This is a genomic window from Oscillibacter acetigenes, from assembly GCF_025567605.1.
Lineage (GTDB): Bacteria > Bacillota > Clostridia > Oscillospirales > Oscillospiraceae > Oscillibacter > Oscillibacter welbionis.
In genome coordinates, this window is sequence record NZ_JAOQKG010000007.1 from 196,490 (window position 1) to 251,903 (window position 55,414).

At 57.0% G+C, this 55,414-nt stretch carries 54 protein-coding genes and 3 tRNA genes (1 of these 57 only partly in view); 39 read left to right on the forward strand and 18 right to left on the reverse strand.

The window, feature by feature from the left end; all coding sequences use genetic code 11:
- The 3 genes in view from OCV80_RS14805 to OCV80_RS14815 are tightly spaced (at most 56 nt apart) and all read right to left on the reverse strand, a layout consistent with a single transcriptional unit that may run on beyond the window.
- Positions 1 to 869 carry the 5' portion of a TRAP transporter substrate-binding protein gene (locus OCV80_RS14805; protein ID WP_136891151.1) on the reverse strand. It extends 172 nt beyond the left edge of the window, so 869 of the gene's 1,041 nt are visible here — the first part of the coding sequence; its start codon is at positions 867 to 869; its stop codon lies off the left edge, out of view.
- Positions 870 to 925: 56 nt separating this feature from the next.
- Complete coding sequence (locus tag OCV80_RS14810; protein ID WP_025543650.1) at positions 926 to 2,218, reverse strand: TRAP transporter large permease; 1,293 nt, start codon at positions 2,216 to 2,218, stop codon at positions 926 to 928.
- Positions 2,219 to 2,701, reverse strand: a complete 483-nt coding sequence (locus OCV80_RS14815) for a TRAP transporter small permease (protein WP_025543651.1) — start codon at positions 2,699 to 2,701, stop codon at positions 2,219 to 2,221.
- 312 nt (positions 2,702 to 3,013) lie between these two features.
- Here OCV80_RS14815 and OCV80_RS14820 point away from each other — a divergent pair, with 312 nt between their 5' ends.
- The 3 genes from OCV80_RS14820 (at position 3,014) to OCV80_RS14830 (ending at position 4,610) form a co-directional block, all read left to right on the forward strand.
- Entirely contained in the window at positions 3,014 to 3,280 is a 267-nt protein-coding gene (locus tag OCV80_RS14820) for a hypothetical protein (protein ID WP_119311685.1), read from the forward strand.
- A gap of 192 nt (positions 3,281 to 3,472) precedes the next feature.
- Positions 3,473 to 3,985: a hypothetical protein gene (locus tag OCV80_RS14825; RefSeq protein WP_197714232.1), complete on the forward strand. Its 513-nt coding sequence runs from the start codon at positions 3,473 to 3,475 to the stop codon at positions 3,983 to 3,985.
- Complete coding sequence (locus OCV80_RS14830) at positions 3,912 to 4,610, forward strand: hypothetical protein (protein ID WP_036626848.1); 699 nt, start codon at positions 3,912 to 3,914, stop codon at positions 4,608 to 4,610. The genes OCV80_RS14825 and OCV80_RS14830 overlap by 74 nt, the downstream gene beginning before the upstream one ends.
- A 2,598-nt stretch (positions 4,611 to 7,208) precedes the next feature.
- Here the strand turns inward: OCV80_RS14830 and OCV80_RS14835 are convergent.
- Positions 7,209 to 9,002: a PrpR N-terminal domain-containing protein gene (locus tag OCV80_RS14835; RefSeq protein ID WP_158629735.1), complete on the reverse strand. Its 1,794-nt coding sequence runs from the start codon at positions 9,000 to 9,002 to the stop codon at positions 7,209 to 7,211.
- Between the two features lie 239 nt (positions 9,003 to 9,241).
- On the opposite strand from OCV80_RS14835, the gene OCV80_RS14840 reads away from it, so the two are divergent.
- The 18 genes from OCV80_RS14840 (at position 9,242) to OCV80_RS14925 (ending at position 23,947) form a co-directional block, all read left to right on the forward strand.
- Complete coding sequence (locus OCV80_RS14840) at positions 9,242 to 11,329, forward strand: transketolase C-terminal domain-containing protein (RefSeq protein WP_267288532.1); 2,088 nt, start codon at positions 9,242 to 9,244, stop codon at positions 11,327 to 11,329.
- A gap of 12 nt (positions 11,330 to 11,341) precedes the next feature.
- Positions 11,342 to 12,115 carry an SDR family oxidoreductase gene (locus OCV80_RS14845; RefSeq protein ID WP_021750610.1) on the forward strand — a complete coding sequence of 258 codons (774 nt, stop codon included), beginning with the start codon at positions 11,342 to 11,344 and terminating at the stop codon, positions 12,113 to 12,115.
- 12 nt (positions 12,116 to 12,127) lie between these two features.
- Positions 12,128 to 12,625 (forward strand): tripartite tricarboxylate transporter TctB family protein, encoded by a 498-nt coding sequence (locus OCV80_RS14850; protein ID WP_021750609.1) that lies wholly within the window; start codon positions 12,128 to 12,130, stop codon positions 12,623 to 12,625.
- A 47-nt stretch (positions 12,626 to 12,672) separates the two neighbouring features.
- Entirely contained in the window at positions 12,673 to 13,626 is a 954-nt protein-coding gene (locus OCV80_RS14855; protein WP_021750608.1) for a Bug family tripartite tricarboxylate transporter substrate binding protein, read from the forward strand.
- Between the two features lie 68 nt (positions 13,627 to 13,694).
- Complete coding sequence (locus OCV80_RS14860) at positions 13,695 to 15,188, forward strand: tripartite tricarboxylate transporter permease (RefSeq protein ID WP_021750607.1); 1,494 nt, start codon at positions 13,695 to 13,697, stop codon at positions 15,186 to 15,188.
- A gap of 105 nt (positions 15,189 to 15,293) precedes the next feature.
- Complete coding sequence (locus tag OCV80_RS14865) at positions 15,294 to 16,319, forward strand: zinc-dependent alcohol dehydrogenase (RefSeq protein WP_021750606.1); 1,026 nt, start codon at positions 15,294 to 15,296, stop codon at positions 16,317 to 16,319.
- A 520-nt stretch (positions 16,320 to 16,839) separates the two neighbouring features.
- Entirely contained in the window at positions 16,840 to 17,229 is a 390-nt protein-coding gene (locus tag OCV80_RS14870; RefSeq protein WP_081692033.1) for a sigma-70 family RNA polymerase sigma factor, read from the forward strand.
- Positions 17,230 to 17,552: 323 nt separating this feature from the next.
- Positions 17,553 to 17,897: a hypothetical protein gene (locus tag OCV80_RS14875; protein WP_021750604.1), complete on the forward strand. Its 345-nt coding sequence runs from the start codon at positions 17,553 to 17,555 to the stop codon at positions 17,895 to 17,897.
- A gap of 15 nt (positions 17,898 to 17,912) precedes the next feature.
- The gene (locus OCV80_RS14880; protein ID WP_021750603.1) at positions 17,913 to 18,122 is read left to right on the forward strand and encodes a helix-turn-helix domain-containing protein; all 210 of its coding nucleotides are present in this window, start codon (positions 17,913 to 17,915) and stop codon (positions 18,120 to 18,122) included.
- Positions 18,119 to 18,526 carry a helix-turn-helix domain-containing protein gene (locus tag OCV80_RS14885; protein ID WP_021750602.1) on the forward strand — a complete coding sequence of 136 codons (408 nt, stop codon included), beginning with the start codon at positions 18,119 to 18,121 and terminating at the stop codon, positions 18,524 to 18,526. The genes OCV80_RS14880 and OCV80_RS14885 overlap by 4 nt, the downstream gene beginning before the upstream one ends.
- A 425-nt stretch (positions 18,527 to 18,951) precedes the next feature.
- Positions 18,952 to 19,257, forward strand: coding sequence for a hypothetical protein (locus tag OCV80_RS14890; RefSeq protein ID WP_249390852.1), 306 nt, complete (start codon positions 18,952 to 18,954; stop codon positions 19,255 to 19,257).
- Positions 19,245 to 20,060: a MobP3 family relaxase gene (gene mobP3, locus OCV80_RS14895; RefSeq protein WP_025543661.1), complete on the forward strand. Its 816-nt coding sequence runs from the start codon at positions 19,245 to 19,247 to the stop codon at positions 20,058 to 20,060. Before OCV80_RS14890 ends, mobP3 begins: the two co-directional genes overlap by 13 nt.
- Entirely contained in the window at positions 19,945 to 20,502 is a 558-nt protein-coding gene (gene mobL / locus OCV80_RS14900; RefSeq protein WP_256264647.1) for a relaxase MobL, read from the forward strand. The genes mobP3 and mobL overlap by 116 nt, the downstream gene beginning before the upstream one ends.
- Positions 20,503 to 20,859: 357 nt before the next feature.
- Complete coding sequence (locus OCV80_RS14905) at positions 20,860 to 21,066, forward strand: helix-turn-helix domain-containing protein (protein WP_025543663.1); 207 nt, start codon at positions 20,860 to 20,862, stop codon at positions 21,064 to 21,066.
- A gap of 1 nt (position 21,067) precedes the next feature.
- The gene (locus OCV80_RS14910) at positions 21,068 to 21,418 is read left to right on the forward strand and encodes a hypothetical protein (protein ID WP_267288533.1); all 351 of its coding nucleotides are present in this window, start codon (positions 21,068 to 21,070) and stop codon (positions 21,416 to 21,418) included.
- Complete coding sequence (locus tag OCV80_RS14915) at positions 21,378 to 22,337, forward strand: HipA domain-containing protein (RefSeq protein ID WP_051365464.1); 960 nt, start codon at positions 21,378 to 21,380, stop codon at positions 22,335 to 22,337. The genes OCV80_RS14910 and OCV80_RS14915 overlap by 41 nt, the downstream gene beginning before the upstream one ends.
- 133 nt (positions 22,338 to 22,470) lie before the next feature.
- Entirely contained in the window at positions 22,471 to 22,737 is a 267-nt protein-coding gene (locus OCV80_RS14920) for a DUF6809 family protein (protein WP_119311680.1), read from the forward strand.
- A 52-nt stretch (positions 22,738 to 22,789) separates the two neighbouring features.
- Positions 22,790 to 23,947, forward strand: a complete 1,158-nt coding sequence (locus OCV80_RS14925; RefSeq protein ID WP_025543668.1) for a tyrosine-type recombinase/integrase — start codon at positions 22,790 to 22,792, stop codon at positions 23,945 to 23,947.
- 49 nt (positions 23,948 to 23,996) lie between these two features.
- On the opposite strand, the gene OCV80_RS14930 is transcribed toward OCV80_RS14925, so the two are convergent.
- From OCV80_RS14930 to OCV80_RS14960, 7 genes are all read right to left on the reverse strand, one after another.
- Positions 23,997 to 24,962 carry a DUF4062 domain-containing protein gene (locus OCV80_RS14930; RefSeq protein ID WP_119311679.1) on the reverse strand — a complete coding sequence of 322 codons (966 nt, stop codon included), beginning with the start codon at positions 24,960 to 24,962 and terminating at the stop codon, positions 23,997 to 23,999.
- A 278-nt stretch (positions 24,963 to 25,240) separates the two neighbouring features.
- Positions 25,241 to 25,317, reverse strand: a tRNA-Val gene (locus OCV80_RS14935).
- 60 nt (positions 25,318 to 25,377) lie between these two features.
- A tRNA-Glu gene (locus OCV80_RS14940) sits at positions 25,378 to 25,452 on the reverse strand.
- A gap of 39 nt (positions 25,453 to 25,491) precedes the next feature.
- Positions 25,492 to 25,568, reverse strand: a tRNA-Met gene (locus tag OCV80_RS14945).
- 218 nt (positions 25,569 to 25,786) lie between these two features.
- Positions 25,787 to 26,929, reverse strand: a complete 1,143-nt coding sequence (locus OCV80_RS14950) for a glycerate kinase family protein (RefSeq protein WP_119311662.1) — start codon at positions 26,927 to 26,929, stop codon at positions 25,787 to 25,789.
- Between the two features lie 54 nt (positions 26,930 to 26,983).
- On the reverse strand, positions 26,984 to 27,952 hold the full coding sequence (locus OCV80_RS14955) for a D-2-hydroxyacid dehydrogenase (RefSeq protein ID WP_021750299.1): 969 nt from the start codon (positions 27,950 to 27,952) through the stop codon (positions 26,984 to 26,986).
- A 67-nt stretch (positions 27,953 to 28,019) separates the two neighbouring features.
- Positions 28,020 to 28,613 (reverse strand): tripartite tricarboxylate transporter substrate-binding protein, encoded by a 594-nt coding sequence (locus OCV80_RS14960; RefSeq protein ID WP_158629723.1) that lies wholly within the window; start codon positions 28,611 to 28,613, stop codon positions 28,020 to 28,022.
- Positions 28,614 to 28,761: 148 nt separating this feature from the next.
- Here OCV80_RS14960 and OCV80_RS14965 point away from each other — a divergent pair, with 148 nt between their 5' ends.
- Positions 28,762 to 29,544, forward strand: a complete 783-nt coding sequence (locus tag OCV80_RS14965) for a sigma 54-interacting transcriptional regulator (RefSeq protein ID WP_136891086.1) — start codon at positions 28,762 to 28,764, stop codon at positions 29,542 to 29,544.
- Between the two features lie 45 nt (positions 29,545 to 29,589).
- Positions 29,590 to 29,994, forward strand: coding sequence for a helix-turn-helix domain-containing protein (locus tag OCV80_RS16700; protein WP_444000729.1), 405 nt, complete (start codon positions 29,590 to 29,592; stop codon positions 29,992 to 29,994).
- Between the two features lie 396 nt (positions 29,995 to 30,390).
- On the opposite strand, the gene groL is transcribed toward OCV80_RS16700, so the two are convergent.
- Complete coding sequence (groL, locus tag OCV80_RS14975; protein WP_119311659.1) at positions 30,391 to 32,019, reverse strand: chaperonin GroEL; 1,629 nt, start codon at positions 32,017 to 32,019, stop codon at positions 30,391 to 30,393.
- A gap of 162 nt (positions 32,020 to 32,181) precedes the next feature.
- A complete protein-coding gene (locus OCV80_RS14980) occupies positions 32,182 to 32,466 on the reverse strand; it encodes a co-chaperone GroES (protein WP_025544992.1) in 285 nt (94 codons plus the stop codon).
- 686 nt (positions 32,467 to 33,152) lie between these two features.
- Here OCV80_RS14980 and OCV80_RS14985 point away from each other — a divergent pair.
- From OCV80_RS14985 to OCV80_RS14995, 3 genes are read left to right on the forward strand one after another with little or no spacing between them, the layout of a single operon-like run.
- Complete coding sequence (locus tag OCV80_RS14985; protein ID WP_021750286.1) at positions 33,153 to 33,386, forward strand: helix-turn-helix transcriptional regulator; 234 nt, start codon at positions 33,153 to 33,155, stop codon at positions 33,384 to 33,386.
- Positions 33,370 to 33,585: a hypothetical protein gene (locus OCV80_RS14990; protein ID WP_025544993.1), complete on the forward strand. Its 216-nt coding sequence runs from the start codon at positions 33,370 to 33,372 to the stop codon at positions 33,583 to 33,585. The genes OCV80_RS14985 and OCV80_RS14990 overlap by 17 nt, the downstream gene beginning before the upstream one ends.
- Before the next feature lie 2 nt (positions 33,586 to 33,587).
- Positions 33,588 to 34,004, forward strand: coding sequence for a hypothetical protein (locus OCV80_RS14995; RefSeq protein WP_025544994.1), 417 nt, complete (start codon positions 33,588 to 33,590; stop codon positions 34,002 to 34,004).
- A 139-nt stretch (positions 34,005 to 34,143) separates the two neighbouring features.
- Here OCV80_RS14995 and OCV80_RS15000 read toward each other — a convergent pair whose 3' ends face one another.
- The 3 genes from OCV80_RS15000 to OCV80_RS15010 form a co-directional block, all read right to left on the reverse strand.
- Positions 34,144 to 35,127: a diacylglycerol/lipid kinase family protein gene (locus tag OCV80_RS15000; protein WP_119311658.1), complete on the reverse strand. Its 984-nt coding sequence runs from the start codon at positions 35,125 to 35,127 to the stop codon at positions 34,144 to 34,146.
- An 81-nt stretch (positions 35,128 to 35,208) separates the two neighbouring features.
- A complete protein-coding gene (locus tag OCV80_RS15005) occupies positions 35,209 to 36,345 on the reverse strand; it encodes a THUMP domain-containing class I SAM-dependent RNA methyltransferase (protein WP_021750282.1) in 1,137 nt (378 codons plus the stop codon).
- A gap of 69 nt (positions 36,346 to 36,414) precedes the next feature.
- Positions 36,415 to 36,927, reverse strand: coding sequence for a hypothetical protein (locus OCV80_RS15010; protein WP_021750281.1), 513 nt, complete (start codon positions 36,925 to 36,927; stop codon positions 36,415 to 36,417).
- A gap of 302 nt (positions 36,928 to 37,229) precedes the next feature.
- Here OCV80_RS15010 and OCV80_RS15015 point away from each other — a divergent pair, with 302 nt between their 5' ends.
- From OCV80_RS15015 to OCV80_RS15025, 3 genes are all read left to right on the forward strand, one after another.
- The gene (locus OCV80_RS15015) at positions 37,230 to 38,072 is read left to right on the forward strand and encodes an NfeD family protein (protein WP_160117445.1); all 843 of its coding nucleotides are present in this window, start codon (positions 37,230 to 37,232) and stop codon (positions 38,070 to 38,072) included.
- A gap of 2 nt (positions 38,073 to 38,074) precedes the next feature.
- Entirely contained in the window at positions 38,075 to 39,025 is a 951-nt protein-coding gene (locus OCV80_RS15020) for an SPFH domain-containing protein (RefSeq protein ID WP_021750278.1), read from the forward strand.
- 427 nt (positions 39,026 to 39,452) lie between these two features.
- Entirely contained in the window at positions 39,453 to 40,520 is a 1,068-nt protein-coding gene (locus OCV80_RS15025; RefSeq protein WP_267288534.1) for a helix-turn-helix domain-containing protein, read from the forward strand.
- A 144-nt stretch (positions 40,521 to 40,664) separates the two neighbouring features.
- On the opposite strand, the gene OCV80_RS15030 is transcribed toward OCV80_RS15025, so the two are convergent.
- Both OCV80_RS15030 and OCV80_RS15035 read right to left on the reverse strand, forming a co-directional pair.
- Positions 40,665 to 40,967 carry a DUF6506 family protein gene (locus tag OCV80_RS15030; RefSeq protein ID WP_025545589.1) on the reverse strand — a complete coding sequence of 101 codons (303 nt, stop codon included), beginning with the start codon at positions 40,965 to 40,967 and terminating at the stop codon, positions 40,665 to 40,667.
- A 100-nt stretch (positions 40,968 to 41,067) separates the two neighbouring features.
- Positions 41,068 to 42,726, reverse strand: coding sequence for a ribonuclease J (locus OCV80_RS15035; RefSeq protein ID WP_021750274.1), 1,659 nt, complete (start codon positions 42,724 to 42,726; stop codon positions 41,068 to 41,070).
- 454 nt (positions 42,727 to 43,180) lie between these two features.
- Here OCV80_RS15035 and OCV80_RS15045 point away from each other — a divergent pair, with 454 nt between their 5' ends.
- The 10 genes from OCV80_RS15045 to OCV80_RS15090 all read left to right on the forward strand — a co-directional run.
- A complete protein-coding gene (locus OCV80_RS15045) occupies positions 43,181 to 44,203 on the forward strand; it encodes a LacI family DNA-binding transcriptional regulator (RefSeq protein WP_119311656.1) in 1,023 nt (340 codons plus the stop codon).
- Positions 44,204 to 44,299: 96 nt separating this feature from the next.
- Complete coding sequence (locus OCV80_RS15050; protein ID WP_021750271.1) at positions 44,300 to 45,493, forward strand: MFS transporter; 1,194 nt, start codon at positions 44,300 to 44,302, stop codon at positions 45,491 to 45,493.
- A 131-nt stretch (positions 45,494 to 45,624) separates the two neighbouring features.
- Entirely contained in the window at positions 45,625 to 47,616 is a 1,992-nt protein-coding gene (locus OCV80_RS15055; RefSeq protein ID WP_119311655.1) for a DHH family phosphoesterase, read from the forward strand.
- 14 nt (positions 47,617 to 47,630) lie between these two features.
- Positions 47,631 to 47,864 (forward strand): hypothetical protein, encoded by a 234-nt coding sequence (locus OCV80_RS15060; RefSeq protein ID WP_021750269.1) that lies wholly within the window; start codon positions 47,631 to 47,633, stop codon positions 47,862 to 47,864.
- Between the two features lie 14 nt (positions 47,865 to 47,878).
- Complete coding sequence (gene rplI, locus OCV80_RS15065; RefSeq protein WP_021750268.1) at positions 47,879 to 48,328, forward strand: 50S ribosomal protein L9; 450 nt, start codon at positions 47,879 to 47,881, stop codon at positions 48,326 to 48,328.
- A gap of 241 nt (positions 48,329 to 48,569) precedes the next feature.
- Entirely contained in the window at positions 48,570 to 49,919 is a 1,350-nt protein-coding gene (dnaB, locus tag OCV80_RS15070) for a replicative DNA helicase (protein ID WP_021750267.1), read from the forward strand.
- Positions 49,920 to 50,156: 237 nt separating this feature from the next.
- Positions 50,157 to 51,527 (forward strand): tRNA lysidine(34) synthetase TilS, encoded by a 1,371-nt coding sequence (tilS, locus tag OCV80_RS15075; RefSeq protein ID WP_136891079.1) that lies wholly within the window; start codon positions 50,157 to 50,159, stop codon positions 51,525 to 51,527.
- Positions 51,524 to 52,078, forward strand: a complete 555-nt coding sequence (gene hpt, locus OCV80_RS15080) for a hypoxanthine phosphoribosyltransferase (protein ID WP_021750265.1) — start codon at positions 51,524 to 51,526, stop codon at positions 52,076 to 52,078. The genes tilS and hpt overlap by 4 nt, the downstream gene beginning before the upstream one ends.
- Positions 52,079 to 52,173: 95 nt before the next feature.
- Entirely contained in the window at positions 52,174 to 54,042 is a 1,869-nt protein-coding gene (gene ftsH, locus OCV80_RS15085) for an ATP-dependent zinc metalloprotease FtsH (protein ID WP_136891078.1), read from the forward strand.
- A gap of 374 nt (positions 54,043 to 54,416) precedes the next feature.
- Positions 54,417 to 55,414, forward strand: a 998-nt coding sequence (locus tag OCV80_RS15090) for an ABC transporter substrate-binding protein (RefSeq protein WP_267288535.1), incomplete at its 3' end; no start/stop codon positions are given.

Sequence of the window (55,414 nt, forward strand, 5' to 3'; positions counted from 1 at the left end):
TGTCCTTCGATGCGCTCGTCGGCCATTTGACGGGCATACTGATGGGCCTCAGCAGCGCACTCACTGACCAACTGCTGGATATCAGCGGGCAGGGCGTCATAGGTGGCCTTGCTGCCCACCATGTTCAGAGTGTGCAGCAGATGATTGGTCTCAATGACATAGGCCTGGGGCTCATACAGCTTGTTGGCCACGATCAGGTCATAGGGGTTCTCCTGAGCGTCCAGAGTACCTTGCTCCAGGGACATATACAACTCGCTGAAGTCAGCGGGAGTGGGGTTGGCGCCCAGAGCCTGCCAGTAGGCGATGTGGTTGGGATTCTCCATGGTACGGATCTTGATGCCGGAGAAATCAGACATCTGGCGGACCGCCTTGCTGCTGGTCATGACGCGGAAACCGGAATCGGCATAGCCGAACAGCTTCAGTCCGCCGGCTTCATAGGCGGCCTGCAGCTCCGCCAGAATGGGGCCGTCCAGCACTTCCCGGGCGGTTTCCAGGTCGGGGAACACGTTGGGCAGGTCGAACAGGGCGGCCTCAGGGATATAGTTCACCAGAGAGCCGGTCATGCCCACGATGAAGTCCACGGAACCGGCAATGCAGGACTCCGTCAGCTCCGCGTCGCCGCCCAGGGCGCCGTTTTCATACAGTGTCACGGTGACAGCACCATCAGAGCGATCTTCGATCAACTCCTTAAACTTGGCTGCCAGCAAATGGTTGACGGAATCCTCCGCAGTGTTGGTGCCTACAGAGAAGCTGTAAGTTTCCCCGGCGGCATCCCCGCCAGGCTCCTGCTGTGCAGTCTCTCCGCCGCCGCAGGCGGCCAGAGACAATGCCATTGCCAGGGATAAAAGCAGAGCCAATAACTTTTTCATGGGAATATCCTCCTTAAAAATAATTAGAACTATGAACGGGCAGCTGCCCGGAGCTCTTACTGCAGCAAGAACATGCTGATCTGGGGCACGAAAGTGATCAGCAGCAAGGCGATCAGGAACGCCAGGATAAAGGGAACTGCCTTTCTGGCGATATCGAACACAGATACTTTTGAGAGGTTGCTGGCCACAAACAGGTTGGCGCCCATGGGCGGGGTCACAAAGCCGATGGCCAAGTTCACGCACATGATGATGCCGAAGTGGATGGGATCGACCCCGATGGCCTCCGCCACCGGCAGCAGCACGGGGGTAAACACCAGGATTGCCGGACCGGTATCCATGATCATGCCCACAAACAGCAACAGTACGTTGATCAGCAGCAGGATAACCACCTTGGAGGAGATGGCACTGAGCACCGCCTCGCTGACGATGGTGGCTACATTCATCAGCGTGATTACACGGGCAAAGGCCACGGCCGCGGATAGAATGATGAGGATAGGGGCATAGGAATGAATGCCTTCCAGCATGATTTTCGGAAGATCCCGGATCTTGATGGTGCGATAGATAAACAAGCTGACGATCAGAGAGTAGAAGATGGAGATGGTAGCCGCCTCTGTGGGGGAGCAGATGCCGCCGTAGATGCCGCCCAGAATGATGACGGGGGACATCAGCGCCCAGAAGCCCTCTTTGAGCACTGTGCCCAGGCCTTTTGCCCGCAGTTCCATGCATTTGGCGTTGAGCTTGTCCTTATCCTCTCCATGGATCTTACAGTAGATGTAAGAATAGACCATCAGGCACAGGGCGATCAGCACACCAGGCAGGAAACCGGCCAGGAACAGCTCGGAAATGGAGGCGCCGGAGGCGTTGCAGTACATGATGTAGGGGATACTGGGGGGAATGATGATGCCCAGACTGCCGGACACGGCCACCAGTGCGGTGGCAAAGGTCAGGTCATAGCCCACACTGGTCAGCAGGGGGATGCACATAGAACCCACGGCCGCGGTAGTAGCGGGGCCGGAACCGGAGATGGCACCGTAGAACAGGCATGTAATGGTCACCGCGCAGGGGAGACCCGCTGTTCTGTTGCCGACAAAATACGAGAACACATTGAACAGCCGCTCAGAAATCTGCCCCTTCGCCATGATCACGCCAGCGATGATAAACAGGGGAATCGCAAGCAGGGGGAAGTTGTTTAAACCACTCACCATGGAGCGGACCGCAGCGTCCGCCGTATAGGGGAAACTGGCGTCCACAATGGAGGGAAGCAACGTCACAAACGCGAAAGATACACAGATGGGTACCGTCAGTACCAGCAGAAGGACCAATACTCCGAAAAACAACGCCAGAGACATTTAGGGCGCCTCCTTTCCGATTACGATTTTGGTTTCCGCCACGATCCGGCCCAAAGACCGGAAAATGGAGAGAGTCAGACCCAACAGGGGACCCGCATAGACGATCGCCAGGGGTAATCCCAGAGCAGGGCTGGTCTGTCCGGCGGAGGACGTCACCATGTGCCAGGCGTTGACCGACAGCATAGCAAACACCACGGAGCAGAACAGGTACACCACCATATTCAATCCCGCCCGAACGCGCCGCGGCATCCACAATACGAAAGCGTCAATGGAGATGATGGAGCGGCACTTGATGGAAAGACTCAGTGTGAGAAAGCCCGTCCACACAAATAAATATCTGCTCACTTCTTCGCTCCAGGTCAGGGAGTTGTTGAACAAATAACGGCAAACTACCTGCAATCCTGATACTAGCGTGATGACCGTAATGATGATGCACAGCAGAACTTCCTCAAAATTGTCCCAAGTCCATCGAAGTTTTTTCATATTGCCCTCCTTAAAAAGTTCTCCCTAATAACTAATCGATAGGACGTCATCTGTCTGACAGCTGATAGTTAAATAATAAATTTCATTTTATCTTTTGTCAATAATTTTACCTTTTGTTTCTCTGATTTGGCTGACTAACCAAAAAACGGAGAGATCTTTTGTCTCTTATACCAGTCGACCTGGATATAGACCCTATTCGATCTGGGGCGGCAGTTGGTTGCAGGGCTCTTTGATCTCAAAGAGGTTAGAATAAACATGCAGTTTTCTTCATACGTAAGCCTGTATTTGAGAAAACTCTCAGGAAGGAAACCTATGAGCAAGGAGGCAACTGGTGAAAACGGCGCTGTTCTGGGGAGCGGTGAATATTGGAACCGCGTAAACCGCGCCGCTTTTTTTGGCACGCTGATGCAAAGACCGTCAGAAACGAATTACCACGAAACATTACGGGAGATGGGGAACCGTGCCGGCGCCGCAGTGGAAGAGATCTACGACGACTTGCAGGAACACATAAACGTCATTCGCAATATATCCTCTGATCGAAGGAGCGCACTTGCCAAGCAGGTACAATCACTAATATGATGTATGCAGGATGTCCCGCAGTTTTTGCAGCCATAGCAGTGACTGCATAGAAATCCTGAATCTATCCTCTTTTTATCTCCCAGGCAGTTCTTTTCGTGATGATCGGGCTATCCAAACAGCAATTCAAAAAATTAAGAGCGGTTCGGACTTCTTTACCAGTGAGTGTCTTGATTTACTTCAAAAGGCTGTGGATTGGAGTATTTCCTTTGCGGCGGGAGGGATGCAAGAAAGACTGCATTTCCGCAGGATATTTCACAGGGAAAGGATAAAGAATTCTTACGGGATGTACTGAACACATACCGCAGCAACAATAAATCGGCAGATCTGCGGGGGCGTTGTGGGTATTCCATTGGCAGCAGAGAATATCTGAACTATGCGGAACGGAAAGTCCCTTTGCAGGATCTTCCTGCCATATGCAGCGATGACTACGATGGAGGCATAAAGGGCTCCTTGGAAGATATCGTGCGCCAATTACAGCGGGATTTATCGCAAAACGAACGAGAGAACAACTATATCACAGACGATACAGCCCGCAACCTGCATGCCGCTGTTAGCGAACTGGAACACTGCGGGATCAGCACAGGCATTTCTGACAGCATGATCGAGCGGCTGGCATGGTTTGTGGGTGGCAATGCAGCAAGAACTCGACGAATTGAATTTAGGCGAGCGGCTGCTGGAGGACGGAGTTTGCGGAAAAAAGACTGACGGTGCTCGTGAGAGCTTTCTGGCTGAATTAGCGCGAGGCACCTTTCCAACTCTGGCATGGCTTGACCCGCTCCAAAGCAGTTGGACGAGGATTCTGGCTGCAACAAAAATCGCACGGAATGGACGGGATTTTCCATATTTTGTATTCTTTGGAAGTAATATGCCGCTTTTCGGTGCCGATTTGCACTCCCATAGAGGGAATACAAGCTATTACCTTATCAATGTGGATCCTCTCACAAATGCTTCGGCGTGGCAGAAAAGGCTTCCATCCGGACTGGATCATACCGAGATTTCCAAAGTAGTCAGGATCGCAGGGAGAGTGCTGTTGGTCGCGGGTGCAGCACTGGATGCTTTGGGGCTATGTGATGTCATTGACGGAGATCTGCATGACGCCCATCAGAAAATTGGCAAAAAGACTTATAGTACAGCTGCAAGTATTGGCGGCAGTTGGGCAGGAGGTGCACTCGGCGCCAAAGGCGGCGCTCTGGCAGGTGCTGCAATCGGTACGGCAATTTTGCCGGGACTTGGCACTGCTGTGGGCGGGATTGCCGGCGGATTGCTCCTTGGTGTTGCAGGTTCCTCTTTGAGAAAATGGGTAATTGATATCACAGATGTGGGAGAGTAACTATGGTTTTCCGAAAACGAAAAGAAAGAACTGACAGGTTGCTTAACGAACTGCACCTAGGGGAGTTTTGGCTGATGCCCGGAGCGTTCCGGGCAGAGGAAGCAACTGCCGGTATGATGGGATCATACGGACTACCCGGAGGATATGGGGCGCTGGCGGCCTCGGCCGAACAGGAGGAAGCACTGCGCCCCTTCCATACGATTGTACAGCCACTGTGGAAGAGGTCAGTGCCGGGCTACCTGTGGCGCTGACCGTGTCGGACTATACCGGACATACCTGTGCCCTGTGGGAGGCGCGCTTTCCAGAACTGCGCCAAATGGCGTTGGAACAGTGCCGTTGGTTCAAAGAAGAGGAGGTGGGCAAAGGGGAAAGGCATATATTTCTCTTTGACCGGCTGCCGGCTGCCCAAAGGATTGTATACATCGCTCTATCAGTGTATCCAACCAGAGATTCCCCGGGCGGATGTCTATCTGAATTGTTCTATTCTGAAAAAAGAGTTTCCTCTTCATTTTGATGAAGGTTCGACTCCGGAGAAGAGCGCTCTTCTAAACCTGCATGTGGATTGGGGACATTTGGTACTCATTATACAAACCGCACCAGACTTTCCGATCAAAAAGCTCGCCAAAGAGCTTGCAGACGCGTGTGAGATGGAAGGCCGGATTTTTTCTGGCCATACAAAAAGACTGTAACCATTACGGCAGCACCGGGCAGGGATTTCCTGCCCGACACTGTCCAGCTCTATCAGATACTATCGCCGTATTGGTCGGAGAAGAAGCTAAAAGTTTAAGCATGTTTTTTGAGACGAATAAAAGAAAAGTCCCTGATTTTACATAAATCAGGAACTTTTCGACGGAGACTACTGGACTCGAACCAGTAACCTCCTGCGTGTGAACAGCTTTATGAAACTTTTTTGATTGTTTCCGGCGGTTTTTAATCATTTCTGCTCCATTTCAATTGTTTCCCGGGCGTGATTTACTGTGCAAAATCCGCTTGTTCCACAAACTCCTGTGGTACAAGCTGTGGTCTGACTCTGTTATGTCGGCTAAAGTTCCGATTACTTATTAGTGAAAAAAGAACATCCCAATCCCCAGGGGCAAGCGGACAAAAAGATGGACTGGAAAAAGGCGGAAGAGATGTATTCTTACGAAGAAAGGAAAAGCAATGGTACAGTTTAGTCCGGAAGAAAAAGCGGAGGTATCATTTCTATATGGGTGAGATCTGCTCAGCCGTGGAAAATACCCTTTGGCGGGATTTTCATGCGGGCTTGCTCATCGTCAAATGGGTTATTGACATTAGGAGTTCCTTATCCCCGCTGGCTGAGAAGCGGCGAGTATCCGATCGCCAGTTTAGACTGGGAAGGGCGTTACCGCTGGTAGGGCTAAATTCAAAGCTTGGAGCAGGCTGAACTCACTTGCTCCATGTCTCAAAGGAGGTCACTTCCCCGACAATGCAGTCTGCGTAGGAAGGACGGTTGAAGAACGAGCTGTTTTACGGGAGTTTCTAGGAAAGCACATCTGTTTTCTAGTTCATTAGCAGTGTAGATCCCTGCATGAATATGGTATAACGATGGCAGAATCAAGCTATCCTTGGGGGCGATGAGATCTGCCACATACAGGCGCACCTTGAAACTCCCCATTTAGGTCCAACTTCTTGTTCGCATCTCCCTGGGCTCCAATACTCAAAATTTGTACCGCAGTAAAGTGTATAGGAGGTGAGTAAACCAACTGGAGTGGGCTTTTATCTTTGCTCGGGATTGTTATAAAGCCTATATCTAACCCACGCGGTACGCAAGACTGTCAGGAAAAGCTGTTCATATCTGAAATTCCCAGATTTCAATACAAGGCCTAGTTCCAGCTGTTCGATGGGCTACAGTTCCAGCACGCCAGGAGCGATATCTTGCCACGCCTGATTTTTGCCGCCAACTACTGCAATGTCTACCATAAACTTCCATACGGCTTATTAACCCTTGGATATACGTTCCGCGCCAGATCGCTGGCAGTCACTTAATTCAACAGGATTTACAGCGGAATGCCTCCTGTTTGCAGATTTTATAGCTTCTTGCAGTACGGTTTCCGTCTGTTCACCAGACAGCAGTTGTTCGGGATCAATACGAACGGCACTTACTCTGCTTTCCAGGTAAGCCTACACTTACCTTTGTACCATGGCGGAATAGCTTCCAGAGAGAATTAGGTGAGGTAAAGTCTCATTAGCCGCCAGTTCTTTCAGATTCAGCTTGCTTTTCGCACCTTTTCTGATGAGGCATCTAAGATATACCAGTAGTCCGGAACCACCAGTCAGCAGCGGTAAATGTCAAAATTTTCTGCAGCCTGTACCCCGTTTCCATAGTGCGCCCATTGACCAGCTATGACGGATACAACACCGTACACCAGCTGCTGGTCAGTTCCAGCGCTACTTTTCCGTTTCCAGTACCATCCAACAAAAAGCCTGTAGTCCGGCTTTGCAAAAATGACGCGGCTTTACTGCCGGTAAAATTATTGGCAATGCAGCCTATCCAGAGCTGGTTGTCATTCCAATCCGCAATTTTCCTTTAGTAATGGTGTCGCCAGCGACTTTAAGCCGGCAGCTGCACGCCCGTATTTAAGCATGGAGCTTACGCCAAATCGTATTTCTGCTAATTCCCAGCCGCCTTGCCGCAGCGGACTGGTTCATGTTTTCCTCCATCAGTACATGCTGAATAATATCCCGCTCAATTTCCTCCAGCGGTTTTGTGATATCAATTCCACTGTAATTCAAGTATTCCGTCTCCTCCGGGGGAATAGTATTGTCATTTAAAAGCAGGGTCTGTGCCTCTTTCAGAGTAATCTGTGCTCCCTGTGCGGTCAACACTAATTGCTGAATAAACGTTTTTAACTGGGATAAATTGGTATTCCAATGCTGCTGTTCCAGCAGAGCCACGACCCCTTCTTCAAATCCCCGGATACTCTTTTGATATTCTTGATTTGCCGCAGTTAAAAAAATCTGTGAGAAGTCCGTAATGGAATCAGGAAATTCCCGTAGAGGTGCCAGGATTACATGGAGAGACGAAATCTTCTGGTACAACGGATACAAGAACTGGTCATTGGACAGAAGATGGTGGATCCTATTCGTTGCCGAAGCGATAATAAAGTGCCGCTGATCCGCAGCAGAATCAACTATGTAGGCGCTCAACTCCTGCTGCAGTTCTATTGGAAGTAAGTGAATGTTCTCCAGATATAATGTGCATCCGTTTTCATTCAAAGGTGATGCAGTTTTATCCAAAAATGCATTCCAGCGTTTCCTGGTCAGTAGGTTGCAGCGCACAAAGATGAACGGAGCCATTGGCTCCTTGCGCAGGCCATGCAAATAATAGGCCAGACTGCTTTTTCCGGTACCATATTCTCCCAAAATCAACACAGGCGGCGGAGACACGGATGCGGTGACAATCTCCGCCACCGCTTGTACCCGTGGGTTATTCTTTTGAAGAGTATTGATAAATTCCGGGGACAGTGTCACTGAAAGCGGTTTTTCGATGGTAATGTCTGCCTGGGAGGCATATCCCTTATGCATCAGTGAAATGAAGAACAGGAAGCAGTCCTGATTGCGATAAGAAACCCTTTTGCCGATAATTTCGATTCCCTGTGTTCCGATTTTTTTACAGCCCCTATCGGTGGACTGCTGCAAAAGCACCGGAATAAATAGCAACAACTCTTTTTTAAAGGTTTGATGATCGGTAATCTCAAACGCGCGATTGTCAACAATTACGTTGCCTATCTGGTCCATCAGGATAATCCGGAATTTTAAATTATCAATAACTGTCTGAAAAATCTGAGTGATCTCCTGCCCCTTTTCCATCAACTCCGAATAATAGATGGCTGCAATAACGGACTGGCGGATACAATCCTCTGATGACAGAATTAGGAGTCCCCGAAGTCCGTTTGCCATAGCAGCATTTACGGAAGGCACATCCCCAATAATCAAAGAAAATCCCCGGTCAGCCAGTTCCGCCACCCGTTCCTTAACTTCTGCGTAGCGCACCTCGTAAATCTCCGTGTTTTTCAGTTGAAGCACTTCAAATACTTTTTTGACGGAATTAATAATGCTGGAATATCCGACCACCGCCACACGCTGATCGCTGAATCCCGGTTGGTTAATAGCCCGCAGGATATCCAATAAGGATACATCCACTTCCACCACCGGCACAGAGGTAAACTGCCGAAGAATCGCCGCAATTGCACCACGAGTAATGATTGCGTCAAAGGCGTTAGGTGGATAGGAGTTAAAAATAGAGATTGCCGTAAACTCATCTCCGGTATGCATCTCAAAATCCACCGTAGGAAACTCTTGGATGACGGGCGCGGCAGTCTCTTGGAAGGACAAATATGGGGCAATGATTAATATACGGAATCGTTTCATGGGCCTCCTCCCTCCATTTTTATTCGATTCAAATTGTAGCATATAGCAGGTTTTGTGGCAAGTAAAATCTTATTTGAGTTAATATTGCTACAAAATATAGCATTATTTTGCAACACATACCTTGATGAATGCTATTTCTCTCTGTAAAATTACGGTATAAAGCAATCTGCACAGCATCATTTTTGTGCATTTTGCTCACTCGAATACAATACCATTTAAAAAAATGGAGGAGGGCCAAGATGGACTTGAGCTGTGATTATCTGAAAATGAAACACCCGATCGCCCAAAAGGCGCTATATGCGCTGCTGGAAGTCAAGGATTCGGACCTTCGTTTGGATACGGTATATCAGGGAAACCACGCTGTAGACCAGGGAATCCACATCGGTGGCACCTTCTCAGAACTGATTCCACTGATCGCGCTTTTTTACGGAGGTTTCATTCATGTAAATGTGGAAGACCCCACTGCTCGTGAAAGTGACATCTACGTACAGAGCAAGGGACACGGTATAGCCGGTATGGCATCGGTCTTTTCGGATTTTGGTTTCTTTGACAGAGCGCTTTTGGAGAATTCCCGCGGAAGTGACAGCGATCTGAATGGACATCCTGGCCCTATCCTGCCAGGAGTACATATCGCGACGGGACCTTTAGGGCAGGGCATCAGTGCCGCTGTCGGCTTTGCCATGGCGCAGAAAATAGAGGGTGTTGGGCGGACATTCTGCCTGATGGGAGACGGGGAACTGCAGGAGGGCATTCCATGGGAGGCATTCATGTTTGCCTCTGCCAAAAATCTGAACAATCTGTGCATTCTCATCGATCACAACTATGGACAAAACGATGACTCTCACCGTCTCATGCTTTCCATGGGTAGCTTGCGAGAAAAATTGGAGAGCTTTGGTTTTGATGTTTTGGATGTCAACGGTCAGGAGTACGAGCCGATTTACCATGCGTTGGAGCACTTCCAACATCGGATCGACAGCCGCCCCATGGCCATCATCTCTGAATGCCGCAAGGGTGAAGGTGGTTTCTCCAAAGCCACCGAGAGCCACAAGACCACCGTGGGGCAGGATCTGGCGGAATGGGAAATCCATCAGCAGACGCTCCGCAGGGAAACCCGCATTAAAAACTTGTGTCATTTTCTACAGGCTGCAAAGGTGCGTGCGCCGGAGGAATATGAGCAACTCCTGCACTGGGCTTCCAAGATGGGGATTGATGTACAGCAGGATGAAAATGGCCCTGTGGGTGTTATACGCCGCTATTCTCAACGCCGCACCAAACGGGCTGCTCCCCGAGACAAGACTCTGCATTACCAGGAGCGCGACCTACCCGATCCCAAAATCGGAGATAAGCTGCAGTGCAGCAAAATTGCCGCGGATATGGTAGCAGCCTTTTCCAGAGACCCGAAAATGATTACTTTGGACGCGGATATGGGCCTGATCTCTGGTCTTCAGCCCGGTATGCTGAAACATGCTGGAAACCGCGGCATCAATGTAGGCATTGCTGAATCCAACATGAGTGGCATCGCCGAGGCCTTTGCCGCAAAAGGCTATAACGTCTGGCACTCCACTTTTGGCGTCTTTTTTGACTGGCGAGTTTTGCGCCGGATTACGGTCAGTCAGCAAGAGCGAATGGAATCAATTTCCAAAAGTGACGGCTGGCTGTCCGAGGGCCATCAGCTGGATATTACATTGTTCTCTACCGCTAGCAACATTGACACCGGTGTTAACGGCGCCACCCATATGAGCATCGACGATGTTACCGCGCTTATGCAGCTGCCTCACTTGCGGGTAATCGATGTAGCCTGTCCCCGAATGATGGTGGCGGTCATGAAATGGATTGCCAAGGGTAGCAAGGGGCTGGTGCTACTTCGGCTCACACGAGCCGCTTCTGAAACCATTTACCCTAAATCCCTGCAATTTGAATACGGAAAGGGCTATGTCCACGGAGATCCTCATGCGGACACCGTCATCATCACTAGTGGCCGAGGCATTTATGAGGGACTCAACGCCCAGAAGGCGTTACGGGAACAGGGACGCGAGATCGCCGTGGTGGACATGCCTTCCTTTGATGCAGATCTGGCTGCGCAGCTGACCCAACAAGGCAAACGAATCCTATTTGCCGAACAGAATAACGGTTTCCTGTTTGCCTCTTATCTGGACGAAATGTACCGGCGAGGAATCGCTTGGTCGCCGGAAAAGATTACCACCCTCAGCACCCGCACCAGAGAGCGAAAAGCACGGCATCTGCACTCCGGAACCTATACACAGCTGGCAAAACTCTGTGGCCTGTCTGCAGAGGATCTTGTAAATACGATCACATTTGAAATGTAAAGGAGGGCGCATATGGGCTTTGACATGAATGCTTTTTCCCTGGCAGGGAAAAAAGCCATTGTTACAGGTGGCGCAAAAAAGACCGGCCTGTGTTATGGTATGGCTGTCGCACTTCATGACGCCGGTGCAGAGATTGTCATTCTGGACGCAAATTCACAGGTTGAAAACACGGTGGCAGAATTGGGTGGCGCCAAATCTGGATACCACGCCGTGGTAGCAAATCTATTGGACCTCAACGATCTCAGCAACGGGTTTCAGCAAGCGATTTCAGCTCTGGGTGGACGGCTGGATATTCTGGTCAACGGTGCCGGACTTCAGTATCGCTGCCCCTCCGAGGAGTTCCCCGAGGACGCTTGGGATCGCATTATGGGGGTCAACATCAAGGGCGTTTTCTTTATGAGCCAGCTGGCTGGCAAGGTGATGCTGAAACAGGGCAAGGGAAAAATTATCAACATCGCCTCCACCAATTCTTTCATCGGCCTGCGGAACATGCCGGCGTATGTCTCCAGCAAGGGCGGCGTCAAACAATTGACCATGGCGCTCTCCTCTGAGTGGAGCGGTCGCGGCATCAATGTCAACGCCATTGCTCCCGGCTACATGGACACCGAAATGAGCAAGGATCTGCAGCAGATGGAACAGGGCAAACAGCTCACTAAGCGGATCCCTATGGGAAGATGGGGGCATCCCGAGGATCTGATGGGTACTGTCGTATTTCTGGCCTCATCTGCTTCCGACTACATTAGTGGTGTGACGCTCCCGGTGGACGGAGGTCATTTGGCAAGTTAAGGAGGTGGGTAAATGGCCATTCGTAAGCGCAACGATTTCATTTTAAGCATTCTCTCTTTTGCAATTGGATTGTTCCTGTTCGCATCAGAATCAACTGTTAGTGGTGTCATGCTGTTTGTCGGACTTCCCTTTCTGGCGGAACCCCGCACCTTTATTCAAGGCATCGGTATTCTGCTGATGGTATTCAGCATCCCTCTGTTTCTCAAATCAATCAGTCTGAAGGGTGAGCGGGACTCTGGCAAATTCAGGTTGAAAAAGGAAACGATCATTACTCTGATTGCGCTGCTCCTTTTCGTTCCCGCCTATGAACTAATCGGTTTTCCCATTGCTTCTTTCCTGCTCACTTTCTGTCTGAGCGTTGTGTATGGTCTTTGTGAAGAATCGCAGCGGGAGGAGCATGAACGTACCAGCAAAAAAAAGTTCTATCTTATCCGGTTTGTCTATTCTCTTGTTGTCGTAACCGTTCTGGTCCTCGTATTTACACAGATCCTGCATGTCAAGTTCTTCTGAGTCCGTTCTTTCCTACATTTCGTTATTTTGCTTAGGAGGAAAATTATATGAAAAAGAAAAATATCTTGGCACTGGCCTGCGTATTTCTTATGATGATCGGCATTCTGTCGGGCTGCGGTGGCGGTGAAGAAGCCGCTTACCCGGCGGAAGACATCTCGTGTCTGGTCCCCTACGCCGCTGGCGGCGGCACCGACAACATCGCCCGTGCTGTGGCGGCCAACATTGATCTACCTGTGTCCATCGCCTGCTCCGTTATGACCGGTGCCGGCGGTTATACCGGTTCACAAGAATTTTCCACACAGCCCGGCGACGGCTATCACATTATGTCTCAGAGTCCCCTGGACCTGATTTGCTACTATCTGACCGGTGTCAGTGAGGAAAAACTCTGGGAGAAGATGGAGCCGCTTCCCTGCATGGTAATCGATCCCGGCATCGTGGTTACCAATCCCAACAGCGGGATCAACAGTGTGGAGGATCTAAAAGCAATGGATCCCGCTGAACTGACTTGGGGATTCATCGGTGCCCGTCAGCAGATGGTCACCATCCAACTGCTCCAGGGGCTCGGCCTGGAAGGTGCCACCCAGGTTCCCTACGACAGCGGTGCTGACGCCATTACTGCCATCATGGGCAACCATGTTGATGTCAGTTTCATGCAGGTGGGCGATCTGGGCTCCGCCGTGGAATCCGGCAATGTGAAACCCCTGCTGATTGTGGACGAAAAGCGCTGTGAAATTTATCCCGATATTCCCTGCACAGAGGAACTGGGAATTGAAGCCACCGGCGCCCAGTATCGTGCCTTCTTCGCCACCAAGGATACCACTCCCGAGCAGATTCAGTATCTGAACGATAAGATGGCAGACCTTCAAGATGACCCCGATTATCTGGAGGCTCTGGAAGGCTTTGGCTTCCTGCCTGGCTTTATCCCGGCCGATGAGATGGGGGCGAAAATTGAAGAGTGGTACAACATCTTTGCTCCGATTTATGAGGAGTACCTCAAGTGACTCGCTTCTCACCCGCGCAAAGCAACGTCAAATCGCTCTCGCTGCTTGAAATATAGGAGGTGTCGTGAATGCAGCTATTTGCAGAGGGCTGGGCTTACCTCATGGCGAACCCAATGTCGTTTGTCTATATGACTGGAGGCATCCTGATGGGTATCATCTTTGGATGCATCCCTGGCTTGACGGCTGTTTTAGGCGTTACGTTGATGATTCCTTTTACCTACGCCATGTCTGCTGCGGAAGGCCTTTCCACTCTTATCGGCATTTATGTTGGCGGCATCAGCGGCGGCCTAATCTCTGCGTGCCTGCTGAAAATTCCCGGGACCTCAGCATCTCTTGTCACCACCTGGGACGGCTATCCCATGGTCAAGCGTGGCAAGCCGGAGGCTGCACTGTCTCTTGGTGTGTTTGCCTCCTTGATTGGTGGCACATTTTCTGCTATTGTCCTGGCGACCATAGCGCCGCAGCTATCCAAGGTCACATTAAAGTTCGGGCATTGGGAGTATTTTGCACTGATTTTTTTCAGTATCTGCGTAGTGCTCTCCATGGTCAGTTCTAGCGGAGCCAAAGGCGGAATCGGATTGTTTTTCGGCATGGCTATCGGCTCTGTGGGAATTGACCAGGTCACCGGCGTAAACCGGTTGATGTTTGGCCAGTGGCAGCTCAGTTCCGGCATTGGCCTGACCGCTTTTCTGATGGGGCTGTTTGCCATCAGTGAGGTTCTCAGCCAATCCGGTGAATTGTCCGGACTGCGGATAACAACCCGGGTGCGGCGTGTCCCCTTTATCCCCCCAAAGGATGAGCGGGATGAAATGTGGAAAGGCATCACCATCGGCTCTCTGTTAGGTACCTTCACCGGTATTTTACCGGCCGTGGGTCAGGATACTGCCACAGTGCTGGCCTATAACCAAACCAAAACCATGTCCAAGCACCCGGAAAAATTCGGAACCGGATATGCTGCCGGTATCGCAGCATCTGAGAGCTCCAATAACGCTGTCAACGGCGGAGCCCTGATCCCCTTGTGCTGCCTGGGGATCCCAGGCGACAACGTGACAGCTGCTCTGATTGGCGGTCTTATGATCCACGGTCTGCAGCCTGGACCCATGCTGGCGGTGGACGCCCCGGAGGTGATTGGATGCATTATGCTGGTGTATTTTCTGGCAAATATTGTAATGTATCTGATGGAAACCGGCCTGATGAACATTTTTGTTCAAATGATCCGGATTCCCAAGTCCCTTCTTTTTCCTGCTATTTTGGTCTGCTGTGTTTTGGGCGTCTACGCCATCAACAACCGCATTTTTGAAGTGTTGGTAATGGTAGTTTCTGGAATCGTTGCCTATTTTCTGTTGAACTATTTCAAACTGGATCTGATTGCAATTCTGCTGGGATACCTGTTGGGGCCACTTCTGGAAACCTACTTGCGGACAGCCATGATCGCCGACCAGGGAAACTTGTTGGCTTTCACACAGCACCCCATTGCGCTGGGTCTCATTGTTGCGGCTGTTATTGTCTTAGCGGGACAGGCCTTCTTCCGAAAGTCCCGTAGAAAAAAGCTGTTGCGTTAGCAGGCAATACCTCCGCGCAGGAATAAGGCAACAGGCCGGCCCGTCTTTCCGGCGGGCCGGTCCTTCCTTTCATCTGACATTCAATTTGAAAGGAGCATATTTGACATGAAAGCAGCTGTTCTAACAGCACCGTATGAGATTACCGTTGAGAAGCGGGGAATGCCTCAAATTCAGGGGCCACAGGACGTTTTATTTAAGATTTTGCAAACTGGTATCTGCGGCTCTGATATGTTGGCATTCCGTGGAGGGCATAAAACCGTGCAATATCCCCGAGTCCTGGGGCACGAGTGTGTAGGTGAAGTTGTCGCAGTTGGCTACGAGGCGGAAAAGAAATTTCTCCCCGGCGATCTCGTTACAGTACAGCCTCAGTTGATCTGCGGTACCTGCTATCCGTGCCGGCACGGCAGAATCAACGTCTGCACCCACAAGAAATTTATGGGTATTAACGAAGACGGTTTTTTCACGGAATATTATAAATGTAACCAATTTAACATCGTGAAGCTGCCGCAGGGAGTAACCCATGACATGGGTATGCTGGTAGAACCCTTTGCCGTAGGAGCTAATGCAGCGGAACGGGCCGGAGCTGAACAGGGGAAAAATATTGTAATCGTGGGCGCAGGTACCATCGGCAACTGCACAGCACAAATAGCTGTGGCTAGAGGCGCTAACGTTTTAATTACAGACATTAAAGACGGACGGCTTCAATACGCACAGGACTGCGGCATAAAAAACTGCTGCAACACCAATCGGGTTTCTCTTGCGCAAGCCATCGATGGGGCATTTGGTTCTGCAGGAGCAGATGTATTGATTGACTGCTGCGGAATCCCAGAAATGCTGCAAAACATGGTGTGTTGCGCACAAAATGCTTCTCGCATTGTTTTGGTAGGCACATATGGGCGGGATATTCTGATGAATATGACACACCTGCAACGAGGAGAAATCGATATTATCAGCGTCATGCAATATGTCCGACGGCACTACCTACAAGTATTTGACCTCATGCAACGGGGAAAGCTGCATCTGGAGGGCTTTATTGGGGCCCGCTTTCCTCTGTCAGGCCTTCAGCAAGCTTTTGACTATCTTCATGAACCAAATACGGATGTAATGAAAGTTGCAATTATGGTGCAGTAGGATTGACTGCTGCCTCCACCACGCGGCACGGAGAGGCGTACCATTCAAAGGCCACTGTTTGTTTCCTGGACCCCACGGATATAATGAACCTGATTCAGCATTTACAGTTTGCATTACATAGTAGTGCGTTTGCTGAAGTGGGAAGATGAAATTAGTTTTGGCTGAAATAAGTACTTTGACATTTCAAAGCTTGCGCCGCAGTAAACAGTACAGAAGTCCGGAACTGGCCCATATCACCAGCTCCGGGCTTTTCTCTTTCTGAAGATCACAAAAACCTCTCCCATTCGACACGGTTCGACCGACAAAAAATTCCAGCATGATATAATCAAACCAGGCGCAAGCCTAAACTCGTAGCTTTCCGGTGAGGTCCACACCCCGGTGGGACCTCAGACGTTCATGGGCCTCGTAGGGCACCATCACCATCCCTGTACGAAGGAAACTTCCATGAAGGTCTTCAGTTTTTGGCGCTGTGCCGGCAGCGCGGGTGTGTGACTTTCCGTCGAAAGCGGAAAGGACACAAATGAACGACTTTGTCGTGATTCCTTATAGTGGGCAGCAAGTATCAGTGCCAAAGGAGGTCGCAGACTTCCTGGAGCAGGATCGGAAACGGGAACAGGCGCAGGAAAAGCAGGACGAAAGGCATCTGAGTAAAAGTGAGTTTGAAACGGTGCTGCCCGGCTCGGAATGCGTCAGGCGTCCCGTGGAGGATCCTGTACTCTGGACCCTCCGCCTTGAAAGTCTGCAAAAAGCCATGGAGGTTCTGGATCACCAGAGCCGCGAGTTCATCGATTTCCGCTATGACAGGGGTCTGACCATGGAGGAGATCGGAAAGTTCTACGGCGTGTCCAAAATGGCGGTATCAAAGCGGCTGAGAAAGCTCCACCAAAAGCTGAAGGGCTCTGTCATCTGACAGAGCCCTTCAACTTTTTTTGTTTTCCGGTTTACAAATGCCCTTTGAGTGTCCTAGTAAGTGAGGGGCAATGGTTTCCGCGTTGTGAGAACGCAGCGAGTTGACGTGAGACACACATTGTAAACAAATTGAAAATCTCGCAAAAATAGGTTGTAAAAAACCGTGATTTTATCCCTACCCCTTATGAGGGGATTTTTTCTCCTGCGCTCATGTCTCTGATGGATCTGAGAAAACCATCGTGCCCCAAACGACGCTTCCACACATCGGAGATATGGCTGAAGGCCGCAGCCATGAATGACAATTGAAGGAAGAGGTACAGGATTATGGATGGAACCAAATTCAACCGCAGGTTTTTGAAAATGCTTCTGAAGATGCAATGTGAGAAAGAAACGCTGGACTGTGTGATCCATGAGATGAGAGCTGTGCTGGGAGAGAAGATGCCGGAGGAAGATGCCGTGCGGGCGTATCTGAAAGACCCCGGCAAAAAAACAACCCTCACAGTGGGCCAGCAGGTCCTTGCCATGGACAAGCTGCTGGAAGACGCGGAGGTAAACTTCCACATGATTTGCGACATGGTGCGCTACCAGAACATGAAGGAAGCGGGGATGGTCCACTCTGTGGATGAGTTCCTGCAGCTCCTTCGTTCAGGCAGAACACAAAACGAGTAAAGGAGGTGCACAAGCATGAAGCTGTCGGAGTACAAAAGCTATGACGACCTGCCGCTGTTCCTCAACGCGGAGATGGTGGCGAAGGTGCTGGGCGTGTCTCCGTCATCCGGATACGAACTCCTGCATGAGGACGGCTTCCCGGTGCTGCGGGTAGGCAACCGTATGGTGGTGCCAAAAGACGCGTTCATCCGGTGGGTGGAGTCACACACAGGAGGTGGCGGATGAGAACACAGAACAACTACTTCACGATGCCCAACGAAGTGTTCCAGCTGGGACTCAGCGCTGGGGAGCTGGCGGTATACAGTTACCTGCGCCGCTGCGAGGATCGCAGGACACACCAGTGCTGGCCCAGCTACCGGACCATCGGCAGCGCGGTGGGCATGAGTGAAAACACGGTGCGAAAGTACGTACTGGCCCTGGAAGAGCGCGGCCTGATCGTCACCGAGCCCACAGACGTGCGGCTGAAAAGCGGACGGCGCCGAAACGGAAATCTCAAATACACCCTGCCGTCTATCCAGGAGGTATTGCGGGACTACTACGCCCGGCAGCGGAGTACGCTTGAGGCCCAGACAGAGCGGCAGCGGGTGCAGAAGATGCTGGCAGAGCAGCAGGCAGAAGACTCCCTGTGAGCCCCCTGTGAGGCCCTGTGTGGAGTGGCTTGGGACTCAGCAGGGTCCCAGCCCCTCCCGGGGATTTTGGACGAATTTGGGCCGGTTTCGAGGCTCTGCGGAGGACGAAAGAAAATGCTGGATAAAGAACAGGCGTCACAAGCGCCGCTCTGTTCGGTCATTTCTGCCCGTAGCGCGGGCAATTACGGGAGTTTCTGTGGCTTCAAAAATGGAGTCAATATCCGGGCCGTGATATCATCTCTGCGGTCGTTATCCCCCAACGCATACTCCCACAAAGAAAAAACAGGGGTCACACCCAGAAAGAAGACCATTATGGGAAAAAAAGAGAAGTTTCCCCTCTACCTGTCACCGGAGAAAAGACCATTCTGGAGCGCCGGTATCAGGAGGACAGGAGCCGGAGCATCACCGACTTCATTGAGCGGGCGGTGGACTTTTATCTGGACTACCTCAGCGCCAACAACGCTGGATTGTTTCTCCCTACCTCCATCAAGTCCTATCTGGACGGCCTGTTGGACCAGCTCGAAGGCCGGATGTCCTCTCTGCTGTACAAGCAAGCGGTGGAGCAGGATCTGGTGGCTGGTATCCTCGCCGACGCATATCAGTTCAGCGGCGAGGAGCTGCGCCGACGGCGGACGGAGAGCGTCCAAAATGTGCGGAAGACCAATGGCTGCATCTCGCTGGAGCAGCGGGTGCGGGAGACTTGGGAGGATGGGGATGAATGGCAAGACTGATCGTCAAAAGTCCGTATATCAAGTGCGGAGGTAACCAGGGCGCAGACGGTTACATGCGCTACATCGCGACACGGGAGCGGGTGGAGATCATCCCGGATGACCGTCCGCCAACCCGCAAGCAGGAGCAGCTCATCACAAAGCTGACAAAAGACTTCCCGGATGTGAAAGAGCTGCTGGAGTATGATGACTATGTACAGAAGCCTACAAAAGCCAATGCCTCGTCGCTCATCACCCTGGCGCTGGAGGAACACTGGAAGCAGGTGCAGCAGACGGATGGTTACATGAAATACATCGCAACACGTCCTCGTGCAGAACGACTGGGTGACCATGGCCTGTTCGGTGACGCGGATCGTGTGGACCTGGACACCGCCATATCGGAACTGGAGCACTACACCGGCAACGTCTGGACGTACATCCTCTCTCCGCACCGGGAGGACACCACACGCCTTGGCTGCGACAATGCCAAAGCATGGCGGAACCTGCTCCGCGTCAATCGCAATGGCATCGCCGCCGCCATGAACATTCAGCTGAACCACTTCCGCTGGTATGCCGCCTTCCGCGACGAGGGAAAGCATCCCCATATGCACATGATAGCGTGGTCAACACAGCCAGGAGAAGCGGACCTGACGTGGGATGGTTACCCGCAATATCAAATCCGCGCTCACCAATCAGATCTTCAAACAGGAGATGCTCCACACCTACGAACAAAAGTCGCAGTCCCGGGACGAGCTGGTGCGGGGAGCCCGCCGCATGATCCGGCAGCTTACGCAGGAGATGGCGCAAAGTCTCTGCGCGGCTCCTGAGATTGAGCAGAAGATGGAGCAGCTGGTCGGACAGTTGGAAACGGTCAAGGGCAAAAAGTCCTACGGATACCTTCCCGAGTCCGTGAAGAAAACTGTGGACGAGGCGGTGGACAAGCTGGAGGAACTGCTGGTGGTCCGTGAGTGTTATGACCAGTGGTGCATCCTCCAAAATGAGGTGGAGAACTACTGCCACGATAAGCCCAGAGAACGAAAAAAGCTGGCCCAGGAGAAAAAGTTTCGGCAGATCAAGAACGCTATCATCCAAGAGGCGGAGAATATCCGCCTGGGTGTGATGACATTCGAAGATGAAAAGGTGGAAGATCGAGACGAGTGGGTGGAAAATTGGGAGGTCTCCTACGAGTGCCTGCGGCTACGGGCCAAGATCGAAGACCGCAAGCTGCCGCTCGATCAGCGGGACGAGGCGGTGGGAGATCTGGAGTAGCTGGCAGAGTACGGCGATATCCATGCCAAATACTTCCTGGGACTGCTGTATCGGGACGGCGGGCTGCTCATCCCGGACGCTGAGAAAGTCAGGCATTGGCTGGAACAGGCGGCAAAACAGAATCTTCCGGACGCGCAATACCCCCTGGGCCACCGGCCTGATGACCACGAAGATCCGGAGATGGATCGTGTCAGCATGGGCGGCATGACCATGAAAGGATGGTGATTGTCCGCAATCTTTACGGAGTCCATTGATTATAGAGCACTCCCTTCACCAGATGGTGGGGAAATAAATCAACAAGACGAAGTATAACAAATAAAAACCTCTCCTACGGCTGGAGAGGAGAAATGATATCCAGTGAAAAAAGGAACATTCAAATCTTACGAAGATCTGCCGCTGATGCTCTCGGTTCCTGAGATGGGAGCGGCGCTGGGAATCTCCCGTGCCGGGGCTTATGAGTTGGCACGGTCCGAGGGTTTTCCCGCACTGAGGATCGGCACCCGCATTGTGATACCCAAGGACAAACTTCAGGAATGGGTAGACAAACAGACCGAAAAGATATGATATGAGGGCAATCGTTGATTTGCGGCGAGGCAATGTGGTAAAATACAACATACAAATCAAAGAAAGGGGTGTTCCTATGAAGGATATGTCGGCACAAAAGCAGGTCTGCTCAATAGGGACAGGCGGGGAGCCGGCGGAAGCCATGCGGGAACGCTCATGGGAATATGGGCTCCCACCTTACCTCCAGCATGATCTGGACGCATACAAAGAAGGCCTTGCGGAGGGGTCCTCTCTGCTGGACTGTCTGTGGGGAGAGCTGTACGGAAGCATCAACATCGCGGAGATCAACGATGGCGCGATCACACATGAACATGCCAATTATCTGCGTCAGAAGTTTCTGTGGGGTGAATGAAGTGCCTGATTTTACAAACTGCAAGCGTGTGCCCGGACGTGCTTATAACGGTGCCAACGGAAAGAAGATCGCAATCGAACATCAGGGCGAGCAATATATGCTGAAATTTCCTCCTTCCGGTCAGGGAAAGAGAACGGAGCTGTCCTACACGAATAGCTGTATCAGCGAACACATCGCCAGCACCATCTTCAACATGGTTGGGATCCCCGCGCAGGAAACCATCCTGGGAACGTATGATGTGGGGGGAAAGACGAAGATCGTCTGCGCCTGCAAAGATTTTACCGCAGACGGAAGTAAGCTGTTTGACTTCTGCTCCATCAAGAATACCGTCATCGATTCTGAATATGGCGGCACCGGAACGGAGCTGGAGGACATTCTGGATACCATTGAAAAACAGCAGTACGTGAATCCTGTGGAAGTGCTACAACACTTTTGGAATGTCTTTGTGGTGGATGCGCTTCTGGGGAATTTTGACCGACACAACGGAAACTGGGGATTCCTGTATCACGATGACACCCAGACCGCAACGCTGGCCCCAATCTATGATTGCGGCAGCTGTCTGCTGCCGCAGGCAGATGCCCAGGTGATGCGGGCGGTCTTGTCAAATCAGGATGAGCTGAATGCCCGGATTTACCGCTTCCCGACTTCTGCCATCAAACAGAATGACCGGAAAATCAACTACTATGATTTCTTGATGGCAACTGGAAACAAGGACTGCAATGCGGCGGTCATGCGCATGATGCCGCGATTCCATCTGGATAAGATGCTGGCTTTCATCAGAGAAGTTCCTTTTCTGGATGAACTGCAGCGGCAGTTTTACCAGACTTATCTGTCTGCCCGAATGGAAAGAATCATGGTCCCTGTGCATCGGCGGATTATGGAGCAACAGCAGCATCTATCACCGAGACTTCATATGTGAGTGTAAAGTTCAGGACCGCTTCCGAATTTTCGGAAGCGGTCCTGAATTTGCTAACAATTTGATAACTCTGCCCGGTTGGAGTAGCTATTGAGGTCAGGTCATAGTATTGTGTGTCGCTGATAGGAGGCGATTCATGATGCGTGACTATATGAAGGCCCTCTGCTGCAGGTTCGAGACGACATCCCGGAGGGCGGAGTATCTGGACAGGAAAGTCGAACGGACCTACAGGCAGCTCACCCGTCTGCTGGATGAGCCGGAGCGGAAACTGCTCCTGAAGATGGCGGATCTGGAAGACGCTCTGCGGGAGGAAGCGTGTCTCAACAGCTTCATCTCCGGTTACCGTCTGGCCCAGGGTATCCAACAGGAGCTGCTGGCAGACCCAGTCGCCGTACAACTTTGAAAACGAGGACGAACAACGGGCGTGTGAGCTGGCGAGAAAGGAGAGATGATGAATGGGGAAGAAACGCGCCAACAGCGAGGGCAGTATCCGCAAACGGAAAGATAGTAGATGGGAGGGATTCTACACGGCCTCCTATGACCCGGCGCCCGGGAAGCAGAAAATTAAGAATGTCCTGGGAAAGACTCAGGCGGAGATCAAGGAGAAACTGAAAAAGGCCATCGCGGACAGTCAGCGACTGGATATGAACCGTAGCGGCACCCACACGGTGAAAAGCTGGGTGACGATGTGGTACGAGGTCTATGCCGAGCCCCGGCTTCGGGAGAACACCAAGGACTACTATCTGAATTACATCAATAACCACATCATCCCCCAACTGGGGGACATCAAGCTGGACAAGCTCACCACGATCCAGATCCAGAAGTTCTACAACGATCTCCAGAAGAACGGGCGGGTGCAGCGGTACCAGCACATCCAGCTGAAGAACAAGGGACTGAGCGTCCGGGTGGTCCATGGCATCCATACCTTGCTGAACAACTGCTTGGAGCAAGCTGTGGCGGAGCGGCTGATCCTGGTGAACCCCGCGAGAGGCCGCAAGCTGCCAAAGATGGAGAAGCGGGAGATGAAGGTACTGCCGGAAGAGAAGATCCGCCCCTATCTGATGGAAGCGGACAAGCGGGGACTGCTGGCACCCTTCTACCTGGAGCTGACCACAGGACTGCGGCGGGGAGAACTGCTGGCCCTCCTCTGGACGGACCTGGACGTGGAGAAGCGAACCATCTCCATCACGAAGCAGGTGACTCGCACCAAGGGAGAATTGGTGGTGAGCCAGCCCAAGACCCACAATTCCATCCGTGTCCTGCCGGTCTCGCAGCAGGCGGTGGAGCTGCTGGTGGAGGAGCACAAGAAGCACCCGGGAAATCCCTACATGTTCCCGTCGCCCAAGACGGGAGGAATGTTCGATCCGGATTCCTTCCGGCATACCCACGAGAAGATCCTGAAAGCCATCGGCACCGAGCATATTCGGTTTCACGATCTCCGGCACACCTTCGCAACGCTGTCTCTCAAGAATGGGGTGGATGTGAAGACCCTGTCCAGCACCCTGGGGCATTACAGCGCGGGCTTCACCCTCAGCACCTACACCCACGCCACGCCGGATATGATGCGAGAAGCAGCGGATACCATGGGCGATGTGATAGGGAAGGCAATATGAAAATACACCTTTGTGAGCACATACACTCACAAAGGTGCATTTTTAGAAATTAAAACGGCAATTCATCATCTTGAACAGAAGAGGCATCTTCTGTTTCCCACTGAATCAGGGTTTTAACCCGAGACATTGGCAATCGTAATAATTTATAATTATCATCAAATAGATCCAAATCAAGCGTAATTGTTTCTTTCATACCATCATGTACTCTGGTGTATCTCCAATATGACTCATCCGGAGCTGCAATATCATCGGAAAATCCAACTACTTGCAGAAATTCTTCCAACCCAGATTGGTCTAAAACAATAAAGGTGGAACTTTTCATACCCAACAGAGATCGAATATAGTAAATGGTATTGTTGGTTGTAAAAAAGGTTCCGTCCAAAAACTGAAACATTCTTTCGGTTTCTTTATGAAAAGAAGATAGGAGGTCTTTAAATTGTTCAGTGGTTTCCTGTAAATCATAAGCTGTTTTAGCTTCTGTCAAAGAAGCATCCCTAGCCAAAAAGTTCTGAAATAATCCAGCAAATTGGCTTTTTAGGGAATTAACAATATCGGTTGTAGTTTCGAAAGATTCAATCGGGTTATTTTTAATTGCGAGACGCAGTTCCTCAATAAACTGATGAATTTTAATGTTATCCGCATATGCGGGCCTAAAGGTGCCCGAATCCTTGTTTTGCATGTATGTCCGGTTTTCTATATATACATCTTTAGCGATGAAAATATAAATTTTCTTTTTATTCTTGATAGCTGTGCGAAGTTCCTCCATGGTGATTGAAAAATCGCCTGTGGAAGCCTGAGTCCCAAAATGATTTCCAATAATACAGATTACAATATCGCAAGTGGTCAATTCACTATAACAACTATTTTCAATAGTGTCTGTTTGCGTATAAGCTACACCGCCCCTATCATGCATAACTGGCGTATACCCAAGTGATCTAATAAAATCTCCGATATCATTCCGGACATGCTTCAAATCATAATATGTTGAACTAATAAAAACACGCGGCGCAGCCATGATGGATACTCCTCTCTGTTTTTGAAATTATTTTTAGTATAACATTTCGACTTGTTATCTACAAGAAACTTTTGCGCAGAAAGTCCGATTTTAGAACATAAAACAACAAAATACGACACCACTAGGCAAAATCATTTCGCCCGGAGCTGTGTCCCTTCTGAAACTATCCCCGAATTGGTCAGTGTATTGGTCGGAGAAAAAGTAGAAAATTTGGAGAAAACTTTTAGAGCCTGAGGCAAAAGAAAAGTTCCTGATTTCTTGCGAAATCAGGAACTTTTTGGTGGAGACTACTGGACTCGAACCAGTGACCTCCTGCGTGTGAAGCAGGCGCTCTAACCAGCTGAGCTAAGCCTCCATACGGATATGTAATTTTTTTCTGCCCATAAGACGCCGTGCACAACGGCGTCCTATGGGATGGTGACCCGTACGGGATTCGAACCCATGTTACAGCCGTGAAAGGGCCGTGTCTTAACCACTTGACCAACGGGCCATTTGGAAGTCCATGAAGCGCCGGGGCGCTTCATGGATCTGGTAGCGGCACCTGGATTTGAACCGGGGACACTGCGGGTATGAACCGCATGCTCTAGCCAACTGAGCTATGCCGCCAAATGTCTAACCCGAACGGGCATCAATTACTATACCAGAAGGCGGCGGCGTTTGTCAAGTGTTTCTTCGAAAAAAATGAAAAATTTCAAAAAACCGGAAGCAGAGGAGAGACTCGCTGCCGCTGGCAGGGTGCCCCGAGGCCGGCAGCCCGGATACGGTGGGAATGAGGCCGGGCGGCTCCTACCGCCCGGCACCGTCTTTTCAAAAATCCACTCATGTCATCGGGCGGACCGGAACGCATTGTAGAGCCGGAAGAGATCCTCCAGGGCGGCGCACAGATCTGCCCGGGCGGACTGGCGGGCTACCTCCCAGGGCACGGCGCGACGGTTGGTGGACACGATAGCGGTGACGCCCTCTTGATAGGCGTCCTCCGCGCCGGGGGCCACGTCGCCCACTACGGCCACCACCGGGATCCGTGTCTGCCGGGCCCGGTGGGCGATGCCGATGACCACCTTGCCCCGAAGGCTCTGACAGTCGATACGGCCCTCGCCGGTCAGGACCGCGGTGGCACCAGGCAGCAGGGCATCGAAGCCCACGGTGTCCAGGACTGTCTCGATCCCCATCTGCAGGCGACTGCCCAGGAAAGCCATCACACCGGCTCCCATGCCGCCGGCGGCGCCAGCACCGGGAAGGTCTGCGATCTCCCGGCCCAGGTCCTGGCGGATCACCTCCGACAGGTGGCGCAGATTCCGGTCCAGACGGGTCACCATATCAGGGTCGGCCCCCTTCTGGGGGCCGAAGACGGCGCTGGCGCCATTGGGACCGCAGAGGGGGTTGTCCACATCGCACATGGTCACGATCTCCACACCGTTCAGCAGGGGGAAGCGATGGGACATGTCGATCCGGCACAACCGGTCCAGCGTGCCGCCTACAGGGACGTACTCCGCCCCGGTGCCGTCCAGAAAGCGGACGCCCAGAGCGGCGGCACAGCCGCAGCCGCCGTCGTTGGTGGCACTGCCGCCCAGGCCCAGAATGATGCGCCTGGCGCCGTCCCGGATCGCCGCCAGAATCAGCTCTCCCACGCCGTAGGTGGTGGCTCCCTCAGCACAGAGACGGCCTTCCATCAGGGGCAGGCCTGCGGCGGCGGCCATCTCGATCACGGCGGTGTAGCCATCGGCCAGCAGACCGTAAAAACCAGAGATCTTACGAAAATCCGGACCGGTGCAGGGCACCTCTACCCGGTGGCCGCCCATGGCGGCCAGAAACGCCTCCACGCTCCCCTCGCCGCCATCCGCCACGGGAATGGAGACCACCTCTGCATCCGGCACGTGGCGCAGAAGGGCCTCCCGCATCAGCTGGCAGATCTCCAGGGAGGACATGGTCCCCTTGAAGGAGTCCGGCATGAGAATCCACTTTGACATGAGTTTCCTCCTCTCTGGATGCGCGGGGCGGGCGGAAGGCCCGCCCCGGTCCGGTCACGGGTTGACCACGTTGATGGGGGCGCCCTGAAGGTAGGCCCGCACGTTGTCCACGGTGCAGTCCATGATGCGCTGGCGGCTCTCCCTGGGGGCCCAGGAGATATGGGGGGTGAGGATGCAGTTCTTGGCGGTCAGCAGGGGGTTGTCGCCCCGGATGGGCTCTGTGGACACCACATCCAGCCCGGCGGCCGCCACCTTGCCGGAGTTCAGGGCGTCCGCCAGGTCCTGCTCCACCACCATCTGGCCCCGGCTGTTATTGATAATGATGACCCCGTCCTTCATCTTGGCGATGTTCTCCCGGTTGATGATGCCGGTGTTGAAGGGGAACAGGGGCATTTGGAGGCCCAGAACGTCGGACCGGGCGAACAGTTCGTCCAGGGAGACGTACTCCACCCCCAGCTGCAGAGCTTCGTCCCGCTGGCGCATGTCGTAGGCGATGACATGCATCCCCAGGGCCGATGCGATGGCGGCAGTGTGGATGCCGATGTTCCCGCAGCCAAGCAGGCCGTATGTCTTTCCCGCCAGCTCGATCAGGGGGTAGTCCCAGTAGCACCAGTCCGGGCACTGTTCCCATTTCCCGCTCTTTACCGTATCATTATGATAACCGATGTGATGGCAGATTTCAAGCAGCAGGGCGATGGCAAACTGGCTGACGGAATGGGTGCCGTAGACCGGCACGTTGGAGACAGGGATGCCCTTCTCTTTTGCGCAGGCTATGTCGACCACGTTATAGCCGGTGGCCAGCATGGCGATGAAGCGCATGGAGGGACAGGCGTCCATCACTCGGCGGGAGATGGGGGTCTTGTTGGTGAGGACCACCTCCGCACCGCCGATCCGGGAGATGATCTCGTCCTCATCGGTGAGGCTGGTGCGGTCGTAAACCGTCAGGTCTCCCAGCTTCTCCAATTCTCCCCAGCTGAGATCGCCGGGGTTTTCCGTGTATCCGTCCAAAATGACGATGTGCATTTCATTCCTCCTGTCTGTGTGTCCCCCGGCCCGCAGGGGCCGGGGGACAGCCGATTCCACTGGAAAGTCAGCAGGATTGCAGCAGTTCCAGCGGGACGCCGTACCTGACGGCCAGATCCGCGAAGTCCTGCTCAATGGCGGGGCTGATGTCGATACCCTCCCGCTCCGCCTGCCGGGTCAGATGGAACTCGATCTCCCCGGGGATCATGATCTCCCGGAAGCCCGGTGCCGTGGGGGCGGCCTTCAACTCATCATACATGGCGTCGGTCCGCACGACCACGGCCTCGCCGGAACTCTTTCCCACCACAGCCACGGTCTCAAATGCCTCGGAACCGTAGTCGGCAATGCCGGTGGCCTGGTTGATATTCAGGCAGGTGTGATAAAACAGGCAGGTATAACCGTCGGGAGAGGCGTTCTTGACTTCCTCGGAACCCAGCGCTCCGCCATTGCCGGTGATATTGGTGACGACTACGGTCTCACCCAACACATCCTCCAGATATTTTGCATATGTGCGGGCATTAAAGTCAGTGTCGCCCCCGGCGCCCATGGGAACGATCATGTTGATGGATTTGGTGGGCCAGTCAGTGCCGCCATCCTCCGAAGAGGCGTCATCGGCCGGGGTATCCGGGCTGTTGCCGCAGTGGCCGGACTGCGACGCCATGATCGCTCGGGGTGCCATCTATCTGGACCTGTGCTGCCGCTCCCTCTCTATCCGGGTGATCGAACTGATTATCAACGGAACGGACATTGTCAATATCCTGCTGTAGCTGCGGCAGAAATACGGCCCGGTTCCAGCTGCCATCCAGGTTTTGCAGCTCTCCCGCCGGGAACAGTATCTGGGAAAGCCGGCATCCTCCGTGTTCTCCACCCCGGCGTTGAGCCGCATCGTGTCCGCGACGGAGAACACGGACGAGATTATCGCTTACAAAAACACCCACCTGTCCGTCAAAACGAAAAACATGATGATGCACGGCCTCCGGGCTGGAACTGTGGTTTCCCTGCTGAACGCCGCGCAGATCCAGACCACGGAGGACCAGCTGCGCAAAAAGCTCCACTACAAGGGACACAAGGCCAAGTACACCTTCGGGGATATCATCACCCGCAGCCCGCGGATGATAGCCTGTATCCAGGAGGCCAAGGCCTTTGCCCAGACGGACTCCAATATCGTGGTGGTGGGGGAGACCGGTACCGGAAAGGAGCTGTTGAGCCAGAGCATCCACGCCTGGAGCCGTCGGTCACAGAACAACTTCGTAGCCATCAACTGCGCCGCCCTGCCGGAGAACCTGCTGGAGAGCGAGCTGTTCGGCTATGTGGAGGGCGCCTTCACCGGCGCCACCAGGGGCGGTAAGCCGGGCCTGTTTGAGATCGCCCACAACGGCACCATCTTTTTGGACGAGATCTCGGAGATCCCCCTGGGACTTCAGGGGCGGCTGCTGCGGGTCCTGCAGGAGCGGGAGATCATGCGGCTGGGGGACAGTCAGGTGACTCCCATCAATATCCGGGTGATCGCGGCCACCAACAAGAACCTGGAGTCGCTGGTCCGGGCAGGTAAATTCCGCAGCGATCTCTATTACCGCCTGTATGTCCTGTAGCTGAATCTGCCCCCGCTGCGGGAGCGGCAGGAGGACATCCCGCTGCTGACGCAGAGCTTCCTTCGGAACTTCCAGGCTCGGGAGGGCGACGGCTGTCCGCTGGAACTGAGCGATGGCGACTGCCGTCTGCTGCAGAGCTGCCCCTGGCGGGGAAACATCCGGGAGCTGCAGAATTTCTGTGAGCGGCTGGCGGTGCTTTACCGGCCTGGCGTCTCTGTATCTGGCCTGATCGCCCATCTGCTGGAGAGTGCCGCCTCTCCCGAGACGCCGCCCCCGTGCCCGCCGCCGATGCCGAAGGCCGCCCATACCAGGATCGACCTGTCCTATGAGGAGTTGCTGGCCGTTCTTCAGGAATGCGGCGGGAACCGGACGCAGACGGCGGCAAAACTGGGGATCAGCCGGGGGACACTGTGGCGGCTGCTGAAGAAGTATCAGGTCGGACAGACATGAGCAGAGGCATAGCCCATGACGCATGCCGACTGCGGTTTCCAGAGTATGGGCAGGGGAGGGCAACGCTGATGGAACCCCAGCGTACGAGAAAAAGCCCTGTGGCTGTAAAGCCAAAGGGCTTAATGGTTGCTGGTACTCAGTATGTGCAGCATCTGTGCCGCTGGTGGAAGCGGGGCGCCGCTGCAAAGCCTGTCACCCCCACTTTCCTGCCATCACAAGCTTCGTATCCTGTATTCCGGCGTTATAGCCGGAACGCAAGCGATTCCCGACTCCGGCTCACCCCGCTCGAAGGCGCAGTGGAGGACTCAATGCTTGATGCTTGTGCTCCGCCGACAAGCCGAGTCTCCACGAGAAAAGCCCCCTGGCGAAAGCCAGGGGGCTTGATGTTTTTTGCACTTAGTACATGCCGCCCATCTCGCCGCCGGCGGGGGCAGCGGGAGCGGGGGGCTCGGGCTTATCGGCCACCAGAGACTCGGTGGTCAGCACCATGGCGGAGACGCTGGCGGCGTTCTCCAGGGCGCTGCGGGTCACCTTGGCGGGATCGATGATGCCGGCGGAGACCATGTCGCAGTACTCCTCCTTGTAGGCATCAAAGCCGTAGCCGGTCTTGCCGGAGGTGCGGACCTTCTCCAGGATCACGGAGCCATCCAGACCGGCGTTGGCAGCGATCTGACGGATGGGAGCCTCCAGGGCCTTGGCCACGATGCGGACACCGGTCTTTTCGTCGCCCTCCACGCTGGAAAGCAGAGCCTCCACGGCGGGGATCACGTTCACGAAGATGGTGCCGCCGCCGGCCACAACGCCTTCCTCAACAGCGGCGCGGGTGGCGTTCAGGGCGTCCTCGATGCGGAGCTTCTTCTCCTTCATCTCGGTCTCGGTGGCAGCGCCGACCTTGATGACGGCCACGCCGCCAGCCAGCTTAGCCAGCCGCTCCTGCAGCTTCTCCTTGTCATAGTCGCTGGTGGTGGTGGAGATCTGCGTGCGGATCTGGCCCACGCGATCCTTGATGGCCTGGCTGTCGCCGGCACCGTCCACGATGGTGGTGTTCTCCTTGGTGACCTTCACCTGGCGGGCGCGGCCCAGCATATCCATGGTGGCGCTCTTCAGCTCCAGACCGACCTCCTCGGAAATCACGGTGCCGCCGGTCAGAATGGCGATATCCTGCAGCATCTCCTTGCGGCGGTCGCCAAAGCCGGGAGCCTTGACACACACCACGTTCAGGGTGCCGCGCAGACGGTTCACGATCAGGGTGGACAGAGCCTCGCCCTCCACGTCCTCCGCGATGATCAGCAGCTTCTTGCCGGACTGGACGATCTGCTCCAGGATGGGCAGGATGTCAGCGATGACGGAGATCTTCTTGTCGGTAATCAGGATATAGGGATCGTCCAGGTTGGCCTCCATCTTCTCCATGTCGGTGGCCATGTAGGGGGTGATATAGCCCCGGTCAAACTGCATGCCCTCCACGACCTCGGAATAGGTGTCGGCGGTCTTGGACTCCTCAATGGTGATGACGCCGTCGGCAGAGACCTTCTCCATGGCGTCGGCGATCAGCTTGCCGATCTCCTCGTCGCCGGAGGACACAGCACCGACACGGGCGATGTCCTTGGAGCCGTCCACGGTCTTGGCCTGCTTCTTGACCTCGGCCACCGCGGCTTCCACGGCCTTGGCCATGCCCTTCTTCACCACGATGGGATTGGCGCCGGCGGCCAGATTCTTCAGACCCTCATGGATCATGGCCTGGGCCAGCAGGGTGGCGGTGGTGGTACCGTCGCCGGCCACGTCGTTGGTCTTGGTGGAGACCTCCTTCACCAGCTGGGCGCCCATGTTCTCAAAGGGATCGTCCAGTTCGATCTCCTTGGCGATGGTCACGCCGTCATTGGTGATGAGGGGAGCGCCGTACTTCTTGTCCAGAACCACGTTCCGGCCCTTGGGACCCAGGGTGATCTTGACAGTATCGGCCAGAGAGTTGACGCCGGCTTCCAGGGCCTTCCGGGCCTCGTCGCCGCGCTTGATGAGCTTAGACATAGTAATCAAACCTCCTGTAATAGAGCTTCATGTTTCATAAATTAGGGATGGGGAGTTAGGAATTGGGAATTTTGGCGTCCGGCAGAGCCAAACGATTTGAAATTGGCCGTTGCAGGCGGCTCCACAATTTCCGATTCCTGATTGCAAGCGGGAGCGGGAGATTTATTCCACGATCGCCAGAATGTCGTTCTGACGGACAACCACGTACTCCACGTCCTCCAGGGTGACCTTGGTGCCGGCGTACTGGCTGGTGATGACCTTGTCGCCGGGCTTCACGGTCATGACAACGTCCTTGCCGTCCACGTTGCCGCCGGGACCCACGGAGATGACTTCCGCCACGGAGGGCTTCTCCTTGGCGCTGCCGGTGAGGATAATGCCGCCCTTGGTGGTCTCCTCGGTCTCCACCATCTTCAGAATGACACGGTCTGCGAGCGGAGTGAGTTTCATAATGGGGTTCCTCCTTATAGAAATAAAAATTTGAAAAACAAGTTCAGCGTTAGCACTCATATCATTCGAGTGCTAACGCTGCTATCATAGCGCAATGTTTTCCATTTGTAAAGGGGGTATCTATGAAGAATTTGTGAATTCCGAAAAAATCTCCCTCTCAGAAGGGGAGCGCATGGGAGCCGTCCTGCTGGACAGGAGAATTCAACTGTCATGACCAGCTTTCTGCCCAAACGGCTGCCTCAGGCGGACTGACGGCTTCACATCTCACTGTGCCGCATGAAACAGCTCTGCTTGGGGTTACGCATTCTTCACGGATACGATTTTCACCGGCGCAAATACTGTACAATTCACGGGAAAAAGTTTCCAAATATAAAGAAATTTTTGATTTTTATCAAGTGTTCCGTATAATACGAGGTTTCTTTATATGCTGTTGTTGCGGGTTATCCCATACCTCCCTGAAAAATTTTTCAACACAGCATCCGGCCTCGGTCAATGGTCGAGATGAACGGCAAGCCGCCATGGACAGGAGCGGAGGCTGACGCGCCTTTAATGCAATATTTTTATGGCTTTTTCACTGTTCAATAGGAAGTAAGCTTCTTAAAATTTCTCTTGACATTTTCGCTGCCCTAATTTAATATGAAGTCAGCTTCCTAAGAAGTTAACTTCCTATTTGAGGAGTGAGGAGCGTGAAAACGATTATCAAGGATTTGCGAACTGCCGCAGGATTGACGCAGCAGCAGCTTGCGAACCGGGTTCGTGTGACAGTAAGAACGATCAATTCCATAGAAAGAGGCGAATACAATCCATCGCTTGTTCTGGCCTACAAGATCGCACAGGTATTTCATACGACCGTTGAAGAGTTGTGCTGCTTGAAAGAAAATGTAGAATGTGAGGAAAATCAGGATGAAGATCACAAATAAGAAAATGTTTATCCGGGGGATTTTATTATTACTGCTTGCCGTTGGTATTGGAATATCAAGATTTTGTATATTTACCGAGGCTACGCATGGTATTCCAAAGGCGGTTATCGGCATAGGTATCTGCTTACTTGCAGCTCTTTATCACATGGTAATGGCCCTGCATATTGACGGCGAGGACGAGGGAGCGGAGGAAAAATAACTATGCAATTATTTGGCGGAAAGGGTAAGATGCTGGGCCTGCTCTTGGTATTGGCTGCCTTCGGCAGCTTTTATCTGGGTGATATTACCGCGTTCACAACCTCGCAAAAAGCTATCGCAGGGGTTGCTCTCTTTATTATTGTTCTGCTGGCCGGCATTTCCCTTCTGAAACCTAAAAAAACGGAAGAGGATATGATTGCGGAACAGGATGAGAGAAATCAGTATATCGAATTGAAATGCGCTGAAAAAGCATTTCGGGTCGCACTGTACGCTTCATTTATGACCATTATAGCCGGCATGATTGCCTTTGGCCTGACAAGGGAATATGCCTTTATCTGGTTGGTTATGGGGGGGATTGTGCCTTACGGAACATCAAGAATTGCCTATATCGTTTCTGCATTCCGATACGACAAGCCATAAATGGAAGCAGGAAAGCACTGAATGAAAAATTAAGAGGCCAGGACACCTCCTTCGGGTGTGTCCTGGCCTCTATTTATCAATTATTCTAGTTGACTATTATACCGTGCCGAGGCGCAGCGGTTGAATGATCGTAGGATGCCTATAATAGCAGAAAAGCTGTGGAATATCGACGCTTCCTTGGCTTTCGGTCAAATCCTGCCGTGGCATTGGGACTGCACCCCTTCGGCCCGAAGAAGTTCACCCGCTTCTCCGCGAGTACCAGCCGCACCTCCCGGCTCCGGAGGCTCTCCCCGTCCAGACAGGTGACGATGTCCGCCTCCCCGGGGCTGGCGGTGATCACCACCTGCCGGGACGTCACCATTCGGGCGATGTGGGGAAATTTCCAATACTCCCCGGCGGAGTAGGCCGGGAACAACCGGGCGAAGGTGCGCTTCGGCACGTTTTTCACCAGGATGGTCTCCAGCACTCCGTCGTCCATCCGGGCCTCCGGCACCGGCATGGAGCCGCCGCCGTAGTACCGGCCGTTGCACATGGACACCAGAGCGAAGTCATCCTCCAGGACCTCCCCGTCCAGCTCCACCCGCCACCGGCGGCCGATGGGCTTGAAGAGAAAATTCACCGCCACGGACAGCAGGTAACTCCCCCGGCCGGAGAGGCCCGGCACATTTCCGTACCGGTGGACGGTGTCAGCAATGCGGGCGTCAATGCCGCTGCAGGCGATGGTGAGGCACAGGCGGCCGTTGCAGTCGATGAGATCCAGGGGGAATTCCGGCCCGTCCCACAGATGTTCCGGGTCGGAGAATTTTGCAGCGTCCGGGCCGAAGTTCTTCAGAAAGTCGTTGCCTGTGCCGGCGGGGATTACCGTCATGGCGGCGTTGGGAAACCCGGCGATGCCGTTGGCCGCCTCGTGGACGGTGCCGTCCCCGCCGCAGGCGTAGATGCGCACCGGCTCCCCGGTCTCTGCCAAGGCGCGGGAGAGGACCTCCGCTCCGCCGGGGCGGTCCGTCAGCAGGCACCGGCAGTCCAGATTGTGGGCCGCGGCCAGACGGTCCGCCAGGGCGCGGATGCGGGCAGTCTGGTCCTGCTTCCCGGCATGGGGGTTGATCAAAAAGACATGGCGCATGACAGGCCCCCCTTGGCGAAATATGAGATAAGAGTGAAGAGATGAAAGATGAGGACTGTCAGCGGCGATCTCTCCTGTCTTTTAACCTTTGTCTGGCTCTGTCTTTGCGCCTCCGTGGTAGAAGAAGGCGTCGCATTTGAGCATGCCGTTGTAGAGCTTGCGTTTCTTCTCCGCGCTGCGGCCGAAGGCGCGCTCAAACTCTGTGTGGGAGGAGAGCACCAGCACGCGCCAGCCCGCCGGCAATGTCCGGGCAGCTTTGCCGAAGGAGCGGTACAGGGCCTCCGCCTCTCTCTTTTCCAGCAGCCGCTCACCGTAGGGCGGATTGGTCACCAGCTGGCCGTAGTCGCTGTCCCGGTGGAACTTTCCGGCATCCGCCACCTCGAAGCGCACGCAGTCGTCCACCCCCGCCAGCTCCGCGTTGTGGCGGCTCAACTCCACCGCACTGGGGTCGATGTCCCCGCCCCAGATGTCGTACTGGCCGTGGAATTCTTGATCCATGGCCTCTTCGGCCGCGTCCAGCCACAGCTTGGCGGGGAGGCTCTGCCACTTTTGGGCGGCAAAGCGCCGGTCCAGGCCTGGGGCCCGGTTTTTGGCGATCAGCGCCGCCTCGATGGGAATGGTGCCGCTGCCGCAGAAGGGGTCGCAGAACGGATCCCTCCCCCGGTAGCGGGAGAGCAGCACCAGGGCGGCGGCCAGCGTCTCCCGCAGGGGGGCGCCGTTGTTGTGGGCCCGGTAGCCCCGCTTGTAGAGTCCGTCGCCGGAGGTGTCCAGGTACACGGCTGCGGTGTCCTTGATGAGGGCGAACTGGATCTGATAGCGGTCCCCGGTCTCCGGCAGGGTCTCGCAGCCGTAGGCCTGGCCAAGCCGCTTGGCAGCGGCCTTTTTCACAATGGCCTGGCAGGCGGGGACGGAGTGGAGCTGGGAGGAGATGGAGTAGCCCTTCACCGGGAACTCCCCGTCCCGGGGGATGCAATCCTCCCAGGGGATGGCGGCCACGCCCTGAAACAGCGCCTCGAAATCCGGGGCCGGGAAGCTGGCCAGCTCCACCAGCACCCGGGCGCCGCAGCGCAGGTTGATGTTCAGCCGGGGGATGTCCGCCGGGCCGCCGTCGCAGTGGACCCGGCCGTTTTCGGCCCGGACGTTTTTCAGGTCCAGCCGCCGCAGCTCGTCGGCCACCAGGGCCTCCAGCCCGAAGAGGCAGGGAATGGTGTATTTCATGGGGGTTCCTCCTTGGCGGGGCATACAGATGCCCGTGGATTTTCATTGGAGCCGGTGGAAGAGAGGCTCTCAGGGGGCGGCGTGGCCCAGCGTTCTGCGCTCCACGCGAATGGTGTAGACCTCCGACCCGTCGGCGCTGCCATGGCATCCCGGTACCGTGGAAGTCGCCACATTCCAACCCATCTGGCGGCGCATGTCGTTGGCGAACTTTTTGATGTTCTGCTTGCTCAGCGTACAGCCGCAGCGGAAGACAACATTCACATTCGCATAGCGGGATGTTCCGTCATCCATCGGGCTGAGCGTCCACGCCAGATCGTGGACATGGGGGTCCGGCCGCTCCACGCCAAAAGCGTCTGCAAATGCATTCAGATCGTCAATCTCGAAGAGGTCGCTGCTGTATTCCCCGGGCCAGACGGCATAGAGCCGGATCTCTCCGGCAGCGGCCCGGCGGTAGGCCTCTGCGGCAGAGGAGAAATCGTGGCCCACCTGCGTGAGACTGCCCGCAGCATCCAGAGACAGGTAGCAGACCAGGCTGCCTCTGTATGGAAAGGGATTGGCCTTCGCACTTCTTGGCTGACGCATGGAACATCCTCCTTGCTGCCTCCGCCTCAGCGGGGCGTTTTTCCTATTATAATGCAGACTGCGGAAAATGTCGAGATGCCCGCCGGCTCTTGCCGCAACTGCCGCCGGCGGGCCGGGAGGTTTTGTAACCAAAATGAAATGGTATTTGCAAAATGGGCATGATACAATAACGATAAACGCCGCCGGAGCCGCACTTCCCGGACGGAAACCTGAAGTTGCACGGGATTTTGCCGGATGCAAAGCAGAGTTGGTGGAAACGGCGGGGCGGTTCTGCTAAAATGACAGACAGAGAGGAGAGGCGTATGGCATTTGGAGAGCGGTTGCAGGAGCTCCGCCGGGCCCGGGGCATGACCCAGGAGGACTTTGCGGCCCAGCTGAAGGTCTCCCGGCAGGCGGTGAGCAAGTGGGAGTCCTGCCGGGGATACCCGGAGCTTGAGAAGATCATCTATATCTGCAACCGCTACGGCGTCACCATGAATGACCTGTTCTGCGAGGAGGTCCCCCTGGGCGGCCAAGAGACGCCGGCGGCGCCGGAGCGGATGGAGTCCCGGACACTGAAAACGGCGCTGGGAGATTTTGTGAGCAACCTGTCCCCGGCCAACAAATGGGCCGGAGTGGGGGGGCTGGCGGCAGTGACTGCCCTGGTGGCCCTGTGTATGCTGTATTTGAAAGGAGGCGGAGACAGCGAAATGACGGCATTGTGGATTGCGGCCATCGTGGTCTTTGGCGTGGTGGAGGCGGTGACCGCCGGGCTGGTCTCCATCTGGTTCGTGCCCGGCGCCGTGGCGGGTCTGATCGCCGCCATGGCGGGGGCGGGGCTCCTGATCCAGCTGGTGCTGTTCCTGGCGGTGTCGGCGGCGGCCCTGGCGGCCACCCGGCCCCTGGTGAAAAAGCTCTCCGCCGGGCGGGCTGTGCCTACTAACGCGGACCGGGTGCTGGGCCGCACCGCCAGAGTCACGGAGACCATCGACAACGACAGCGCCTCCGGCGCCGTCTATGTGGACGGCAAGACCTGGACCGCCCGCAGCGCCGACGGATCGGTGCTCCCGGCGGGCAGCCGGGTGGAGATCCGGCGGATGGAGGGTGTGAAGCTCATTGTGGAAGCGGCGCAGAAAGCGCCTGATAAAAAAGAGGAGGTTGTGTGAATATGATGGATGTGCTCAAGTGGGTTCCGCTGTTGATCCTGGTGGTGCTGATCCTGATCCTGCTGATCGGGAACATCGTCATCGTCCAGCAGTCCAAGGCCTATGTGGTGGAGCGGCTGGGAGCGTTCCGGACCGTGTGGGGCGTGGGACTGCACCTGAAGGTGCCCTTTGTGGAGCGGGTGGCCAAGAAGGTGTCCCTGAAGGAGCAGGTGGCGGATTTCGCGCCCCAACCCGTCATCACCAAGGACAATGTCACCATGCAGATCGATACGGTGATCTACTTCCAGATCACGGACCCGAAGCTGTATACCTACGGCGTGGAACGGCCCATGAACGCCATTGAGAACCTGACCGCCACCACCCTGCGGAACATCATCGGCGAGATGGAACTGGACCAGTCCCTGACAAGCCGGGACACCATCAACGCCAAGATGCGCGCCATTCTGGACGAGGCCACGGACCCCTGGGGCATCAAAGTCAACCGGGTGGAGCTGAAAAACATTATCCCGCCCAAGGAGATCCAGAACGCCATGGAGAAGCAGATGAAGGCGGAGCGGGAGCGCCGGGAGTCCATCCTCCAGGCGGAGGGGCAGAAGCAGTCCCAGATCCTGGTGGCGGAGGGCGAGAAGCAGTCCCTGATTCTCAAGGCGGATGCCGCCAAGCAGGCCGCCATCCTGAAGGCCGAGGGCGAGAAGGAGGCCCGCATCATGGCCGCCGAGGCGGAGGCCCAGGCCATCATGCAGGTGCAGACCGCCCTGGCGGACTCCCTGAAGCTGCTGAATGCCGCCGCCCCCAATGACCAGGTGGTGAAGCTGAAGGCTCTGGAAGCCATGCAGAAGGTGGCGGACGGCAAGGCCACCAAGATCATCATTCCCAGTGAGCTCCAGGGGCTGGCAGGACTCGCTGCCAGCGCCAAGACGGTGTTCGACACAGAGGACCCCAAGGGGGAGTGAGGGAAAAGCAGTACAGGCGCACAGCAAAAGCTGTGCGCCTGTATTTTGCAAATTGGGCAGAGGGCGCAGTCCTTCATGTCCATTGCCGGGACGATGGGAGCCGGTGCCGGAAGAGCGTATTCCCATGATCCCATACAGACCCGCGCCGTAAGGGCTTCGGTCGGGACCTGCTGCGGCCGGGAGGGTCAGGTGCAGTCTGCGTCCCGCTGAATTGCCCGCGGCGGTCTGGAGTTCTGCCCTGTCTACGCGGGGAGGTTCGCCCAATGAGAGGCGCGCCCCGGAAGCCCGGTTTGGGGCACAGTGATTACAGCGATTTTTACCCATTAACCGCCGGTTAAAAGATCGTCAGAAAAATTGAACACCTGTCGATTGCAGCGCACCGCCGGAGATGGTATTCTGGGGACAGATCACAAGAGGGGGCTTTGCCATGCAGATCCACGAGATTATCCGCACCCGGCGGACGGCACTGGGGCTGACACAGGAGCAGCTGGCGGGGAAGCTGGGGGTATCAGCCCCGGCGGTGAACAAATGGGAAAGGGGAAACTCCTACCCGGACATCACCCTGCTGCCGGTGCTGGCCCGGACGCTGCGGGTGGACCTGAACACACTGTTGTCCTTTCAGGAGGACTTGACGGAGACGGAGATCGCGGAGTTTTTGAACCGGCTGTACGAGGTGTCCCGGACCGAGGGGTGCGGCGCGGCCTTTTCCCTGGCAGAGGAGAAGCTGCGCCAGTTCCCCAACAGCGACGCGCTGGCATACAGCGCTGCGGGGCTGCTGGAGGGTCTTCTGACCCTGTTCCCCGGCACCGATGAGACAGCCCGGCCCGGCCGGGAGGACTTTGTCGCGGGCCTGTACGAGCAGGCCGCCCAGAGCGCGGACCCCAAAATCCGGGAGTGGGCGACCTATACCGTGGCGAGCCGCTGCATCGCCCGGGGGGATCTGGACCGGGCGGAGGCGCTGTTGGACCAGATCTCCAACACCCACCGGGACAAGCGGGAACTGCTGTCCGCCCTGCGGCGGAAGCAGGGGCGGACCGAGGAGGCCTGGACCCTGCTGGAGCGGGAGCTGTTCGACCGGGCCCACGGCATCCAGACCACGCTGCTGTCCCTGATCGAGATGGCCCAGGCAGAGGGAGACCGGCAGCGGGCCCAGGGCTTTTGCGACGCCGCCCGGCGGGCGGGAGAGGCCCTGGACCTGAGCGATTACGCAGTGCTGTCCGCCCCCTTCCAGCTGGCGGCGGCGGAGCAGGACGGCCCGGCGGCGCTGGACCTGCTGGACCGGCTGCTGCATAGCCTGACAGTGCCTTGGGATCTGAGTGCCTCGCCCCTGTACCGGCATCTGGCCACCAAGGAGGCCGCCGGAGAGGCCCAGTCGGTGCTGCTGGAGCCCCTTCTGGACCAGGTGGAGGCAGACCCGGACTGCGCCTTCCTCCGGGAGATGCCGGAGTATGGGACGATGGTGGAGAAGTACCGGCGCGCCGCAGATGGGGCATGAGCTGGCGGGACCCGCCGGGCGGCGGATGAGACTGTCCGGTTCTGCCGGTGGCAGGACGCGGCGTGCCGCAGTTCTGCATTCCCTGCGGACCGTGCGGGAAAAAGAAAAAGCGGAAGGACGAAAGTCCTTCCGCTTTCATGCGTCTCAGCCGAACAGGGCATCGCCGCTCTTGAAGCCCAGGCCGGGGTGGAAGTCGAACTTCACCGCGCCCACGGCCACGTCGGGACCCACGGCCCGCTGGATGCGGGCGATGCCCTCGTTGCCGAAGCCGGCGCACAGCTCCATAGCGGTGACGCCTCCGGCGGCCAGCTCCTTCGCGGCAGCCTCCGCCTCAGCGTAGGTCTTGCAGCCCACCACGTTCAAATGGATGCTAGGGGTGGATACCACGGTGCGGGTGGTCTCATCGGCATCGCCGATAAGAAAGAGAAATGCGGCTTGCAGTGCCATTGTTATGTAGACCTCCCTGAAAATCAAGAATCAGAGCGAACAGATAAGAGATGCCGCTTTCCCTGCGGCTCTCTTATCTGCACACCCGTTATCTGGTATGTCACAGTCTGGTGACCACGGGGATAACCATGGGATTGCGCTTGGTGGTTTTGAACAGGTAGCTGCTGACGGCGGACTTGACGGAACCCTTCAGTTCCCCGTCATCCCGGCCCCGCTTGCGGGAGACGTTCTCCGCCGCGTCCCGGGCCACGCTCTGCAGTTCCTTCATCAAGTCCCCGGACTCCTTCACGTAGATGAAGCCCCGGGTGATGATCTCCGGCTCGCTGAGGAGGTTGCCGTCATGGGCGGAGATGGGCAGGACCACCACCACCATGCCGTCTTCTGCCAGGCGCTTGCGGTCCCGCATGACCACGGCGCCCACGTCGCCCACGCCGGAGCCGTCCACATATACCTCACCGGAGGGAACGGTGCCGCCCAACTTGATGGTCTTGGCCGTGATCTCGATGACGGAGCCGTTGTCGGCAATGGCGATATGGTTGCGGTCCATGCCCATGTCCTGGGCCAGCTGGGAGTGGATCTGGAGCATCCGCTGCTCGCCGTGGAGGGGGATGAAGAACCGGGGCTTCGTCAGGGCGTGGATGATCTTCAGCTCCTCCTGGCAGGCGTGGCCGGACACGTGAAGCATGTCGGCCCGATCATAGACCACCTTGACGCCCTTGCGGAACAGCTCGTTGATGACCCGGGACACCGTCACCTCGTTGCCGGGGATGGCGCTGGCGGAGATGATGACCTTGTCCCCGGCGCCGATCTCCACCTGCTTGTGCTGAGAGAAGGCCATGCGGTACAAGGCGCTCATCTCCTCGCCCTGGGAACCGGTGGTGACGATGACCTGCTTGTTCTTGGGCAGGCCCTTGATCCGGTTGATGTCCACCAGGGTGTTCTTGGGCACCTTCATATAGCCCAGCTCTGTGGAGACCTTCATGATATTTTCCATGGACCGGCCCGTGACGGCCACCTTCCGGCCGAAGGCCGCGGCGGCATCCAGCACCTGCTGGATCCGGTGGACGTTGGAGGCGAAGGTGGTGACGATGATCCGGTCCTCGCATCCCTGGAACTGGCGCTTGAAGGTGGCGCCCACCGTCTTTTCAGAGGGGGTAAAGCCCGGACGCTCCACATTGGTGGAGTCCGCCAGCAGTGCCAGGACGCCCTCCTTCCCCAGCTCGCCGAAGCGGGCAAGGTCGATGACCTCCCCGTCGATGGGGGTGGAGTCGATCTTGAAGTCGCCGGTGTGGACGATGGTGCCCATGTGGGTGTGGATGGCAAAGGCCACGGAGTCGGCGATGGAGTGGTTCACATGGATGAACTCCACAGTGAACTTGCCGGCCCGGACGCTCTTGCCCGGCTCCACCGTGATGAGCTTGGTGCTTTTCACCAGCCCATGCTCCTCCAGCTTCAGCTTGATGAGCCCCGCGGTGAACCGGGTGCAGTAGATGGGCATGTTCAACTGCTTGAGCACATAGGGAATGGCACCCACGTGATCCTCGTGCCCGTGGGTGATGAACAGACCCCGGATGCGGGCCCGGTTCTTGATGAGGTAGCTGACGTCGGGAATGATGAGGTCGATGCCGTACATGTCATCCCCGGGGAAGGCCATGCCGCAGTCCACCACGATGATCTCGCCGCCGTACTCATAGGCGGTCATGTTCTTGCCGATCTCATTGAGACCGCCCAGGGGGATGATTTTCAATTTTTCTGCCATAGATCGATGATACTCCTTTGAAAAAATATGTAAAATACCCCCATAACAGCGGAAATGGCGCAAAATGAGCGCACGCAAACAAGAGACGCCCGTAGCCTGCGCGGCCCCGTTTCGCCGGCAGGGGTTCGGTCACGTCATTCCGTTGAAACCGTATGGGGTTTTATTTGACTGAGGCGGAGCGGCGCTCCGCACCAGTGAAATACTGTGGAACTGTGTAAAAAAGGGCGGAAAAGCAGTTGCTTCTCGACGCGCACTTTGTTATACTGAAACGAAGGCGCGGCCCAGGCAGAGGCACGCCCCGCGGCGCTCCGACAGCCGGCGGCCTGCCGCCGGCGGACACGGAAGGCCGCACCATTCTGCCCCTAGTATAGCACAGGTCAAGCGTTTTGTATACATTTTTTTCAAGAAAACCAAGATGACCGGCGGAAGGGCCGGAGAAAGGGAGTGAAGGGACATGCGGGCAACGATCAAGATGATCGCAGAACGGGCGGGCGTCTCCATCGGCACGGTGGACCGGGTGCTCCACGACCGGCCGTATGTGAAGGAGGAGGTCCGGCGGCGGGTGCTGGAGGTGATGGAGGAGCTGGATTACCAGCCAAACCGGGTGGCCAGCGCCCTGGCCACCAGCGGCATGGCCCGGCATTTCGCTATCATCCAGCCCACGTGGGAGAGCTATGTGGGCGAGGCCATGGCCGCTGGCGTGGCGAAGTTCCGGCAGGACCGTCAGGACTACAATGTGAGCGTCACCATCCACCCGTACCGCCAGGGGCGGATGGAGGACTGCCTGCACCTGCTGGACACGCTGGCGGAGGAGGTCCAGGGGATCGCCCTGTGCGCCGCGGACTGCCCCCAGGTGCGCCAGAAGCTGGAGCTCCTGGCGGAGCGGCGGATGCCGGTGGTGACCTTCAACTCCGACATTGCAGGCGCCCGGCGGCTGTGCTACGTGGGGGAGGACGCCCACCACGCCGGCCGGGTGGCCGGGGACATCGCCGCCAAGTTCCTCAGGCCCGGAGACCGGATCCTGCTGGTGTACGCCGACCACGGCTACGCCGGACACAAGGGCCGGGCAGACGGCTTTCTGGAGCGGCTTGCGGAGCGGGGGCTCCGGCAGGAGGACTGCCGGGTGGCAGAGACCCACGACAACTATGATGAGACACTGGCAGCGGTGACCGCCGCTTTGGCGGAAGAGCCGGACCTGAAGTATATCTATATGGCCAACCGCTCCGTGCCTGCGTGCATGGAAGCCCTGCGCGGGGCCGGCCGGATGGGACAGGTGCGGGTTCTGGCCCACGACAACAGCCCGGAGACGCGGACCTTCCTGCGGGAGGGACTGCTGGACTTCATCATTGACCAGAACCTGACCTACCAGAGCCGCAAGGCCCTGTCGCTGCTGTTTGATGCGGTGGTGGAGCACCGGACGCCGGAGCGGGACTGTTTCTATCCGGAGAGCCCCATCCTCACGGCGGAGAACTGCTGAAAGACTTTCTCCGGCGCCGGCTTCCCGCGGAGGCCGACTCTGGGGGAAGCTGTTTTTGGGAAAAGCTGTGTACGCAAACAGAAGGAGAACCGTGTCATGGAACAGACGAAAAAGCCGCTGCCTGGAGCGGTACTGCTGCTGGCGGCCCTGGGATTTGTGCTGGGGACCTGCGAATTTGTGATTGTGGGCATTCTGCCGGAGATCGCGGAGGGGCTGAACACCTCTCTGGCGGCAGTGGGAAAGCTGGTATCGGTGTTCGCCGCCTGCTACGCGGTGGGGACGCCTGTGATCACTGCAGCTACCGGCGGAATCTCCCGCCGGAAGCTGCTGGCGGTGCTGATGGGGGTGTTCCTCCTCACCAGCGCGGCAAGCTTTGCCGCTCCTAATGTGGCGGTGCTGTATGCCACCCGGGTAGTGGCGGCGCTGGTGTCCGGTACGCTGACGGCGGTGGCCATGCTCTATGCCAAGGAGGTCGCCGCCCCGGAGCAGACCGCCCGGGCCATCTCGCTGGTATACGGTGGCTTTTCCGTGGCAGCGGTGCTGGGAGTGCCCCTGGGCACTGCCGTGTGCCAGATCCTGGGCTGGCGGTGGACCTTCGCCGTGATCCTGGCTATGGGCGCAGCGCTGCTGCCGCTGCTGCTGCGCTCCCTGCCCGCGGTGCCGGCACAGGCGGACAGCGGGCTTCTGAAGTCCTTTTCCATCCTATGGGACCCCCGATGCTCCCTGTGTGTGGGGATGATCCTGTGCAGCGCCTCCGCCACCTATATCGTGTACACCTATCTCTCGCCGATCCTGACAGAGACACTGGGGCTTCCAGCGGGGGCGGTGAGCCCGCTGCTGCTGGTGATGGGAGCGTGCAGCGCCGCCAGCAATCTCATCTCCGGCCGGCTGGGGGAGCGGGGCGGCCTCCGGACCCTGCCCATGGCCTTCGCCGCCCAGGCGGTGCTGTTTGCCCTGCTGCCGCTGCTGCTGGGAAACCGGTGGGCGGGCCTTGCGGGGGTCTTTGCCATGGGGCTGCTCATGTACCTGCTGAACACCCCGGCCCAGATGCACGCGCTGTCTCTGGCAGAGCAGGATTACCCCTTCGCTTCCAGCCTGTGCGCCTCCGTACAGCCGGTATCCTACAACTTCGGCATTGCTATCGGCTCCTTCATCGGCAGCGCCGTGCAGGAGGGGTGGGGATTCCGCCCCCTGGGCCTGCCGGCGGCAATGTTCGCCCTGGCGGCACTGGGGCTGAACCTGCTGCTTCTGCGCGCCAACGGCCGCCGGACGGCCGCGGCGGCATCCTGAGGACCATCAAAACAGGCTCGGGCCGGATCAGCCCGGGCCTGTTTTAACAGTTGCTTCTTGTGGGAAAAACTGCTATACTATTCTCCAATATGGGTATGTATGCGTCCCTTTCAAAAGGAGACCTGATCGAGATGAACAACAAGAAGCTCTCCCGCCTGCTGGAGCCCAATCTCAAGCTCTACTTCCTCTGCATGATCGTCTTCGCGGCGGCCACCGCCACGGTGAGCCTGCCTCTGGGACTGGTGGAGATCGCCTGCACCGTGGGCCTGTATGCCTATTTCACCAACCGTAACCAGAAGCGGCGGCAGAACATCCTCCAGTACATTGATAATGTCACCGGCAGCGTGGATACCGCCAGCAAATCCACCCTCATCAACTCTCCGCTGCCCATCATGGTGTTCCGGCCGGACACCGGCGAGGTGATCTGGAGCAATGAGAACTTCCTGCAGCTGGCCGGCGTGCGGGAGCACCTGTTCGAGATGAAGGTGGAGGATGCAGTACCGGATTTCCCCGTTCAGTGGATGCTGGAGGGAAAGCAGGAGTGCCCGGACCGGGTGGTGATGAACAGCCGGCGGTTCCGGGTGTACGGCAGCCTGGTGCGGGCCAAGGGCCGGGGGGCCGAGCAGAACCTGGTGGCCACTACCTACTGGGTGGATACCACAGAGGCCGACGACCTGCGGGAGCGGTACACCGCCACCCGGCCGGTGCTGGCCATTTTGATGGTAGACAACTACGAGGACCTGATGAAGGCATGCGCCGATACCCAGCGCAGCGCCGTGCTGGCCCAGATCGACGAGAAGCTGAACAACTGGGCCGCCTGCGCCGACGGCCTGCTGCTGAAGACGGAGCGGGACCACTACCTCTTCATCTTTGAGGAATGCCACTACGACCACTTTGTGGAGGAGAAGTTCTCCATCCTGGATGCCATTCGGGAGATCAAGGTGGGGGATGTGTGCCCCACCCTCTCCATCGGCATTGGCAAGGATGCCGACGCTATGGCGGAGCTGTACCGCAACGCCCGTCTCAGCCTGGAGATGGCCCTCAGCCGGGGCGGAGACCAGGCGGTGGTCCGGGGAAAGGTGGACTTCCAGTTCTACGGCGGCCGCAGCAAGTCCACGGAAAAGCGCACCAAGGTGAAGTCCCGGGTCATGGCCAGCGCCCTGAACGAGCTGATGGCCGACGCGTCCGAGATCTATATCATGGGCCACAGCTTTGCGGACATGGACGCCGTAGGCGCCGAGGCGGGGCTCTACTGCATTGCCCGCAAGCACGGCAAGCGGGCCCAGATGGTCATTGATCTGGAGCACAACGCCGCCGGAGCGGTTTTGGCCAAGCTCCAGGCGTTGCCGGAGTATGCGGGGGCGTTCACCTCCGGGGCGGAGGCATTTTTGAAAATGAGGCCGGGCGCTCTGGTCATTGTGGTGGACACCAACCGCCCCGACATGGTGGAGAGCCCCCAGCTGCTGGAGTCCAGCAATCGGGTGGCGGTGATCGACCACCACCGCCGGGCGGCCAGCTACATCGAAAACGCCGCCTTCAGCTTCCACGAACCCTATGCCTCCTCCGCCAGTGAGCTGGTGACGGAGCTCTTGCAGTATCTGGTGGAGCCCGCCGATCTGCTGCGGGAGGAGGCGGAGGCGCTGCTGGCCGGCATCGTGCTGGACACGAAGCACTTCACCCTGCGCACCGGCGGCCGGACTTTTGAGGCGGCGGCCTTCCTCCGCCGGGCGGGGGCCGACACCACCGACGTTCAGCGGTTGTTCCAGAGCGATCTGAGCGAGATGGTGTCCCGCTACGACATCATCCGCCGGGCGGAGCTGTACCGGGAGGACATCGCCGTGGCGGCCATCGACCAGGAGGGCGTGGACCGGGTGACGGCGGCCCAGGCGGCGGACGAGCTGCTGAGCCTCAAGGGCGTGAAGGCGTCCTTTGTGGTATTCCCCAGTGGGGAGAACGTGCAGATGTCCGCCCGTTCTCTGGGAGAGGTGAACGTCCAGGTGATCCTGGAGGCCCTGGGCGGCGGCGGCAACTCCACCACTGCCGGCGGCCGTGTGGAGAACACAGATGTGGAGACGGTGAAGAGTCGTCTGCTGGAGGCCATCGATGCGTATTTTGAAAAGTGAGGGGGAGCGCGGCCATGAAGCGGTTTCTTTCCACATTTGGCATCTGCTTGGCGCTGGTGGAGGCATTCATCTTTTTCGGAGGATACCAGCTCTTTGATTTCAGCCGGCGCTGGTATTTGGCAGGCGCGTCCATCGCCCTGGTTCTGGCGGTGCTGGTGTGCATTCTGGTTCATCAGAATGACCGGCTGGAGGCGCTGGAAAAACGGACCCGGCAGCTGGAGGAACAAATTCAGAAACAGAACGACTAAAAGGAGACGTTATCATGAAAGTGATTTTACAGCAGGATGTGAAGGGCCAGGGAAAAAAGGGCCAGATGGTGGAGGTGTCCGAGGGCTATGCCCGGAACTTCCTCCTGCCCCGGAAGCTGGCCATCGCCGCCACGGCGGACGCCATCAACACCATGAACCTGAAGGAGAAGGCCCGCAAGGCTGAGGAGGCCCGGCAGAAGGCGGAGGCGGAGGCCACCGCCGAGAAGCTGAAGGAGTGCATGGTGAAGCTCACCGCCAAGGCCGGCAACGGCGGGCGGCTGTTCGGCGCCGTCACCACCAAGGAGATCTCCGACGGGCTTAGGCAGCAGTTCGGCATCGACATCCCCAAGCAGAAGCTGGTGCTGGACGAGCCCATCAAGGCGTTCGGATCCTATCAGGTGAAGGCCAAGCTGGGGTTTGAGGTCAACGGGACGGTGTACGTCTCCGTGTTTGAGGAAAAATAAAGGGAGTTCCTCTGTTTGGGGGCACGCTCTGGGGGAGAGGAATGGGCCGCCATTGCGGCAGTCTCGGGGGCTCCTGCGCCCGCAGGGGTGCGCCCCCGCTCTCTTTTTTGGCTGTGCCAAAAAGAGAGTGCGCCGCGCCCGGTGGAAGAGAAAAGGCGCTTGGCGCGCTCTGGTACAATGGCCCTTCGCGCTTTCCTAACCCAAACAGGTGGACTCCTATTCACGGCGAGGTGACAGTAAGATGGCAAACGAAGACCTTCTCCTGCGGCAGATGCCCCACTCTCTGGAGGGGGAGCAAGCCGTCCTGGGCTCCATGCTCATCGACGCGGACTGCGTCAAGGATGTGATGGACAAGCTCCGGCCGTCAGATTTTTACCTCCGGCAGAACCGGGAGATTTTTGAGACCATCTACTCCATGTTCACCTATGCCAAGCCCATCGACGGCATTACCGTCTGTGAGGAGATGCAGAAGGCGGGCACCTACGACGAGAACACCACCCGTTCCTATCTGGCCCAGCTGATGGAGATCACCCCCACCAGCGCCAACGTGATGGAGTACGCGGCCATCGTCCGGGACAAGGCGTTGCTGCGGGGCGTGGCCCAGGCCGCCGCCGAGATCACCGCCATGGTGCAGGAGGGCGTGGGCGAGGCCTCCGAAATTCTGGAGGCGGCGGAGCAGAAGGTTTACGCCGTCCGCCGGGGCCAGAGCGCCCAGGACATGGTGCCCCTGCGGCAGGTGCTGCCGGAGGTGCTGGACCGGCTGGGAGAGATGAGCGAGAGCGAGAATCACCTGCCGGGGCTCTCCACGGGTATGTCCGCGGTGGACCAGAAGATCACGGGCCTGAACAAATCGGACCTGATCCTGCTGGCCGCCCGGCCCGGCATGGGCAAGACCTCCTTTGCGCTGAACGTGGCCCTGAACGTGGCCAAGGCCGTCCACAAGACAGTGGCCGTCTTCTCTCTGGAGATGAGCCGGGAACAGCTGGCCACCCGCTTGCTGGCCTCCGAGGCATTGGTGGAGAACAACCGCCTCAAGACCGGCGCCCTGCGGGAGACCGACTGGGAGAAGATCGCCGGGGCCGCCACCATCCTGAATAAGGTGGATATCCGGATCGACGACAATCCCATGCTGTCGGTGGCGGACATGAACGCCAAGTGCCGCCGGCTGGATGATCTGGGCCTGGTGGTGATCGACTACCTGCAATTGATGACCTCTGCCGGCGGCAAGGGCTACGCGGGGGAGAACCGCCAGCAGGTGGTGTCCGACATCTCCCGGATGCTGAAGATCATGGCCAAGGAGCTGAACGTGCCGGTGATCTGCCTGAGCCAGCTGTCCCGCGCCAGTGAGAAGCGGGACGACAAGCGGCCCATGCTGTCGGACCTGCGGGAGTCCGGCGCTATCGAGCAGGACGCAGACATCGTGCTGTTCCTGTACCGGGATGACTATTATAATGAGGATTCGGAGAAGCACAACATCGCTGAGTGCATTGTGGCGAAAAACCGCCACGGTGAGACCGGCAAAGTAGAGCTGCGGTGGATGCCGGAATACACCCAGTTCTCGACCTTGGATACGAGGTACGACGAGGACTGAGGTCTGTGCTCTGCTTTGCAAAGCCGCACGGACGTGCGTCAAGTGTTTTGGCGGGGCCAAAACCTTGCAGGGGGCGGACTTTGTCTGCCCCCGGTCAGTGGCCGCCGGGGTCCCCCGGCGCGTTCAGACGTGCCGGGGGAGGAGCTGCGGTGGATGCCGGAATACACCCAGTTCTCGACCTTGGATACGAGGTACGACGAGGACTGAGGTCTGTTTTGGGAGAGGTGAGGTACGGACATGGAGGAACTGCTGTCCCACTGTCCCCGGTGGGTGCTGCCCGGTCGGGGGCGTCCGGCCCTGTGTGCCGTGTCCGGCGGGCTGGACTCCATGTGCCTGCTGGACCTGCTGGACCGGTGGTGTCGGGAGCGGGATGGCCGGGTAGTGGCTGCCCACTTCAACCACCGGCTGCGGGGCGCGGAAGCCGACCGGGATGAGACCTTCGTCCGGGACTGGTGTGCCGCCCATGACATCGCATTCGTCTCCAGCTCCGGGGACGTCCGGGGCCTTATGGAGCGGGAGGGCCTCTCCCTGGAGGAGGCGGCCCGGAAGCTCCGGTACGATTTTCTTCGCCAAGAGGCGGAGAAGCTGGGGCAGCATATCAAAATCTACACAGCCCACCACGCCGATGACAACGCGGAGACCATTCTTTTCAACCTGATCCGGGGCACCGGCGTGGCGGGCCTTACCGGCATGGCCTACCAGCAAAACGGCATTTGCCGGCCACTGCTGGACGTGACAAGGGAAGAGCTGGCGGCCTACGCCGCCGCCCGCCACATCCCCCACGTGGAGGACACCACCAACGCCGACCCCGGCGCCGCGGCCCGAAACTTCCTCCGGCTGGAGGTCATGCCCCGCTTGAGGCAGATCAACCCCAGAGCTGTGGAGCACATCAACGACGCCGGACGCCGCCTGCGGGTGGCGGACCAATCACTGGAGGAAGAGGCCGCCCGCCGTACTGCCCATGTGGAGGTGCAGGAGGGGCGGGTGACCTTATCCCGGCAGGCATTGGCAGAGGCCACGGACGCCGTGCGACCCCGGATGCTGCTGCGGCTCTTCGACCTTTTGGGCGTGGGGCGGAGGGATATCACAGCCGCCCATCTGCAGGACATCCTGCACCTGACCCGGGATACCCTCTGGGGCCGGGAGAGCCGGGTGGACCTGCCCCAGGGCGTCACCGCCCGGTACTGCCGGGAGTGGCTGATCCTGGAGACCCGGCCCCAGCTTTTGACGGAGGTCCAGCTGTTGCAGGAGTGCCCCGTCGCCTGGGGCGATTACCGGATCACCCTGCTGGATCACCGGGAGGGGGAGGGACTTGCCCTTCGGCCCTGGCGGCAGGGGGAGCGGATGGGCCTGACGGTGGGCCCTGCGGCGCCGGGAGACCGTCTGGTTCTGCCGGAGACCCACGGGGGCGGCCGCAGCATCAAACGGCTGTGCATGGACCGCCGGATCTCCCTCTCGGAGCGGGACCGGCTGCCGGCCGTCTACGCGGGAGGATGCCTGGCGGCGGTGTGGCGGCTGGGCGTGGATATGGCGTTTGCAGCACCGGAGGGGGAGCCCTGCCGGTTCATTCAGATTACCGAAGCGGCAAAGGAGAGAGATTTGATATGAAAAGCGAGATGGAAAGGGATATCCTGAAGGTCCTGGTGACAGAGGAGGAGCTGAAGGCCCGCATCACCGAAATGGGCGCGGAGCTGTATGAGCAGTTTCATGGCAAGAACCCGCTGTTTCTGGGCGTGTTGAAGGGGTCTTTCGTATTCATGGCGGACCTGGTCCGGGCTTGCCAGGTGAAGAGCGACGTGGAGTTCATCGCCGTCAGCTCCTACCAGAACGCCACTGTGTCCTCCGGCCGGGTGCAGATCACCCACGACCTGCAGCAGGACATCACCGGACGGCACCTGATCATCGTGGAGGACATTCTGGACTCCGGCAACACCTTGGCGTTTTTGAAGGACTACTTCATGACCAAGGGAGCGGCTTCCATTACCATCGTGACGCTGCTGGACAAGCCCTCCCGCCGGACTAAGGCCATCACCGCCGACCTGGCGGGGTTCGTGGTGCCGGACGAGTTTGTGGTGGGGTATGGGCTGGACTACTGCCAGCAGTACCGGAACGTGCCGTACATCGGGGTTTTGAAGCCGGAGGTATACTCCGGGGAGTGAGGCGATACGCCCTGTTTTGGGCGGACTCCGCCCAATCGTAACATGAAAACAGTCTCCCATTGCGTCCCAGGCAATGGGAAAGGAGGCTTCTGCTCGTGACAAAACAAAGACGGCTATCCAATCTGAGCTTCGTACTGCTGGCCCTCGTGATCCTGCTGTGTGTCAACTGGCTCTGGCAGAACGACAACCATGTGGACCAGCTGGAATACTCCCAGGTCCGCCAGCTGTTCCTGCAGGAAAAAGTGACGGGGCTGACCATTGACAGCGGCGGCACACTGACCCTGGAGCTGCGGGAGCCGGTGAACGGCAGCGAGACCGTGCGGTATGAGCTGTACAGCTTCCAGCTGTTTTATGACGACTTCAATGACCTGGTTCAACAGCAGTATGCGGAGGGTATCATCCAGCACTATGATTACCCGGAGCCGGTGCGCACCAACTGGCTGCTGGAGCTGCTGCCCTTCCTGCTGACGGCGGTGATCCTGGGGCTGATGTGGTACTTCCTGGTGATTCGGCCCCAGGGAGGTGGCATGGGACCGGACAAGATGGCCAAATTCGGCTCCGCCCGGACCCGGATGCTGACGGACAAGGACAAAAAGGTCACTTTCGACGACGTGGCCGGCGCCGATGAGGAGAAGGAGGAGCTCCGGGAGATCGTGGAGTTCCTGAAGGACCCCAAGAAGTACCTGTCTCTGGGGGCCCGGATTCCCAAGGGCGTGCTGCTGGTGGGCCCTCCCGGCACCGGCAAGACCCTGCTGGCCAAGGCCGTGGCAGGGGAGGCCGGCGTGGGCTTCCTGTCCATCTCCGGCTCCGATTTCGTGGAGCTGTACGTGGGCGTGGGCGCCAGCCGCGTCCGGGACCTGTTCGAGCAGGCCAAGAAGAACGCCCCGGCTATCGTGTTTATTGACGAGATCGACGCTGTGGGCCGCCAGCGGGGCACGGGCCTGGGCGGCGGCCATGACGAGCGGGAGCAGACCCTGAATCAGCTGCTGGTGGAGATGGACGGCTTTACCGCTAACGAAGGTGTGGTGGTCCTGGCGGCCACCAACCGGGCGGATGTGCTGGACCCGGCGTTGCTGCGGCCCGGTCGGTTCGACCGGCAGGTGTACGTGGGCCTGCCCGACATCCGGGGCCGGAAGGAGATCCTGGAGGTCCACGCCAAGGGCAAGCCCCTGGCGGAGGATGTGGACCTGGGCCAGCTGGCCCGGGGCACTCCGGGTTTCACCGGCGCGGACCTGGAGAACCTCATCAACGAGGGAGCCCTGCTGGCCGCCCGGAAAAATCAGAAGTTCATCACCATGCAGGATCTGAAGGACGCGGAGATCAAGGTCATCGCCGGACCGGAGAAGAAAAGCCGGGTGATCCCCCAGCACGAGCGTGAGCTGACCGCCTATCACGAGGCGGGCCACGCTGTGGTGATGCACGCTCTGCCAGATCAGGACCCGGTGGCCCAGATCACCATCGTGCCCCGGGGCCAGGCGGGCGGCATGACCATCTCCCTGCCGGAGGAGGACCGGTCCTATCTCTCCCGGCGGTATATGGAGGATCAGATCGTGGGTCTCTTGGGCGGCCGGGTGGCGGAGAAGCTGTGCCTGGGAGACATCTCCACCGGTGCCAGCAACGACATCCAGCGGGCCAGCCAGATCGCCCGGAAGATGGTGGCCACCTATGGCATGAGCGACAAGATCGGCACCGTAGCCTTCGAGTCCGGCCACGACGAGGTGTTCATCGGCCGCACCATGACCCAGGGCCGCAGCTATTCCGAGGCGGTGGCCGCCCAGATCGACCAGGAGGTCCAGCGCCTGGTGGCGGATGCCTATGACCGCTGCGAACGGATCCTGAACGACAACCGCGACAAGCTGGAGGCCGTGGCGTCCTATCTGCTGGAGCATGAGACCATGGAGCGGGAGGCGTTTCTGGCCGTGTTCGGCGAACAGCCGTTGTCCCTGAAAAAAGAAGAGGTCTGAGAAAAGGCCGCCGTCCGGAGAACCGGACGGCGGCCTTTTTACAAAAAGCGGGGAATAAAGCCGCCGCAACCCTCCAAAACTGTTGGAGTGACGGGAAAATGCATCAACGCAGTCACTGGAGTTTGGCAAAATTACCAATTCGCCTGTCTCTCTATCGAGGACAAATGACCGCATTTTTCTCTGCGATTTTTTTGAAACGTCCACAACAGAGGGACAAATGACCGGAATATGCGGAAAAATCTTGAACTTTTTTGAAAGAGAGCGGAAAACTTTCTGTGGATTATTCATCTTGCAAAGCCTGGAAAAAACCTGTAAAATGCCTTTCATACATGAGGGAACAGCGATCCTTAACCATTGATAGGAGGAAAAGAAGCATGAAGAGAGTTCTTGCACTGGCTCTGGCTATGGTCATGGCTCTGAGTCTGGCCGCCTGCGGCGGCAGCGGCGACACATCCACCGGCGACTCCGGCAGCAGCGGGGGGAATGTGGTCCGCATCGGTGTGTTCGAGCCCGCCACCGGCGACTCCGGTCCCGGCGGCAAGCAGGAGATGCTGGGTATGCAGTATGCCAATAAGGAGACCCCCACGGTGGACATCGGTGGCACCACCTACAACGTGGAGCTGGTCTACGCGGACAACGGTTCCACTACCGACAAGGCGCCCACCGCCGCGGCGGAGCTGGTGAGCAAGGATGTCAGCCTGGTGCTGGGTTCCTACGGTTCCAGCGTGGCTATGGCCGGCGGTCCGGTGTTTGACGAGGCGGGCCTGGCCGCCATCGGCGTCACCTGCACCAACCCCAATATCACCGCAGGCAACGACTATTACTTCCGGATTTGCTTCCTGGACAACTTCCAGGCCCAGGTGCTGGTGAATTTCGCAAAAGACAAGTTCAGCGCACAGAAGGCCTACTGCCTGGGTGAGTTGGGCAACGAGTACGACCAGGGCCTGATCGCCTTCTTCGAGCAGAACTTTGACGGTGAGGTCATCAAGGACTCCTTCCCCACCAACACCTCCGACTTCACCACCTACCTGAACAAGGCCGTGGCAGAGGATGTGGATGTGATCTTCTGCCCCGTCTCCATCGCCTACGCCACGCAGATCGTGGGTCTGGCCGCCTCCATGGGCCTGGATATCCCCCTGCTGGGCTCCGACACACTGGACAGCAACGTGGTGCTGGAGGCCGCGCAGGGCAGCAACGTACAGCTGTACGTGTCCACCTTCTACCAGGAGGGCGGCTCTCCCAAGTTCGATGACGGCATCAAGGCATGGCTGAACGAGGACTCCACCGCCATGACCAACAACGGCGGCAACGATACCATCGCCGCTGTCACTGCCATGGGCTATGACGCCTACTATGTGGCGCTGGAGGCCCT

What these genes read in the sequence shown, in the direction of transcription:
- OCV80_RS15050 (WP_021750271.1), top strand. Translation starts at nt 44,300, where the DNA reads ATGGAACAGACGAAAAAGCCGCTGCCTGGAGCGGTACTGCTGCTGGCG.
- groL (WP_119311659.1), bottom strand. Translation starts at nt 32,019, where the DNA reads ATGTCTAAGCTCATCAAGCGCGGCGACGAGGCCCGGAAGGCCCTGGAA.
- OCV80_RS14930 (WP_119311679.1), bottom strand. Translation starts at nt 24,962, where the DNA reads ATGGCTGCGCCGCGTGTTTTTATTAGTTCAACATATTATGATTTGAAG.
- OCV80_RS14830 (WP_036626848.1), top strand. Translation starts at nt 3,912, where the DNA reads ATGCAGCAAGAACTCGACGAATTGAATTTAGGCGAGCGGCTGCTGGAG.
- tilS (WP_136891079.1), top strand. Translation starts at nt 50,157, where the DNA reads ATGGAGGAACTGCTGTCCCACTGTCCCCGGTGGGTGCTGCCCGGTCGG.
- rplI (WP_021750268.1), top strand. Translation starts at nt 47,879, where the DNA reads ATGAAAGTGATTTTACAGCAGGATGTGAAGGGCCAGGGAAAAAAGGGC.
- OCV80_RS14850 (WP_021750609.1), top strand. Translation starts at nt 12,128, where the DNA reads ATGGCCATTCGTAAGCGCAACGATTTCATTTTAAGCATTCTCTCTTTT.
- OCV80_RS15035 (WP_021750274.1), bottom strand. Translation starts at nt 42,726, where the DNA reads ATGGCAGAAAAATTGAAAATCATCCCCCTGGGCGGTCTCAATGAGATC.
- OCV80_RS14885 (WP_021750602.1), top strand. Translation starts at nt 18,119, where the DNA reads ATGAGAACACAGAACAACTACTTCACGATGCCCAACGAAGTGTTCCAG.
- OCV80_RS15010 (WP_021750281.1), bottom strand. Translation starts at nt 36,927, where the DNA reads ATGCGTCAGCCAAGAAGTGCGAAGGCCAATCCCTTTCCATACAGAGGC.
- OCV80_RS15025 (WP_267288534.1), top strand. Translation starts at nt 39,453, where the DNA reads ATGCAGATCCACGAGATTATCCGCACCCGGCGGACGGCACTGGGGCTG.
- OCV80_RS15000 (WP_119311658.1), bottom strand. Translation starts at nt 35,127, where the DNA reads ATGCGCCATGTCTTTTTGATCAACCCCCATGCCGGGAAGCAGGACCAG.
- OCV80_RS14870 (WP_081692033.1), top strand. Translation starts at nt 16,840, where the DNA reads ATGAACGACTTTGTCGTGATTCCTTATAGTGGGCAGCAAGTATCAGTG.
- OCV80_RS15020 (WP_021750278.1), top strand. Translation starts at nt 38,075, where the DNA reads ATGATGGATGTGCTCAAGTGGGTTCCGCTGTTGATCCTGGTGGTGCTG.
- OCV80_RS14910 (WP_267288533.1), top strand. Translation starts at nt 21,068, where the DNA reads ATGAGGGCAATCGTTGATTTGCGGCGAGGCAATGTGGTAAAATACAAC.
- mobL (WP_256264647.1), top strand. Translation starts at nt 19,945, where the DNA reads ATGCTCCACACCTACGAACAAAAGTCGCAGTCCCGGGACGAGCTGGTG.
- OCV80_RS14840 (WP_267288532.1), top strand. Translation starts at nt 9,242, where the DNA reads ATGGACTTGAGCTGTGATTATCTGAAAATGAAACACCCGATCGCCCAA.
- OCV80_RS14835 (WP_158629735.1), bottom strand. Translation starts at nt 9,002, where the DNA reads ATGAAACGATTCCGTATATTAATCATTGCCCCATATTTGTCCTTCCAA.
- OCV80_RS15055 (WP_119311655.1), top strand. Translation starts at nt 45,625, where the DNA reads ATGAACAACAAGAAGCTCTCCCGCCTGCTGGAGCCCAATCTCAAGCTC.
- OCV80_RS15045 (WP_119311656.1), top strand. Translation starts at nt 43,181, where the DNA reads ATGCGGGCAACGATCAAGATGATCGCAGAACGGGCGGGCGTCTCCATC.
- OCV80_RS14920 (WP_119311680.1), top strand. Translation starts at nt 22,471, where the DNA reads ATGATGCGTGACTATATGAAGGCCCTCTGCTGCAGGTTCGAGACGACA.
- OCV80_RS15015 (WP_160117445.1), top strand. Translation starts at nt 37,230, where the DNA reads ATGGCATTTGGAGAGCGGTTGCAGGAGCTCCGCCGGGCCCGGGGCATG.
- OCV80_RS14955 (WP_021750299.1), bottom strand. Translation starts at nt 27,952, where the DNA reads ATGCACATCGTCATTTTGGACGGATACACGGAAAACCCCGGCGATCTC.
- OCV80_RS14860 (WP_021750607.1), top strand. Translation starts at nt 13,695, where the DNA reads ATGCAGCTATTTGCAGAGGGCTGGGCTTACCTCATGGCGAACCCAATG.
- OCV80_RS14980 (WP_025544992.1), bottom strand. Translation starts at nt 32,466, where the DNA reads ATGAAACTCACTCCGCTCGCAGACCGTGTCATTCTGAAGATGGTGGAG.
- hpt (WP_021750265.1), top strand. Translation starts at nt 51,524, where the DNA reads ATGAAAAGCGAGATGGAAAGGGATATCCTGAAGGTCCTGGTGACAGAG.
- OCV80_RS14845 (WP_021750610.1), top strand. Translation starts at nt 11,342, where the DNA reads ATGGGCTTTGACATGAATGCTTTTTCCCTGGCAGGGAAAAAAGCCATT.
- OCV80_RS14810 (WP_025543650.1), bottom strand. Translation starts at nt 2,218, where the DNA reads ATGTCTCTGGCGTTGTTTTTCGGAGTATTGGTCCTTCTGCTGGTACTG.
- OCV80_RS14820 (WP_119311685.1), top strand. Translation starts at nt 3,014, where the DNA reads ATGAGCAAGGAGGCAACTGGTGAAAACGGCGCTGTTCTGGGGAGCGGT.
- OCV80_RS14875 (WP_021750604.1), top strand. Translation starts at nt 17,553, where the DNA reads ATGGATGGAACCAAATTCAACCGCAGGTTTTTGAAAATGCTTCTGAAG.
- dnaB (WP_021750267.1), top strand. Translation starts at nt 48,570, where the DNA reads ATGGCAAACGAAGACCTTCTCCTGCGGCAGATGCCCCACTCTCTGGAG.
- OCV80_RS15060 (WP_021750269.1), top strand. Translation starts at nt 47,631, where the DNA reads ATGAAGCGGTTTCTTTCCACATTTGGCATCTGCTTGGCGCTGGTGGAG.
- OCV80_RS14865 (WP_021750606.1), top strand. Translation starts at nt 15,294, where the DNA reads ATGAAAGCAGCTGTTCTAACAGCACCGTATGAGATTACCGTTGAGAAG.
- OCV80_RS15030 (WP_025545589.1), bottom strand. Translation starts at nt 40,967, where the DNA reads ATGGCACTGCAAGCCGCATTTCTCTTTCTTATCGGCGATGCCGATGAG.
- OCV80_RS14925 (WP_025543668.1), top strand. Translation starts at nt 22,790, where the DNA reads ATGGGGAAGAAACGCGCCAACAGCGAGGGCAGTATCCGCAAACGGAAA.
- OCV80_RS14915 (WP_051365464.1), top strand. Translation starts at nt 21,378, where the DNA reads ATGCCAATTATCTGCGTCAGAAGTTTCTGTGGGGTGAATGAAGTGCCT.
- OCV80_RS14815 (WP_025543651.1), bottom strand. Translation starts at nt 2,701, where the DNA reads ATGAAAAAACTTCGATGGACTTGGGACAATTTTGAGGAAGTTCTGCTG.
- OCV80_RS14995 (WP_025544994.1), top strand. Translation starts at nt 33,588, where the DNA reads ATGCAATTATTTGGCGGAAAGGGTAAGATGCTGGGCCTGCTCTTGGTA.
- OCV80_RS14990 (WP_025544993.1), top strand. Translation starts at nt 33,370, where the DNA reads ATGAAGATCACAAATAAGAAAATGTTTATCCGGGGGATTTTATTATTA.
- OCV80_RS14880 (WP_021750603.1), top strand. Translation starts at nt 17,913, where the DNA reads ATGAAGCTGTCGGAGTACAAAAGCTATGACGACCTGCCGCTGTTCCTC.
- OCV80_RS14950 (WP_119311662.1), bottom strand. Translation starts at nt 26,929, where the DNA reads ATGTCAAAGTGGATTCTCATGCCGGACTCCTTCAAGGGGACCATGTCC.
- OCV80_RS14855 (WP_021750608.1), top strand. Translation starts at nt 12,673, where the DNA reads ATGAAAAAGAAAAATATCTTGGCACTGGCCTGCGTATTTCTTATGATG.
- OCV80_RS14960 (WP_158629723.1), bottom strand. Translation starts at nt 28,613, where the DNA reads ATGGCGTCGCAGTCCGGCCACTGCGGCAACAGCCCGGATACCCCGGCC.
- OCV80_RS15005 (WP_021750282.1), bottom strand. Translation starts at nt 36,345, where the DNA reads ATGAAATACACCATTCCCTGCCTCTTCGGGCTGGAGGCCCTGGTGGCC.
- mobP3 (WP_025543661.1), top strand. Translation starts at nt 19,245, where the DNA reads ATGGCAAGACTGATCGTCAAAAGTCCGTATATCAAGTGCGGAGGTAAC.